Origin of the sequence: Streptomyces sp. NPDC057271, assembly GCF_042668715.1 — a bacterium.
Classification (GTDB): Bacteria; Actinomycetota; Actinomycetes; order Streptomycetales; family Streptomycetaceae; genus Streptomyces.
In genome coordinates, this window is the sequence record NZ_JBHUYJ010000033.1 from 1 (window position 1) to 55,975 (window position 55,975).

At 71.4% G+C, this 55,975-nt stretch carries 51 protein-coding genes and 1 riboswitch; of the genes, 23 read left to right on the top strand and 28 right to left on the bottom strand.

The features are described from left to right. The first annotated feature begins 119 nt into the window (after window positions 1-119). Window positions 120-2,243, top strand: a complete 2,124-nt coding sequence (gene ligA, locus ACFUJR_RS17440) for an NAD-dependent DNA ligase LigA (protein WP_383165613.1) — start codon at window positions 120-122, stop codon at window positions 2,241-2,243. Between the two features lie 91 nt (window positions 2,244-2,334). Here the strand turns inward: ligA and ACFUJR_RS17445 are convergent, their stop codons facing one another. Then, window positions 2,335-3,732: a serine hydrolase gene (locus ACFUJR_RS17445; RefSeq protein WP_383165610.1), complete on the bottom strand. Its 1,398-nt coding sequence runs from the start codon at window positions 3,730-3,732 to the stop codon at window positions 2,335-2,337. 639 nt (window positions 3,733-4,371) lie between these two features. Between ACFUJR_RS17445 and ACFUJR_RS17450 the strand changes: the two genes are divergently transcribed. Then, complete coding sequence (locus ACFUJR_RS17450) at window positions 4,372-5,595, top strand: cytochrome P450 (protein ID WP_383165608.1); 1,224 nt, start codon at window positions 4,372-4,374, stop codon at window positions 5,593-5,595. Between the two features lie 30 nt (window positions 5,596-5,625). Here ACFUJR_RS17450 and ACFUJR_RS17455 read toward each other — a convergent pair whose 3' ends face one another. After that, entirely contained in the window at window positions 5,626-5,871 is a 246-nt protein-coding gene (locus tag ACFUJR_RS17455; RefSeq protein WP_383165605.1) for a hypothetical protein, read from the bottom strand. A gap of 164 nt (window positions 5,872-6,035) precedes the next feature. Between ACFUJR_RS17455 and ACFUJR_RS17460 the strand changes: the two genes are divergently transcribed. The 3 genes from ACFUJR_RS17460 to ACFUJR_RS17470 all read left to right on the top strand — a co-directional run bounded on the left by ACFUJR_RS17460 (window position 6,036) and on the right by ACFUJR_RS17470 (window position 9,100). Then, entirely contained in the window at window positions 6,036-6,866 is an 831-nt protein-coding gene (locus ACFUJR_RS17460; protein ID WP_383165603.1) for a PP2C family protein-serine/threonine phosphatase, read from the top strand. A 57-nt stretch (window positions 6,867-6,923) separates the two neighbouring features. After that, a complete protein-coding gene (locus ACFUJR_RS17465; RefSeq protein WP_383165600.1) occupies window positions 6,924-7,904 on the top strand; it encodes an MASE1 domain-containing protein in 981 nt (326 codons plus the stop codon). An 83-nt stretch (window positions 7,905-7,987) separates the two neighbouring features. Continuing rightward, a complete protein-coding gene (locus ACFUJR_RS17470; protein ID WP_383165597.1) occupies window positions 7,988-9,100 on the top strand; it encodes an AI-2E family transporter in 1,113 nt (370 codons plus the stop codon). A gap of 7 nt (window positions 9,101-9,107) precedes the next feature. On the opposite strand, the gene ACFUJR_RS17475 is transcribed toward ACFUJR_RS17470, so the two are convergent. The 5 genes from ACFUJR_RS17475 to ACFUJR_RS17495 all read right to left on the bottom strand — a co-directional run bounded on the left by ACFUJR_RS17475 (window position 9,108) and on the right by ACFUJR_RS17495 (window position 14,672). Next, window positions 9,108-9,584, bottom strand: a complete 477-nt coding sequence (locus ACFUJR_RS17475) for an NUDIX domain-containing protein (RefSeq protein WP_383165594.1) — start codon at window positions 9,582-9,584, stop codon at window positions 9,108-9,110. 23 nt (window positions 9,585-9,607) lie between these two features. Next, a complete protein-coding gene (locus tag ACFUJR_RS17480) occupies window positions 9,608-10,342 on the bottom strand; it encodes a D-Ala-D-Ala carboxypeptidase family metallohydrolase (RefSeq protein ID WP_383165590.1) in 735 nt (244 codons plus the stop codon). A 183-nt stretch (window positions 10,343-10,525) separates the two neighbouring features. Then, window positions 10,526-11,782, bottom strand: coding sequence for an FAD-dependent oxidoreductase (locus tag ACFUJR_RS17485; RefSeq protein ID WP_383165587.1), 1,257 nt, complete (start codon window positions 11,780-11,782; stop codon window positions 10,526-10,528). Next, window positions 11,767-13,227, bottom strand: a complete 1,461-nt coding sequence (locus ACFUJR_RS17490; protein ID WP_383165584.1) for an FAD-dependent oxidoreductase — start codon at window positions 13,225-13,227, stop codon at window positions 11,767-11,769. The genes ACFUJR_RS17485 and ACFUJR_RS17490 overlap by 16 nt, the downstream gene beginning before the upstream one ends. After that, a complete protein-coding gene (locus ACFUJR_RS17495; protein ID WP_383165581.1) occupies window positions 13,224-14,672 on the bottom strand; it encodes an FGGY family carbohydrate kinase in 1,449 nt (482 codons plus the stop codon). The genes ACFUJR_RS17490 and ACFUJR_RS17495 overlap by 4 nt, the downstream gene beginning before the upstream one ends. Before the next feature lie 298 nt (window positions 14,673-14,970). Here ACFUJR_RS17495 and ACFUJR_RS17500 point away from each other — a divergent pair, with 298 nt between their 5' ends. Next, entirely contained in the window at window positions 14,971-15,945 is a 975-nt protein-coding gene (locus ACFUJR_RS17500; protein WP_383165578.1) for a hypothetical protein, read from the top strand. 84 nt (window positions 15,946-16,029) lie between these two features. Further along, window positions 16,030-17,559 (top strand): amino acid permease, encoded by a 1,530-nt coding sequence (locus tag ACFUJR_RS17505; protein WP_383165575.1) that lies wholly within the window; start codon window positions 16,030-16,032, stop codon window positions 17,557-17,559. Between the two features lie 108 nt (window positions 17,560-17,667). On the opposite strand, the gene ACFUJR_RS17510 is transcribed toward ACFUJR_RS17505, so the two are convergent. Further along, window positions 17,668-18,420 carry a GntR family transcriptional regulator gene (locus ACFUJR_RS17510; RefSeq protein WP_383165572.1) on the bottom strand — a complete coding sequence of 251 codons (753 nt, stop codon included), beginning with the start codon at window positions 18,418-18,420 and terminating at the stop codon, window positions 17,668-17,670. Between the two features lie 198 nt (window positions 18,421-18,618). On the opposite strand from ACFUJR_RS17510, the gene ACFUJR_RS17515 reads away from it, so the two are divergent. After that, on the top strand, window positions 18,619-19,959 hold the full coding sequence (locus tag ACFUJR_RS17515; protein ID WP_383450516.1) for a DUF2252 domain-containing protein: 1,341 nt from the start codon (window positions 18,619-18,621) through the stop codon (window positions 19,957-19,959). A gap of 29 nt (window positions 19,960-19,988) precedes the next feature. Here the strand turns inward: ACFUJR_RS17515 and ACFUJR_RS17520 are convergent, their stop codons facing one another. Together ACFUJR_RS17520 and ACFUJR_RS17525 are read right to left on the bottom strand one after the other, a co-directional pair. Then, a complete protein-coding gene (locus tag ACFUJR_RS17520; protein ID WP_383165566.1) occupies window positions 19,989-21,377 on the bottom strand; it encodes an FAD-dependent oxidoreductase in 1,389 nt (462 codons plus the stop codon). 28 nt (window positions 21,378-21,405) lie between these two features. After that, the gene (locus tag ACFUJR_RS17525) at window positions 21,406-21,783 is read right to left on the bottom strand and encodes an ArsR/SmtB family transcription factor (RefSeq protein ID WP_383165563.1); all 378 of its coding nucleotides are present in this window, start codon (window positions 21,781-21,783) and stop codon (window positions 21,406-21,408) included. Between the two features lie 120 nt (window positions 21,784-21,903). On the opposite strand from ACFUJR_RS17525, the gene ACFUJR_RS17530 reads away from it, so the two are divergent. Further along, the gene (locus ACFUJR_RS17530) at window positions 21,904-23,799 is read left to right on the top strand and encodes a heavy metal translocating P-type ATPase (RefSeq protein WP_383165560.1); all 1,896 of its coding nucleotides are present in this window, start codon (window positions 21,904-21,906) and stop codon (window positions 23,797-23,799) included. Between the two features lie 31 nt (window positions 23,800-23,830). Here ACFUJR_RS17530 and ACFUJR_RS17535 read toward each other — a convergent pair whose 3' ends face one another. The 9 genes from ACFUJR_RS17535 to dhaK form a co-directional block, all read right to left on the bottom strand. Next, window positions 23,831-24,364: a PadR family transcriptional regulator gene (locus ACFUJR_RS17535; RefSeq protein ID WP_383165557.1), complete on the bottom strand. Its 534-nt coding sequence runs from the start codon at window positions 24,362-24,364 to the stop codon at window positions 23,831-23,833. Window positions 24,365-24,396: 32 nt separating this feature from the next. Further along, on the bottom strand, window positions 24,397-26,418 hold the full coding sequence (locus ACFUJR_RS17540; protein WP_383165554.1) for an FAD-dependent oxidoreductase: 2,022 nt from the start codon (window positions 26,416-26,418) through the stop codon (window positions 24,397-24,399). 178 nt (window positions 26,419-26,596) lie between these two features. Continuing rightward, the gene (locus ACFUJR_RS17545; RefSeq protein WP_383165552.1) at window positions 26,597-27,463 is read right to left on the bottom strand and encodes an energy-coupling factor ABC transporter ATP-binding protein; all 867 of its coding nucleotides are present in this window, start codon (window positions 27,461-27,463) and stop codon (window positions 26,597-26,599) included. After that, complete coding sequence (cbiQ, locus tag ACFUJR_RS17550) at window positions 27,460-28,209, bottom strand: cobalt ECF transporter T component CbiQ (RefSeq protein WP_383165550.1); 750 nt, start codon at window positions 28,207-28,209, stop codon at window positions 27,460-27,462. Before cbiQ ends, ACFUJR_RS17545 begins: the two co-directional genes overlap by 4 nt. Window positions 28,210-28,214: 5 nt before the next feature. Further along, window positions 28,215-28,556, bottom strand: a complete 342-nt coding sequence (locus tag ACFUJR_RS17555; protein ID WP_383165547.1) for an energy-coupling factor ABC transporter substrate-binding protein — start codon at window positions 28,554-28,556, stop codon at window positions 28,215-28,217. Next, window positions 28,556-29,254: an energy-coupling factor ABC transporter permease gene (locus ACFUJR_RS17560; protein WP_383165544.1), complete on the bottom strand. Its 699-nt coding sequence runs from the start codon at window positions 29,252-29,254 to the stop codon at window positions 28,556-28,558. Before ACFUJR_RS17560 ends, ACFUJR_RS17555 begins: the two co-directional genes overlap by 1 nt. A 28-nt stretch (window positions 29,255-29,282) precedes the next feature. Beyond that, window positions 29,283-29,507: riboswitch (cobalamin riboswitch) on the bottom strand. 86 nt (window positions 29,508-29,593) lie between these two features. Further along, window positions 29,594-30,007, bottom strand: a complete 414-nt coding sequence (locus ACFUJR_RS17565) for a PTS-dependent dihydroxyacetone kinase phosphotransferase subunit DhaM (protein WP_383165541.1) — start codon at window positions 30,005-30,007, stop codon at window positions 29,594-29,596. After that, the gene (gene dhaL, locus ACFUJR_RS17570; RefSeq protein ID WP_383165619.1) at window positions 30,004-30,618 is read right to left on the bottom strand and encodes a dihydroxyacetone kinase subunit DhaL; all 615 of its coding nucleotides are present in this window, start codon (window positions 30,616-30,618) and stop codon (window positions 30,004-30,006) included. The genes ACFUJR_RS17565 and dhaL overlap by 4 nt, the downstream gene beginning before the upstream one ends. Window positions 30,619-30,623: 5 nt before the next feature. Continuing rightward, window positions 30,624-31,616: a dihydroxyacetone kinase subunit DhaK gene (gene dhaK, locus ACFUJR_RS17575; protein ID WP_383165538.1), complete on the bottom strand. Its 993-nt coding sequence runs from the start codon at window positions 31,614-31,616 to the stop codon at window positions 30,624-30,626. Window positions 31,617-32,137: 521 nt separating this feature from the next. Between dhaK and ACFUJR_RS17580 the strand changes: the two genes are divergently transcribed. After that, window positions 32,138-35,569 carry an AAA domain-containing protein gene (locus ACFUJR_RS17580; protein ID WP_383165535.1) on the top strand — a complete coding sequence of 1,144 codons (3,432 nt, stop codon included), beginning with the start codon at window positions 32,138-32,140 and terminating at the stop codon, window positions 35,567-35,569. After that, window positions 35,562-36,959 (top strand): hypothetical protein, encoded by a 1,398-nt coding sequence (locus ACFUJR_RS17585; protein WP_383165532.1) that lies wholly within the window; start codon window positions 35,562-35,564, stop codon window positions 36,957-36,959. The genes ACFUJR_RS17580 and ACFUJR_RS17585 overlap by 8 nt, the downstream gene beginning before the upstream one ends. Window positions 36,960-37,221: 262 nt before the next feature. On the opposite strand, the gene ACFUJR_RS17590 is transcribed toward ACFUJR_RS17585, so the two are convergent. From ACFUJR_RS17590 to ACFUJR_RS17610, 5 genes are all read right to left on the bottom strand, one after another. Then, window positions 37,222-37,620: a DUF5958 family protein gene (locus ACFUJR_RS17590; protein WP_383165529.1), complete on the bottom strand. Its 399-nt coding sequence runs from the start codon at window positions 37,618-37,620 to the stop codon at window positions 37,222-37,224. Beyond that, window positions 37,617-38,027: a Fic family protein gene (locus tag ACFUJR_RS17595; RefSeq protein WP_383165526.1), complete on the bottom strand. Its 411-nt coding sequence runs from the start codon at window positions 38,025-38,027 to the stop codon at window positions 37,617-37,619. Before ACFUJR_RS17595 ends, ACFUJR_RS17590 begins: the two co-directional genes overlap by 4 nt. A 242-nt stretch (window positions 38,028-38,269) precedes the next feature. Further along, the gene (locus ACFUJR_RS17600; RefSeq protein WP_383165523.1) at window positions 38,270-39,058 is read right to left on the bottom strand and encodes a hypothetical protein; all 789 of its coding nucleotides are present in this window, start codon (window positions 39,056-39,058) and stop codon (window positions 38,270-38,272) included. Between the two features lie 126 nt (window positions 39,059-39,184). Then, the gene (locus ACFUJR_RS17605; protein ID WP_383165520.1) at window positions 39,185-39,658 is read right to left on the bottom strand and encodes a DUF6228 family protein; all 474 of its coding nucleotides are present in this window, start codon (window positions 39,656-39,658) and stop codon (window positions 39,185-39,187) included. A 33-nt stretch (window positions 39,659-39,691) separates the two neighbouring features. Further along, complete coding sequence (locus ACFUJR_RS17610) at window positions 39,692-40,156, bottom strand: DUF2199 domain-containing protein (protein WP_383165616.1); 465 nt, start codon at window positions 40,154-40,156, stop codon at window positions 39,692-39,694. 213 nt (window positions 40,157-40,369) lie between these two features. On the opposite strand from ACFUJR_RS17610, the gene ACFUJR_RS17615 reads away from it, so the two are divergent. Both ACFUJR_RS17615 and ACFUJR_RS17620 read left to right on the top strand, forming a co-directional pair. Further along, entirely contained in the window at window positions 40,370-40,876 is a 507-nt protein-coding gene (locus ACFUJR_RS17615) for a hypothetical protein (protein ID WP_383165517.1), read from the top strand. A gap of 77 nt (window positions 40,877-40,953) precedes the next feature. Further along, on the top strand, window positions 40,954-41,748 hold the full coding sequence (locus ACFUJR_RS17620) for a fumarylacetoacetate hydrolase family protein (protein ID WP_383165514.1): 795 nt from the start codon (window positions 40,954-40,956) through the stop codon (window positions 41,746-41,748). Window positions 41,749-41,754: 6 nt separating this feature from the next. On the opposite strand, the gene ACFUJR_RS17625 is transcribed toward ACFUJR_RS17620, so the two are convergent. After that, a complete protein-coding gene (locus tag ACFUJR_RS17625) occupies window positions 41,755-43,113 on the bottom strand; it encodes a hypothetical protein (RefSeq protein ID WP_383165511.1) in 1,359 nt (452 codons plus the stop codon). Window positions 43,114-43,367: 254 nt separating this feature from the next. Between ACFUJR_RS17625 and ACFUJR_RS17630 the strand changes: the two genes are divergently transcribed. The 10 genes from ACFUJR_RS17630 (at window position 43,368) to ACFUJR_RS17675 (ending at window position 53,516) form a co-directional block, all read left to right on the top strand. Beyond that, window positions 43,368-43,883 carry an ATP-binding protein gene (locus tag ACFUJR_RS17630; protein ID WP_383165509.1) on the top strand — a complete coding sequence of 172 codons (516 nt, stop codon included), beginning with the start codon at window positions 43,368-43,370 and terminating at the stop codon, window positions 43,881-43,883. Further along, window positions 43,880-44,362, top strand: coding sequence for a recombinase family protein (locus ACFUJR_RS17635; RefSeq protein WP_383450519.1), 483 nt, complete (start codon window positions 43,880-43,882; stop codon window positions 44,360-44,362). The genes ACFUJR_RS17630 and ACFUJR_RS17635 overlap by 4 nt, the downstream gene beginning before the upstream one ends. 212 nt (window positions 44,363-44,574) lie before the next feature. Then, window positions 44,575-45,498, top strand: a complete 924-nt coding sequence (locus ACFUJR_RS17640) for a hypothetical protein (RefSeq protein WP_383165503.1) — start codon at window positions 44,575-44,577, stop codon at window positions 45,496-45,498. A gap of 59 nt (window positions 45,499-45,557) precedes the next feature. Further along, a complete protein-coding gene (locus tag ACFUJR_RS17645; protein WP_383165500.1) occupies window positions 45,558-46,622 on the top strand; it encodes a radical SAM protein in 1,065 nt (354 codons plus the stop codon). Continuing rightward, the gene (locus ACFUJR_RS17650) at window positions 46,622-47,785 is read left to right on the top strand and encodes an enolase C-terminal domain-like protein (RefSeq protein WP_383165497.1); all 1,164 of its coding nucleotides are present in this window, start codon (window positions 46,622-46,624) and stop codon (window positions 47,783-47,785) included. Before ACFUJR_RS17645 ends, ACFUJR_RS17650 begins: the two co-directional genes overlap by 1 nt. Continuing rightward, window positions 47,782-48,492 carry an HAD family hydrolase gene (locus ACFUJR_RS17655; protein ID WP_383165494.1) on the top strand — a complete coding sequence of 237 codons (711 nt, stop codon included), beginning with the start codon at window positions 47,782-47,784 and terminating at the stop codon, window positions 48,490-48,492. Before ACFUJR_RS17650 ends, ACFUJR_RS17655 begins: the two co-directional genes overlap by 4 nt. Continuing rightward, entirely contained in the window at window positions 48,492-49,655 is a 1,164-nt protein-coding gene (locus ACFUJR_RS17660; protein WP_383165491.1) for a hypothetical protein, read from the top strand. The genes ACFUJR_RS17655 and ACFUJR_RS17660 overlap by 1 nt, the downstream gene beginning before the upstream one ends. After that, window positions 49,652-51,811, top strand: coding sequence for a phosphoketolase (locus tag ACFUJR_RS17665; protein ID WP_383165488.1), 2,160 nt, complete (start codon window positions 49,652-49,654; stop codon window positions 51,809-51,811). Before ACFUJR_RS17660 ends, ACFUJR_RS17665 begins: the two co-directional genes overlap by 4 nt. Then, on the top strand, window positions 51,808-52,659 hold the full coding sequence (locus tag ACFUJR_RS17670; protein WP_383165485.1) for a phytanoyl-CoA dioxygenase family protein: 852 nt from the start codon (window positions 51,808-51,810) through the stop codon (window positions 52,657-52,659). Before ACFUJR_RS17665 ends, ACFUJR_RS17670 begins: the two co-directional genes overlap by 4 nt. Before the next feature lie 44 nt (window positions 52,660-52,703). Further along, the gene (locus ACFUJR_RS17675; protein WP_383165482.1) at window positions 52,704-53,516 is read left to right on the top strand and encodes a class I SAM-dependent methyltransferase; all 813 of its coding nucleotides are present in this window, start codon (window positions 52,704-52,706) and stop codon (window positions 53,514-53,516) included. Between the two features lie 538 nt (window positions 53,517-54,054). On the opposite strand, the gene haaN is transcribed toward ACFUJR_RS17675, so the two are convergent. The 3 genes from haaN to haaA all read right to left on the bottom strand — a co-directional run bounded on the left by haaN (window position 54,055) and on the right by haaA (window position 55,969). Then, window positions 54,055-54,531: a cyclophane-containing RiPP N-acetyltransferase HaaN gene (gene haaN / locus ACFUJR_RS17680; RefSeq protein WP_383165479.1), complete on the bottom strand. Its 477-nt coding sequence runs from the start codon at window positions 54,529-54,531 to the stop codon at window positions 54,055-54,057. A gap of 84 nt (window positions 54,532-54,615) precedes the next feature. Next, on the bottom strand, window positions 54,616-55,776 hold the full coding sequence (locus tag ACFUJR_RS17685) for an FxsB family cyclophane-forming radical SAM/SPASM peptide maturase (RefSeq protein WP_383165476.1): 1,161 nt from the start codon (window positions 55,774-55,776) through the stop codon (window positions 54,616-54,618). 13 nt (window positions 55,777-55,789) lie between these two features. Further along, window positions 55,790-55,969, bottom strand: a complete 180-nt coding sequence (haaA, locus tag ACFUJR_RS17690; protein ID WP_383165473.1) for a HaaA family cyclophane-containing RiPP peptide — start codon at window positions 55,967-55,969, stop codon at window positions 55,790-55,792. Window positions 55,970-55,975: the final 6 nt, after the last annotated feature.

Here is a 55,975-nt window from a genome sequence, read left to right on the forward strand (position 1 = left end):
CGGCGGCCGGACAGAACAGCGGGAAGACAGCCCAGCAGGGCGTCAGTCAGTGGCAGAGCCACGACCACCGGGACCTGAGTATCAGCATCAATGTCAGTGGTGCCCGGCACGATGGACCCATGACGACGACTCCGGTTCTCGCCGATGCCGCCGCGTACGCGCGTGCGGTCGAGGACGCCCAGCAAGCCGCTGCCGCCTACTACGCCGGCGGCACGTCCGCGCTCGACGACGACGCCTACGACCGGCTCGCCCGGGGCATAGCCGCCTGGGAGGCCGACCACCCCGACCAGGTGCGCGGCGACTCCCCGACGGGGAAGGTCGCCGGGGGCGCGGCCGTCGGCGACGTGCCGCACACCCGGCCGATGCTCTCGCTCGACAACGTCTTCTCCGCCGAGCAGTTCACCGCCTGGGCCGCGTCCCTGGAGCGCAGGATCGGCCGGAGCGTCGAAGGATGGAGCGTCGAGCCCAAGCTCGACGGCCTCGCGATCGCCGCCCGCTACGAAAGGGGGCGGCTGGTGCGGCTCGTCACCCGCGGGGACGGCACGGCCGGGGAGGACGTCTCGCACGCCATAGGGACGATCGTCGGACTGCCGGAGCGGCTCAACGAGCCCGTCACGGTCGAGATCCGCGGCGAAGTGCTGATGACCACCGAGCAGTTCGAGGCCGCCAACCCGGTGCGGGTCGCCCACGGCGGCGAGCCCTTCGCCAACCCGCGCAACGCGGCGGCGGGCACCCTGCGCGCCAAGGACCGCCCGTACCGGGTCGAGATGACCTTCTTCGCCTACGACATGCTGCCGCTGGACGCGCTGGGGGAGGGCGCGCAGAGCACGGCCGGACTCGACGAGACGGCACACAGCGAGCTGCTCGCCCGGGCCGTCGCCCTCGGCCTGCACACCTCGGGCGCCACCGCCGCCCCCGGCCGGAGGGTGACCGGGGTGGCCGAGGTCCTCGCCCGGGTGGAGGAGATAGCCGCTCTCCGCGCGGAGCTCCCCTTCGGTATCGACGGCATCGTCGTCAAGGCGGACCTCGCCGCCGACCGCCGCGAGGCGGGCGAGGGCTCCCGCGCGCCCCGCTGGGCGATCGCGTACAAGCTGCCCGCCGTCGAGAAGGTCACCCGCCTCCTCGCCGTCGAGTGGAACGTCGGCCGTACGGGCATCATCGCGCCGCGCGCCGTCCTGGAGCCGGTGGACATCGACGGCAGCACCGTCACCTACGCCACGCTGCACAACCCCGCCGACATCGCCCGCCGCGACCTGAGACTCGGCGACCACGTGATGGTCTACAAGGCGGGCGACATCATCCCCCGCGTCGAGGCGCCCGTCGCCCAGCTGCGGACCGGGGAGGAGCAGCCCGTCGACTTCCCCGAGGCGTGCCCGCAGTGCGGCTCGGAGATCGACCGCAGCGAGCAGCGCTGGCGATGCGCCCGCGGGCGTGACTGCCATCTCGTCGCCTCCCTCTCGTACGCCGTCGGCCGCGACCAGCTCGACATCGAGGGCCTCGGCGGGAGCCGGGTCGTCCAGCTCGTCGAGGCAGGCCTGGTCTCCGACGTGGCCGACCTCTTCACCCTGACCCGCGAGCAGCTGCTCGGCCTGGAGCGGATGGGCGAGACGAGCACGGACAACCTGCTCGCGTCGATCGCCCTCGCGCGCACCCGTCCGCTCGCCCGCGTCCTGTGCGCCCTCGGCATCCGGGGCACGGGCCGGTCGATGTCCCGTCGGATAGCCCGCCACTTCGCCACCATGGACGCGATCCGGGCGGCCGACGCCGAGGCGATGCGCGGCGTCGAGGGGATCGGGGCGGAGAAGGCCCCGGTCATCGTCGCCGAGCTGGCCGAGCTGGGCGCGATCGTCGACAAACTGGTCGACGCCGGGGTCAACATGACCGAGCCCGGAGCCACGCCCCCGCCCCCGCCCGGGTCCGCGACCGAGTCGGACGCCCCCGCCCCGGGTTCGGACGCGGCCCCCGATACCTCCTCCGACGCGGCGGCGGGCCCGCTGGCCGGCCTCGCCGTGGTCGTCACCGGAGCCATGAGCGGGCCGCTGGAGGCACTGAGCCGCAACGAGATGAACGAACTCATCGAGCGCGCCGGGGGCAGGGCCTCCTCCAGCGTCTCCAAGCGCACCGGCCTGGTCGTCGCCGGCGAGAAGGCGGGGTCCAAGCGGACCAAGGCCGAGGAGCTGGGCATCCGCCTGGTGGACCCGGAGGAGTTCGCCGTGCTGCTCGGCGACTTCCTGCCCGCCTGACCGAGAGCGCGACCGGGTGCCGGTCGTGCGGCCTTCACCGGGGCCTGCGGCGAGGGGCCCGGTGTCTGAAGAAACACCGCACGACCGGCCGTCACAGGCCCCCGTCAGCGCCCCCGTCTCCCCGCCCGGTCGAGCGGCGCCGCCAGACCCAGAGCGAGAGCGCCGCGCCGAGCGACGCCCCCACCAGAGCCAGTGGAAGGCCCGCCCAGGGGCGGGAAGGCAGGTCCTCACGGGACACGGCCTTCCCGGGGGCACTCAGCGCGCCCACGTCCTTGGACACCGCCGCGCCGGGCCGCCCCTCGGTGGCGGCGGACCGGCCCCCTCCGGGCGGGACTTCGGCACCCGCCCGGGGCGCGGACTTCTCGCCCGGGGCTCCCCCCGGCTTCTCGGCGGAGCCTCCAGCGGCCTTCACACCGGGGCTCGCCGAAGACTTCCCCGCGGGCCGCTCGCCCGACCCCTTCACCGGCTTCGTCTCCGGCCGTTTCTTCGCCCTGTCGCGTGTGGCCCCGGGAAGGAGCGAGCCCACCGGCTGGACCTCTCCCACCGCGTCGAAGCCCCAGTCGAGCAGCGTCCGCGCCTCCTCGTACACCGCGAACCCGCCGCCCGACTGCGGGTTCATCACCGACACCACCAGCGTCCGCGAGCCCCGCCGCGCCGCCGCGATCAGCGTGTTCCCCGCGCCGCTCGTGTAGCCGTTCTTCACACCGATCAGCCCCGGATAGCGGTCCACCCCGTCGTCCCCGGTCAGCAGCCGGTTGGTGTTGCGGATGCCGTACGACCAGTCCCCCGAGGGGAAGTCCGCGTACCGGGTGGAGCAGTACCGGACGAACACCGGATCCTGCAGTCCGGCCCGCCCGAAGAGCGCCAGGTCGTAGGCCGAGGACACCTGGCCCGGCTCGTCGTACCCGTCGGGGGAGACCACCCGTGTGTCGTGCGCCCCCAGCGCGCGGGCCTTCTCCTGCATCTGACGGGACATGGACTCCCAGCCGCCGTTCATCGCCGCGAGCACGCGCACCGCGTCGTTCCCGGAGCTGAGGAAGACACCGTTCCACAGGTCGGACACCTTGTACGTGTATCCGGCCTGGACCCCGACCATGCTGCTGCCGCTGCCGATCCCCTTCAGCTCCGACTCGGAGACGGTGTGGCGCTCCTCCTGGTCCATGCGCGGCAGCGCGGTGACGGCGAACAGCGTCTTGAGCGTGCTGGCCGGGGGGAGCCGGCGATGCGCGTTGCGCGCGGCCAGGACCTCGCCGGTGGAGGCGTCCGCCACCACCCAGGACAGAGCGGAGACATCGTCCGGGGCGTCGGGCCCACCCCGGAGGGCCTGGATCTGCGTGCCCGAGCGGTACAGCCGGGCGGGATCGATGAAACGTTCGACAGGGGGTGTGGGTTCGGTGACGGTGGATGCCGTGGCCGCCGGCACGGGCAGCACGAGCAGCAGCGCCGCGGCTCCGGCGGCCGCATGACGGACAGCTGACATGACGATCATTCAGCCACCGTAGGGAGCACGGGAGACACCCGCAGATCGAAGTGCGCCGACCGGCGTACACGGGGTGGCATTCGGGCGATGCCAGGACTGTGGCGTGCGCACGGCACGCTGGTGACGTCTGCTCACTTCCGCACCAGAGCATGCCCGTTCCGCGGATCACGCCGCTCGTTCCCGCGCAGCGACGCGCCGCAGCAGCACACCGGCCGTCCGGAGCGGGCCGCCTCGCGCCACCGGATGCCGGGCGCCATCCCGGAGGAGCGCCGGGTGCTGCCCGACGCGGCCGTGGAGGCGGCGGACAGCGCATTCCTGGAGGCCGGACGATCGCCCAGGCCGTCCCGGGACCTGGCGGGTCGTCGCCCTCGCGACCGGTGCGGCGTCCCTCGGCCGGTGCGGCGCCGGGCTCGTCTGGCGCAGCTGGAGCCCGACCGCGTCCTGGCCGTCGGCGACCGTGTCCCTCGTCACCACCACCCGCCGCGGTCTCGCCGAACCCCTCGGTCGCCACCCCCGGCCACCGCGCCGGGGGACCCGAATCCGCCAGCCACAGGCCGAGTTGACGCCCACGACGGCCACCGCCGCGCGCCGTAGGATCTGACCGCCCGTGAGCCGTCTCGGCCCGTCCCCGCCTTGAGGAGTGACCCGATGAACGCCACGCCCCACCGCCTCGATCCCGCCGGCGGCTGCCCCCACGCGGCCAACGCGCGGCTCCTCGCCCAAGGCGCCGTGACCCCCGTGATCCTGCCCGGCGACGTGGAGGGCATGGCCGTCCTCGGCCACGACGCCCTGCGGGACTTCCTCGCCCACCCCGAGGTCGCCAAGGGCGCCCAGCACTTCACCGCGCTCGCCGAGGGCCACGTCCCCCACGGCTGGCCGCTGCGCACCTTCGCCACCGTCCAGGGCATGACCACCGCCGACGACGCCGATCACCGCCGACTCCGTTCCCTCGTCAGCAAGGCGTTCACCGTCCGCCGGGTCGAGGCGCTGCGACCCCGGATCGAGACGCTCGCCACCGGGCTCCTGGAACGGCTGGACGAGGCCGCCCGCGAGGGTGACGGAGTCGCCGACCTGCGCCGCCACTTCGCCCTGCCGCTGCCGCTCGGTGTCATCTGCGAACTCCTCGGCGTGGAGGAGCGGCACCGGGACCGGCTTCACCACCTCTCCGACCAGGTCGTCGCCACCGACATCGGACCCGAGGAGGTCATGGCCGCGAACCGGGAGCTCCTGGAGATCCTCACCGCCATCGCCGCCGACCGGGCCCGCCGACCCGGCGACGACCTCACCAGCGCGCTCATCGCCGCCCGCGACGAGGGCGGCGACCGGCTCAGCCAGCCGGAACTCATCGGCACGCTCGTCCTGATGATCATCGCCGGTCACGAGACCACGCTCAACCTCGTCACCAATGCCGTCCGCGCGCTCTGCGCCCACCGCGACCAGCTCGCCCACCTCGCCGAAGGGGCCGCCGCCTGGTCCGACGTCGTCGAGGAGACGCTGCGTTGGGACAGTCCCGTCAGCTACTTCCCGTTCCGCTACCCCACCCGCGACCTCACCGTCGACGGCACGCTCATCCCGAAGGGCACACCGGTCCTGGCCGGCTACTCGGCGGCAGGGCGGGACACGAAGGCGCACGGCCCGGACGCCGACCGCTTCGACATCACGCGCGTCCCCGCGGCCAAGCACCTCTCCCTCGGCCACGGCCCCCACTACTGCCTGGGTGCTCCGCTCGCCCGTATGGAGGCGACGATCGCGCTGGAGGCGCTCTTCACCCGCTTCCCCGATCTGGACCTCGCCGTACCCGAGGAGGACCTCAAGCGGCACGCGAGCTTCGTCGGCAACAGCGTCCGCGCACTTCCGGTACGCCTGCGGTAGCGCCTCCCCCGTACGCGCGCGGGTCGTTCCTCACCCCGCCCGGCCGAGGCCGGGCGCAGGGGAGGCGCGCAGGGCAGAGACGAGGCGCAGCAGATGCGCCTCGTTCCCCACGAGGCCCGCGGCCCGCAGCGCCTCGTCGGCCTCGGCCATGGGGTGGGTGAGCATCGCCGCCGCGTAGGGAACGAGGTGCGGATCGGTCAACACGGCCTGCGTGGACTCGAGCAGACGCAGGTACGCCTGGGCTGCGGCTCGCTCACGGACGGTGATCGTGGTCATGTCGGGCTCCCTCTCGACAGGTTGGCGGCCTCCACCCTCTCGTACGGGTCTGACAATGAGGGTTCTGGCGCCGCCGCCGGGCCGCCGGCCGCGCTCCCTGTGGAGGCGGACGGCGGAGACGGCTAGGGTGAGGTGGAGAGTCGGCCGGAACCCCCGGAGCCGTGATGCGCGGACACAGTCCCGAGCCGCCCGACAGCGCACAGCAACTCCTGGTCGCGCTCGGAAAGCTCGTCGACCAGGCCCTGGAGCGGATCCAGTTCCAGCGTGCCAGGGTCGAGCTGGCCATGGCCCTGCAGCGCCATATGCTGCCGCCGGGCCTTCCCGAGCTGCCCGGACTGCACTTCGCCGCCCGGTACACGCCCTCACGCGACGGTCTGGACGTGGGCGGTGACTGGTACGACGCCTTCGTGATGAACGACGGGACACTGGGGCTCGCGATCGGCGACGTGCAGGGTCACGACGTGGAGGCGATCGCCTTCATGGGGCAGGTGCGGACCACCCTGCGTGCCATCGCCGAGGCGACCAGTGACACCCACGAGGTGCTGGGTCGCGCCAACGACCTGCTGATCGGCATGGGGTGCGGGCGGTTCGCCACCTGCTGCTTCCTCCGCTTCGATCCGGTGACCCGTGATCTGACGGTGTCCCGGGCGGGCCATGTCCCCATGGTCTGGGCGACCGCCTCGGGCCAGTGGGGCATCGCCCTCGACCGCGGTGGGCCGCCGCTCGGAATCGTGCCCGGCGAGACGTACCCGGTGACCCGCCGACGCCTGCGCGAGGCCGGTGTCCTGGTCCTGCTCACCGACGGAGTGGTGGAGGGGCCGGCCTTCCCCATCGAGGACGGACTGACGGAGGTGGCCGGACTCGTGCGCGAGGGATTCGACACCGATCCCGACGTGCTCGCCTCCGCCGTCGTCAAGGTCGCCGATCGGACGGGACACCGCGACGACGCCGCGGTCCTCGTCGTCCGCTACGACGGCCCCCGGGAACCGCTCTGAGCCCCGTGTGCCGTCGCTGGAGTCGCCCGGACCGGGACGTGCGCGCAGACTGCTGTCGTGTGCGGTGCGGAGATCAGTCGCTACGGGGCCGTTGCCGTGCGGGTGCTTGCCGTCGCCGCGCTCTACTACGGAGCCGCCAGGATCGGGCTCCTGCAACAGCTCGTCCGTGACCAGGTCACGCCTCTGTGGCCGGCGACCGGGGTCGCGCTGGCCGCGCTGCTCCTCATGGGATTGCGCGTCTGGCCGGGCATCGCCGTCGGAGCGTTCCTGGCGAACGCCTTCCTCGGTCCGTCGGCGGTCGCCGTCGCGGCCATCACTGTCGGGAACACCTTGGCACCGGTCTGTGCCTTCCTGATGTTGCGCAGAGCCGGTTTCAGAGCCGAACTGGACCGGCTGCGGGACGTACTGGCGCTGATCTTCCTCGGCGCGCTCGCCGGGATGCTGATCAGCGCGACCACGGGCAGCGGTGCCCTGGTCCTGTCCGGTGCGGTGGAGGCGGACGAATTCTGGCCGACATGGTCTGTGTGGTGGACGGGTGACGCGATGGGCATCCTCGTCGTCACCCCGTTCCTGCTCGTGCTCCGCAGGGCCCGGTGGCCGGTCCGTGCCCGGCCGGTGCGCTGGATGGAAGCTGTGGCGCTGGCGGTCGCTACGGTCGCCGTCACCCTCCTGGCCACCCGTACGGCCGATTCGGCCCGGCTCTTCCTGGTCTCTCCCCTGCTGATCTGGGCGGCGTTCCGCTTCCAGCTGGCCGGCGCGGCGCCGTGCGCACTGGTGGTCTCGACGCTGGCGGTCCTGGCCGCCACCGGCGACCTCGGGCCGTTCGCCGGCGACGACGTCTTCTCCAGCATGGTCACGCTCCAGGCCTTCAACGGCACGACGGCGCTCACGGCGCTTCTGCTGGCGGCGGTCATCACCGAACGCAACAACACCCATGAGGAGATCAAGCGCCTGTGCCTGCGGTTCGCGGAGATGGTGGCCCAGCTCGAGCCGCGGCCCGAGTCGTACGAACTCCCGCCCGAGGACCCGCCGCCGTGACGGTCGAGAGCGGCTGCGGGCGGGTGCCGGGCCCGCCGGGCGGCCGGTCCCTGAGGGCACCCGCGGATCAATAGGGTGACCCCATGTCTGCCACGTTGAGTTCCACCAAAGCCGCCGCCGCGCTCCGCACCGCGGCACGTGTCTCCGCGGAGTCACTGCTGGTCCTGTTGACGGCCGCCGTGGCCCTCTGGCTCGTTGGGCGCATGTGGCCGGTCGTCTGGCCGCTGATGGTCGGCTTGTTCCTCACCACCCTCACCTGGCCCCTGACCCGCTTCCTGCGCCGGAACGGATGGCCCCCCGCCCTCGCCGCGGCGGCCGTGACCGTACTGTTCCTGCTGGTCGTCACGGGCATCGTCGCGCTGATCGCGGTGCCCATGGCCTCCCAGTCGGGCGAACTCGCCGACGGCGTCGTCGAAGGCATCCAGAAGGTACGCGAGTGGGCGGCGGGACCGCCGCTGAACATCGGTGACGACCAGATCTCGGGTGCTCTCGACACCGCCATGGCCCGTGTCCAGGACAGCGTCGGCAGCGTGGTCACCGCCGTGGCCTCGGGGGTCGGAACGGTGTTCAACGGCGTCGTCACCGCCGTCCTGGCACTCTTCCTGATGTTCTTCTTCCTCAAGGACGGTCCGCGGTTCCTGCCGTGGCTCGCGCGTCAGCTGCCCGGCCGGCTCGCCACCGACGTGCCGATCGTCGCCGAGCGGGGCTGGGACACCCTGGGCACCTTCGTGCGGTCCCAGGCGCTCGTCGGCCTGCTGGACGCCGTCTTCATCGGCCTCGGACTCTGGATCCTGGACGTGCCCCTGGTCCTTCCGCTCGCCGTACTGACGTTCGTCTCCGCGTTCGTGCCGATCGTGGGAGCCCTCTTCGCAGGCCTGGTCGCCGTGCTGATCGCGCTGGTGTCGAACGGCCCGGCGGACGCGCTGATCGTCCTCGCCATCATCGTCGTCGTGCAGCAGTTGGAGGGCAACGTGTTCCAGCCCATGATCCAGAGCAGGGGGCTGGGCCTCCACGCGGGAGTGGTCCTGCTGGCCGTCACGCTCGGCGGCAGTCTGGCCGGGATCGTGGGCAGTCTGCTCGCGGTGCCGGCGGCCGCGATGATCGCGGTGGTCTGGAACTACCTGCGCGAACAGATCACCGAACCCCTGTCCCACCCGGAGGCCGACGAACCGCGGACCGCCGGCGTCCCGGCCTGACCCAGGCCTAACCCCGCTCTTCCAGCCACGCGGCGAGCCGTTCGAGGAAGACGCGCTGACCCGCGACGAGGAGCGGAGCGGCCGCCTGCGGCGCGAACCAGCCGACCCGGTCGATCTCCGGGAACTCCCGCCGGACGCCCGAACCGCGCGGCCACTCCATGGTGAACGTGCCCGGCACGATCCGGGTCGGGTCGAGATCCGCCTCGACGGCCCAGATCGTGACGGTCTTTCCGTTCGCCTGCCGGGCCTCGCCGAGCGGGATCCGCTCGCCGTCCGGCGCCGGCAGGCCGAGCTCCTCCTCGAACTCGCGGCGGGCGGCGGCCTCCGGTGTCTCCCCGGGGCCGTACTCGCCCTTCGGGATCGACCAGGCCGCGACGTCCCTCGACGACCAGAAGGGACCGCCCATGTGGCCGATGAGCACCTCGAAGCCGCCGTCCGCCGTACCGCGGAAGAGAAGGAGCCCTGCACTGCGCTTGTCCGGCATACGGCTCAGTGTGGCCGAGCGGGTCAGATCCCGCAGCTGCTCGCCGACCAGAAACGCGAGGCACGGGTGTCCACGTGCGTGTGGTCCCCGTGCCCCGGGTAGCCGGGGCCGAGGATCCCGTTGAAGCCGTGGTTGCGCGCCTGCTTGGCCAGCGTGCAGAGCGAGGGCGAACCCGTCAGGTCGACGCCGTCGCCGTACAGATGCCGGCTGTTGGAGGCGCCGCCCACCGCCGAGTTGCAGGCGTACGAACGGAAGCCGCTGCTCACCGAGATGGGGACGTCGCCCAGCGCGTGCCGCAGCGCCTCCAACTTCCACATGGCGCGCAGGGCGTTGGACTTGGCGGTGGCCGCGCTGACCGCGCCGCCGGAGAAGTCGCCGTTGCACTTGTTCAGCTCGGCGTAGGTGAAGTGGATCGGGGTGCAGTCCGCGTCCTGGAGGGCGTACAGCTTCGAGAAGGTCGCCGGACCGGCGACACCGTCCGCGGCGAGGCCGTACGCCTGCTGGAAGCGGGTCACCGCGGCCTTGGTGGCGGGGCCGAAGGAGCCGTCGACGGCGAGGACGCCGCCGTAGCCGGGGTAGCCGGCGACGCGGATCTGCAACTGCGTCACGTCCGACCCCGACATGCCCGAGGACAGGGTGCGGCCCCAGGTGTAGCAGGCGTCGGCGTGGGCGGTACCGGAGGTGGCGACCGTACCCGTGAGGGCGGCGGCCACCACCAGGACCGTGGCGAGCAGGGATCTGACCATGCGCCGGATCATGACACCTCCGTGTCGTGGGAAGAGGACGGGATCCCGGGGTGCTCCGGAACCTCCGCCGGTACTGTCCGTCATGGACATGACCATGAGGATGGAGTGAGGTGACGAGGTGGTCAACGGTGCGGGGCATCTGCCAGTGGCCCAGGCCACTGGTGGTTCAGGCGCGTTCAAGCGTGTCAGGCGAGTTCAGGCCCGTCCAGGCGCTCTGGTGTCGACCCGTACGTTCACCGGTGGCCCTGCCGGATCGACCTCGCGTACCCACGCGGCGGACAGGCGCACGGAGCGGTGCGGCCACGCCGTGCCCAGGAGCCGGGCGCGGTGGAGCACCCGGCCTTCCTGGGCCACTTCCACGACCGGACGGGCCAGCGGCTCGCGGAGGCGCACCAGAAACGGCCGCCCGGCCGCACCGTCGACGACACGGTTCGGCGCCACCCACGCCACCGGGTCCTGCGCCGTCAACGGCACGGCGGAGTCGGGCCAGGCCGCTCCCGGGAGATGCCGCAGTACGGCATCGGCCGCACCGCGCCCCTCGGCCGCCGCCGCACCCGCCGACTCGACACCGCGCAGCACGTTGCCCGCCGCGAAGATCCCCGCCGAAGCGGTACGGAACGCGCCGTCGACCGCGGGTCCGCGCGTACCGGAGTCCAGCGGCACCCCACCGGACCGGGCCAGGTCGTGGTCCGGGATCCAGTCGCCCGTGAACACGGCGGTGTCGCAGCGGATCGTGCCTGTCCGCCCGTCGGCGTGACGCACCCGGATCCCCGCGAGGCGGCCCCTGCCCAGCAGTTCGGCCACCTTCGTCCCCAAGAGCAGCGGCGGGGGAGCCAGGGCCCCGAACCACCGGGGGCCGCACGGCTGCTCGGTCACCATCGCCACCACGTCCACCCCAGCCCCGCGGAGCACCCGCACCGCGTGGTGGGCCACCGGCTCGGCGCCGATCACCGCCGCACGTCGTCCGAGGCGTTCCCGCCGCACTCCGTACAGATACGTGGACTGCTGGAGCTCGCCGGTCGTGAGGACCCCGGCGGGCCGTGTCCCGGGCACCAGCCGTGCGCTGCGCGGCCGTTCCCGCGCCCCCGTCGCCAGGAGCACCGCCCGCGCCGTGATCCGCTCCAGCCCCGTCGGGGCCGTGACGTCCAGCGTGAGCGGCCCCGACCAGCCGGTGGCCGAGACACCCGTACGGAGGGTGGCGCCGGAGCGGACTGCCGTACGGGTCAGCCGACGGGCGTAACCCGGGCCGTCCAGCGGCCGTCCGAAGTCGGCCAGGCCGAAACCCCCGTGCGCGCAGTGGCGCGGCACCCCGCCCGCCTCCCGCTCGCGCTCCAGGACCTCGACCCGGTACCGGCCCCCTTCGGCGCGCGCCAGCCGTGCGGCGGCGGCCAGACCCGCGGGCCCCGCACCGATCACGAGCACGTCGACGACCCGGTTCACAGCTCCGGCCACGGTGACCTCGCCTCCTCGAAAATCGACCGGACCGTCGCCCCGCAGGAGAACCCCTGACACCGGCCGCCCCGCGCCCGCGTCCTGCGCCTCAGCCCGTCCAGCGAGGCCGGCGGAACGGTGGAGGCCAGCGCGTCACGGATCTCGCCGCGGGTCACCCGTTCGCAGTGACAGACGACGGATCCGAATTCCGGGTCGCGGGCGATGAGCTCGGCATCGCGGTACGGGCGCGGGAACGCCTCGCCGAGGTTCGGCATCCGGACCGGGGCGAGCGGCCGCTCCGGCCCGAGGGCGAGCCCGCTCTCCGTGAGCAGTTCCACCATGTGCGCGGCGATCGCCAGGGAGGCTGTGAGCCCGGTGGACCGGATACCGCCCGCCGTGACGTACCGCAGCCCGGGATGGGTGGCGCACCGGTAGTCGTCGTACTCGGTGGCGGCCCTCAGCCCCGCGTAGACCGCCGTGACCTCCTCGTCGAGGAGCGCGGGCAGGATGCGGCGGCCCTGGGCGAGCAGGCCCTCCAGGCCCTCCGCCGTCGACTCGGTGGCCGTGCGGTCGTCGAGGTTCTCGGCCGTCGGGCCGAGCAGGACCTTCCCGTGCACCGTCGGCGCGACCAGCACGCCCTTGCCGAGCGTGCCGGGCACCGGCAGCAGGATGTGCCGGAGGAGCGAGCGGGCGAACGCGTCGAAGACGATCAGCTGCCCGCGCCTGGGGGTCACCGTGAAGTCCGCCCGGCCGAACAGCGCGTCGACCCGGTCGGCGTAGAGCCCGCAGGCGTTGACGACATAGCGGGCCCGCAGCACTCCACGCGGTGTGACCAGCCGATGCGGAGTGTCGGCGTCGCGCCCCGGATCCGCCCTCTCCACACGGCAGTTGAGATGCAGGTCCACGCCGGAGCGTACGGCCTGGGTGGCGTACGCGAGCGTCGTCGTCCACGGGCAGATGATCGACTCGTCCGGGACCTCCAGCGCCCCGAGCGCCCCCTGCCCCAGACGCGATTCCCGCGCCCGCAGCTCCCCGGGGCCCAGGATGCGCGTGGACCGGTACCCGTTGCGTCGGGCCTTCTCCGCGAGACGGGGGAGCGCGGCCGACTGCTCCTCGTCCCAGGCGACGAGCAGCGCGCCGACCGGCTCGACGGGGATGCCGGCCTCCTGCGCGTAGTCGGCCAGCAGCCGTCGGCCGTCCCGTACCAGCCGCGCCTCCAGCGAACCCGGCACGGCGTCGAAACCCGTGTGCAGAATGGCGGTGTTGGCCTTGGACGTACCGTCGCCGACGTCTCCGGACGCCTCGACCAGCGCGACCCGCAAGGGCCGGCGGGCCAGCTCGCGCGCGACGGCGCAGCCGACCACCCCGGCGCCGACCACGACGACGTCGTACGCCGCGCCGGACAGCGAGGTGCCCGGCAGCGCGCCCCTGCGCGTGACGGTCCCGGTCGGTGGTTCCGCCGTCATACGGGCGACGACCCCCCGTCGTGGAGGAGCGCTGCCACGGCCGAACGGAACCGCTCCAGACGCTCGGCGGCCTCCGCGCCGGTCACGGCGGGCTCGTAGACCGCAGACGGCTTCCACTCCGGAACGGCGTCGTGGACGGCGAGACCGGGGTCGAGCCCGAGCCGGGCGACCGCGCCGACGCCGAGCGCCGTGGCATCGGGCAACGCGGAGACCTCGAGGGGGAGTTGGAGTAGATCCGCCTGTGTCTGCATCAGCAGCGCGGAGCGGGTGAGCCCTCCGTCCACGCGCAGCGAGGTCAGCGGCCGGCCGAGGTCGGAGCCGGCCGCGCGGGCCAGCTCCACGACCTGCGCGGCGATCCCCTCGCAGAGCGCCCGGACCAGGTGCCCGCCGGTGGTGTCCAGTCCCAGGCCGTGCAGGGAGCCCCGGACATCTCCACGCCACCAGGGGGCGGCGAGGCCCGCGAGCGCCGGGACGAAGGTGACCCCGCCGCTGTCCGGCACCGTCACCCCCACCGTGTCGAGGTCCCCGGCTCCGGAGAGCACCCCGAGGTCCGTGAGCCAGCGGACCGCGGACGCCGCCGTGTACACCTGGCCGTCCAGGCAGTAGCTCGTCCGGCCCGCGAGCCGCCACGCCACACAGCTCACGAGGCCCGAGTCCCCCCGGCGCGGAGTCGTGCCGGTCTGAGCCAGCAGGAACGCCCCCGTCCCGTAGGTGCACTTGGCCGCACCCGGGGCGGTCACGCTCTGGGCGAGGAGCGCCGCCTGCTGGTCCACGAGGAGCCCGGTCAGCGGGATCGGCGTGCCGAACGCGGTCGTGGTGCCGACGCGCGTGTCGGCGTCGACCACGCGGGGGAGCCGTTCGCCGCCGAGACCGAAGAGGTCGAGGGCCGGGGCGGACCAGGACGCCGTGTCGAGATCGAGCAGCCCGGTCCGGCCCGCCGTCGCGGCGTCGGTGACGAACTCGCCCGTGAGCCGGTGGACGAGCCAGCAGTCGCTCGTGGTGACGACACCCGCTCCGGTGAGACGGCGACGGATCCAGGCCATCTTGGGAGCGGCGAAATACGGATCGAGCGGCAACCCGGTCCGTCGTCTCAACTCTTCGGCATGTGGCGACAGTTCGGAACAGACCTCCGCCGCCCTGCGGTCCTGCCACACGATCGCGTCGGTGAGCGGCTCGCCCGTCGCCGGGTCCCACGCGAGGACGGTCTCCCCCTGGTTGGCCAGACCCACGGCCGCGACCGGGGTGTCCGCCTCGGCGAGCGCGGCCCGTCCGGCGGCGACCACGGAGCCGTACAGCTCCGCCGGATCCACCTCGACGAGCCCGCCGGGCAGGTAGCGGGGCCGTACGGGCGCGGAGCCGGTCCCGATCACACCTCGCTCGGGGCAGACGACGAGCGCCTTGGTCCCCGACGTTCCCTGGTCGACGGCGAGCACCGGGCCCGTCATCTCGTACTCCCGTCGTCGAAGAGTCAGCGGCCTTGATCGCGGAACCGGCAAGACTGGTGCACGCGCTCCCTCCCGTCAAGCCGCTCGCGATGGCTCTGTCGGCTCCGGCGGAAGAGGTGACGCATGTTCATATCCGGTCCGTGGCCGGATAGTTACGGTCAGACCCGAAAGTGGATCGCTCTCGTCCAGCGGACCCTATAGTGATCGCCGATCAACGGCCCGGGATGCCCATCGGGGGACTGACCACCCCCTTCACCCACCGAGGACCCATGTCACCCACCGCACGACCCGCTGCCTGATGGCTGGACACGGCTTCAGACCCGTCTACCATCCGGCGGGCCACGACCACGCCCTGCGCCACGCCGTCCAGGACCTGCGGACCGGCCGCTGGGTGTCCACGGCCCGATTACTCGACGAGACGTCCGGCTGGGCCGACTGGACGCGCCGTACCCAGGTGCTCGCCACCGTCGCCGCGGCCGGCGACGTCGTCCAGACCTGGCGGACCGAGCAGCCGGCCAGTGTCTCCGCCGCCGTGATGTACACCCGCGTCGCCGTCGAACGGGCGGTACGTGCCCACCGCGGCGGCCACCCCCGCACCCGCGAACTGTGGCAGGAGGCCTGGACCGCCTGCCGCGACGCCTCCGAACGGGCGCCTGCCGACCCCGTCCCCTGGATCTGCCTCCTGGCCCTCGCCGCGCTGGACGACCGGCAGCGCATGGCGCAGCACCGGCACACGCCGCCCGCACCCCTCCTTCCGCCCGGCCCCTGGGGGCTCCTCGCCGAGGTCGACAGACGCGACCCGCAGAACCGCGAGGCCCACCACCGGATGCTGCAGTTCCTCTACGCCCGGCACGCGGGCTCACTCTCCGAGGCCGTCAACTACGCCCAGTGGGCGTCCGCTTCGGCCCCCACCGGATCCGCACTGCACGCACTGCCGCTCTACGTCCGGGTCGAGCGCTACCGACGGGATCGCGGCCACCAGCACGCCCTCGACCTGCACTGGGTCGCCGAGGACGCCCTGCGGGACGCCCAGCGGGCCCTGCACCACTGGTTCCTCTTCTGCGCCACCGACGAGGCCTCCCTCCTCGACCTGAACCACCTCGCGCACGCCCTCTTCGGCGCCCAGAACTTCACCGACGCCGCCCGTGTGTTCGAAGCCCTCGGGCCCTACTACACCGTGCTGCCCTGGGCCTATCGCACCGACCGCCCCGACGACCGCGACCTCGCCACGGACGTGTTCGTGCGCGCCCGCGCCCGCTGTCTCGACCCGTGATCGCCGGGGGCCCTCGCCTCGGCGCCCGGCCGATCAGGACCCGCTCGTTCCTACCCCCCACGCCCCGACCCCGGAGGTACCGGCATGTCCCGCACCGTCCCCGACGAGATACGAAAGCCCCCCGCCGACCGCCACGACGACGCCGCAAGGCTGAGGGAGCTCGGCTACCAGCCCGTCCTCGCCCGCCGGATGGACGGCTTCGGCAACTTCGCCATCAGCTTCTCCGTCATCTCCATCCTCTCCGGCTGCATGACGCTCTACGGCTTCGGCCTCGGCACCGGTGGGCCCGCGGTGATGATGTGGGGCTGGGCCGGCGTCGGACTCTTCGTGCTCTGCGTCGGACTCGCGCTCGCCGAGGTCACCAGCGCCTACCCCACCTCCGGCGCGCTCTACTACATGGCCGACCGGCTGGGCGGCCGCCGATGGGGCTGGTACACCGGCTGGCTCAACCTCCTGGGCCTGCTCGGCGCGATCGCCGGCATCGACTACGGCGCCGCCCTGTTCACCGGCGCCTTCCTCAACCTCCAGTGGGGCATCGTGCCCACGGCCGGGTCCACCTTCCTGATCTTCCTCGCGATCCTGCTGCTGCACGCCGCGCTCAACCTCTTCGGCGTACGGCTCGTCAGCGTGCTCAACTCCGTCAGCGTCTGGTGGCACCTGGGCGGCGTGGCGGTGATCGTCGGCGCCCTCGCGTTCGTCCCCGACCGCCACCAGTCGGTCGAGTTCGTCTTCACCGAGTTCGTCAACGACACCGGCTGGGCCAACCCCTTCTACGTCGCGGCCGTCGGCCTGCTCCTCGCCCAGTACACCTTCTCCGGCTACGACGCCTCCGCTCATCTCTCCGAGGAGACCTCCAACGCCTCGGTCAGCGCCGCCAAGGGCATCGTGCGGGCCATCTGGGTCTCCTGGATCGCCGGATTCGCCCTGCTCGCCGGACTGACCTTCGCGATCCAGGACTACGCGGGCACCCAGAACAGCGCCACGGGCGTCCCGCCGGCCCAGATCCTCCTCGACGCGCTCGGCTCGGGCGGCGCCGCCGCACTGCTGCTCGTGGTGATCGTGGCCCAGCTCTTCTGCGGCAACGCCGAGGTCGCCGCCGCCAGCCGCATGGTCTTCGCCTTCAGCCGCGACAACGCCCTGCCGGGATCGACGCTCTGGCGCAAGGTCAGCCACCGTACGCAGACCCCGGTTCCCGCGGTCTGGCTCGCGGTCGGCGTCGCCGCGCTCCTCGCCGTACCCTCGCTGTACTCCGCCACCGCCTACGGCGCCGTCACCGCGATCAACGTCATCGGCATCACGCCCGCCTACGCCATCCCGATCTACCTCCGCCTGCGCGCGGGCAAGCGGTTCATCCCCGGGCCCTGGAACCTGGGACGCTGGAGCCGTCCGATCGGCTGGATCGCGGTGATCTGGGTCGCCGTCGTCACCGTGATCTTCTGCCTGCCGCAGAAGTCACCGGTGACGATCGACTCGATGAACTACGCGGTCATCGCCCTGGCCGTCGTCCTCGTGCTGTCCAGCGTGTGGTGGTACGTGGCGCGGCGCTCGTACGGCACGCCGTCGGCCTACGGAACGGCCCGCGAGGAGGCGGACATCGCGGAGGGGATCGTGTAACGGGTCGCGGGTCGCGGGTCGCGGATCGCGGACCACGGACCACGAATGCTGATCCTGGACATCGGACATCCGACATCGGATCCAGCGTGGTGGATCCCATCCCCTTCCCTACCCGCTGAACTCGTACGTCCAGGAGACCCCCTGCGCCGCACAGTCGATGTCCGTGATCTCCAGCGCGTGCCCGTGCTGGTCGCACACCACCCGGTGGACGGCCAGCCGGGGCGCCCCGCCCCCGACCCCCGCCATGGCGGCGGGCGGTACGGCGATCGACTCCCGTCGGGTGAGGCGGAGGCCGGCCTGGTGCATCCAGTGGTAGAGCAGGCGCAGGTCCGGCTGGAGGGTGGAGCCCCGGGTCCGCCTGTACTTCGCGAGCTGGGGGATCTCGGTGAGGGCGGCCCGGGAGAACCAGGACACCGACCGCTGCAGCGGGATCCCGTCGGGGGAGAGGACGACGTGCCGGTGGACGAGTGTCGGCTCGGCGGGCACGAGCCCGAGCCGCCCCACCAGCCCGGCCGGCGGCGCCTCCCACGTCAGCGAGGCGCGCACGAGGGCGTCGGCGGCGTCCGCCCCGCCGGGGAAGAGTTGGCGGCGTATGGTCAGAGCCGGTACACGCGGCTCGTGTTCGGTCCCCGCCGCGAACGTGCCGCGGCGGTCGGTGACGACGAGCCGCTCCTCGCGCAGCAGATGGAGCGCGCTGCGGACCGTCTGCCGGTTGACGTGGTAGCGGTGCGCGAGGGACCGCTCGGACGGGAGCCGGGTTCCCGGTGCGATGCGTCGGTCGGCGAGGTCGCCCCGCAGGGCTGCGGCGACCTTCAGATAGAGCGGGACCGCCGCATCCTGCTCGGGTTCGGTCTCGGTCATGTTCCAACCCCTCTCTTTGCTCAGCGTGACAGTCTGATCCGCGGGGGTGATCAATTCCTATCATTGGTCTAAACCATTAAGGAAGAGGGGGCGAAGGGAGTGGCCGAATCGGGAACCGTCCCGAGGTGCGCGCAGACCGCTCTGACCTTGTAATGAGTCACAACCCCAAGTGGCTGCGGAAGAGGCGGGTGAGGCCGGATGACGACACCGGCGGCACGGGCCGAGCAGGGCAAGGCGGCCCGGAAGAATGTGGCGCGGTCCTCGCACGGCCGCTGGATACCCTCGTCGCAGCGCCCTGACCCGCTGACCGTACTGGAACGGCAGTCCGTCGACCGGGTGCCCGAACTGGTCCCCATCCGGTACGGCAGGATGGCCGTCTCGCCGTTCGCGTTCCTGCGCGGCGCCGCCGCCGTCATGGCCGCCGACCTCGGCGCACAGCGCCACACCGGTCTCACCGTGCAGCTCTGCGGCGACGCCCACCTCCTCAACTTCGGCGTCTTCGCGTCACCCGAACGGGCGCTTCTGTTCGACGTCAACGATTTCGACGAGACGTTGCCGGGGCCCTTCGAGTGGGACGTCAAGCGGCTCGCCGCCAGCGTTGCCGTCGCCTCCCTCCAGAACGGCACCACCAAGGCCAAGGCCCATCGCGCTGCCCTGGTCGCCACGGAGGCGTACCGCATCGCCATGCGCCGCCTCTCCGGCCTCGGTGAGCTCGCCGTCTGGTACGAGCGGATCGACGCCGACGACCTCGCGCCGCTGGTCCGCAGGGACCGGCGCGCCGTACTGGAGCAACGCCTCGACCACGCCCGCCGCCGTACCAGCCTCCAGGCGTTCGGCAAGCTCACCGCTCCGGACGCGAGCGGAGTCCGGCGCATCGTCGAGGACCCGCCGCTGCTCGAACGGACCGTCGGCCTCGACCGCGTCAGCCTCGGCAAGATCTTCAGCGACTACCGCAGCTCCCTCTCCGAGGAGCGCCGCCTGCTCCTGGACCGGTTCCGGTTCGTCGACGCCGCCCGGAAGGTCGTCGGCGTCGGCAGCGTCGGTACCCGCTGCTTCATCCTGCTGCTCGAAGGGCGCGACGACGGCGATCCGTTGATGCTCCAGATCAAGGAGGCCGTCAGGTCGGTCCTGGAGCCGTACCTGTCGTCGAGCGCGTACGCGCACCAGGGTGAGCGGGTCGTCCGCGGCCAGCGCCTCACGCAGGCCGCGAGCGACATCTTCCTCGGCTGGATGACGGGGCCGGAGAAACGGCACTTCTACTGGCGCCAGTTGCGCGACATGAAGGGCTCGGCCGAGGTGGAGACCATGTCCCCGGCCATGTTGCGCGCGTACGCCGGCCTCTGCGGCCGCGCTCTGGCGCGCGCGCACGCCCGCTCCGGCGACCGCATCGAGAGCCACTCGTATCTCGGTTTCTGGGACACCTTCGGCCGCCCCGTCGCCGACTTCGCGATGCGGTACGCGAGCCAGAACGCCGACGACTACGCGGCCCTGAGCGCGGCGATCGCCGCGGGCGTGATCACGGCGGCGCCGGGCGTGTGACGACCGGCCCCGCGCCGCCTTCCCACGCCCTACGCCCCGCGCCGCATCGGGGGTTCGGCCGGTGTCCGCGGCACCGGGCCGAAGAGCACGGCCCGTGCCACGGGAGGGGCGAACAGCGAGGTCATCGGAGCCGTGAGCGTCAGGACCGAGCGGAACGCCGCTCCGACGACCGGATCCCCGCCGTACCGCTGCTGCAGGCGCCGCATGTACCAGCCCACCGGCCTGTCCATCGCGCGCGACCCGATCGCGTTGCCCGTGGCGCCCGGCATGTTCTTGTCCGCGCCGGACGAGATGTCCCAGGCCTGCTTCGAGGAGTCGAGCACCGCCTTCTGGACCGCGCGGGTGGTCGCCGTCGTCCGGAGGCCGGCCAGCGCCCGGCGCAGGGCGACCGCGTTCAACGCGGCGACGGTCATGCCCTGTCCGTAGATCGGGTTGAAGGCGCACAACGCGTCGCCTGTGGCGAGGAATCCCGCCGGACGGCGGCCCGGACGGTCGTAACGGCGGCGGATGTTGGCGGTCTGCCGGAAGCCGTGCACCCCGGACTCGGGCGTGGCCTTGGCCATCCACTCACTCAGGACGGGGTGCGGGAGCTTCGCGGCGAAGGCCTCGAACCCGGCGTCGTCGGTGGGCGGCCGGTCGTCCCTGAGCCCGGACAGGGTGACCAGGTGCAGTCCGTCCCCGATGGGCAGCACGACACCGCCGTAGACCTGCTCGGGGTTGGGGACGACGTTGAAGCCCGCCGCGTCCATGCCCGGGTCCGCCGCGGCGCGGTACATCCGGGTCGCGTACGCGAGACCGGTGTCGATCGTCTCCTCGTGCGGGGCCTCCGCCCCGATCGCCGCGAGCCAGTCCGGGGCGTGCGTGCCGCGGCCCGAGGCGTCGACGACCAGGTCGGCCTTCAGGGAGCGGCTCTCCCGCACGTTGCCCGTGCCCCGCTCTCGGAGCAGAACGCCCCGCACCCGCGACGCGTCACCGATCAGCCCGATCGTCTCGGTGCCCTGGACCGTCTCGATACGGGGGTCGGCGAGCACCCGGCGGCGCACCAGCCACTCCAACTGGGCGCGGGGCCCGGTGTAGAGGTGGGTGGTGGCCGGAAGGCGGCTGAACCAGCGCCCGTTCTGCCACTGGATCATGTCCTCGGGCATCCCCACCCGGGGAGCGCCCAGCTCGCGCAGCTCCCCCGTGAGCCCGGGGAGCAGCTCGTCGAGGGCCTGTTGCCCCGCGTCGAGCAGTACGTGCACGTGCCGGGACTGCGGGACACCCGGGCGGGCGTCCGGTCCCTCCGGGAAGCGGTCGCGCTCGACGACCGTGACCCTCTCGGCGTGTTCACTGAGTACGCGCGCCGCCAGCAGGCCCGCGAGACTGCCCCCGATGACCACCGCGTGACGTGTCCCGCGGCCCCCCAACTCGTCCGTCATCCCGGCCCTTTCCCCGTAGTCGGTCGGTCTACGAGGTCCCAGTATCCACGCTCTCCCTGGGGGTATCGCGCGCGCCGAGTCGAAGATGCTCGATGTGGTAGACGGCCTCGTCGAGGAGTTGGGCGACATGGTTGTCGTAGAGGCTGTACTCGATCCGCCTGCCCTGCCGGACGCCGGTCACCAGGCCGAGGGCGCGCAGCAGGCGCAGTTGGTGGGAGACGGCGGACTGCTCCATCTCCACGGCGGAGGCCAGTTCCGTCACTCCGCACGGGCCCTGGCGCAGCTTGGTGAGGATCATCAGCCGGGAGGGCGTCGCGAGGGCCTGGAGCGTGGCGGCGATCGTGGCCGCGGACTCCGCGTCCAGGTGGGTTGCCGGGGTCGTCCCGCCGTTCGCTCCGTGTCCCATGCGCTCATCGTAGCCGCGGGGATAAACTTACGAATGAAGACCTCTTCATGTATTCCGCTATGGTGGTGGCCGCCGGCTCTCCGACGGCCCCGCCGTCCCCGACCGAAGAGGTGTCCACACATGGCTTCACCGGTGCTCGACGCCCGGACCGCGGCGCCCGCCGACAAGGCCCCGCCCTCGTCCCGTCGCACGCGCGTCCGGGACGTGCCGGAGGTGCGCTGGGCCGCCCTGTCGGCCCTCGCCTTCCTGTTCGCGCTGCCGCTGGACCTGGCCGGCGCCCCCGCCTGGGCCTGGGGCCCGCTTTACGCGGTCTGCTACGCCGCAGGAGGCTGGGAGCCCGGCCGGGAGGGCCTCGCGGCGCTGCGTGAGAAGTCCCTCGACGTCGACCTGCTCATGGTGGTCGCGGCCGTCGGCGCCGCCGCCATCGGTCAGTACCTCGACGGCGGTCTGCTCATCGTCATCTTCGCCGTCTCCGGCGCCCTGGAGGCGCTTGCCACCCGCCGTACCGCCGACTCCGTACGCGGACTCCTCGACCTCGCGCCCGCGCGGGCGGTACGCCTCACGGGCGCCGGCGTCGAGGAGCCGGTGGACGTCGCCGATCTGCGGATCGGCGACACCGTTCTCGTACGGCCGGGGGAGCGGCTGCCCGCCGACGGCACCGTGCTCGACGGCGCGAGCGACGTCGACCAGGCCACCATCACCGGCGAGTCCCTGCCCGCGGCCAAGACACCCGGCACCGAGGTCTACGCAGGAACCCTCAACGGCACAGGCGCCCTGCGCGTACGGGTGGACAAGGACGCGGGCGACTCCGTCATCGCCCGGATCGTCGCACTCGTCGAGGAGGCCAGCGCCACCAAGGCGCCCACCCAGCTCTTCATCGAGAGGATCGAACAGCGCTACTCCGTCGGCGTGGTCGTCGCCACCCTCGCGCTCTTCGCGATCCCCCTCGCGCTCGGCGGCGACTTCACCACCGTGCTGCTCCGCGCCATGACCTTCATGATCGTGGCCTCGCCCTGCGCGGTCGTCCTCGCCACCATGCCCCCGCTGCTCTCCGCGATCGCCACCGCCGGCCGCCACGGTGTCCTCGTCAAGTCCGCCGTGGTCATGGAACGGCTGGGCACCGTCGACCGGGTCGCGCTCGACAAGACCGGCACCCTCACCGAGGGCGCGCCGCGCGTCACCGGCGTCGAGGGCGACCCGGAGGCGCTCGCCCTCGCCGCCGGGGCCGAACTCCCCAGCGAACATCCGCTGGGACGCGCCGTGGTCGCCGCGGCACGCGCGCGTGGCCTGCGTATCCCCGAGGCGAGCGACTTCGGCTCGGTGCCGGGTGACGGCGTACGGGCGACGGTCGAGGGTCGGGAGGTGCGGGTCCGCAGGGCCGGGGGAGCGCACACGGACACGGCTGTCGAGGTGGTCGTCGACGGCGCCCGTGTCGCCGTCCTCGCCCTCACCGACCGGCTCAGGGACGGCGCTCCCGAGGCTGTCGCGGCCCTCACCCGCCTCACCGGCGCCCCGGTCGCCCTGCTGACCGGCGACAACGCGGGCGCCGCCGCCCGGGTCGCGGAGCGCACCGGCATCACCGACGTGCGGGCCGGGCTCCTGCCCGAGGACAAGGTCGCGGCGGTGCGGGAGTGGGAGCGGGAGGGCGCCCGGGTCCTGGTGGTAGGCGACGGCGTCAACGACGCCCCCGCCCTGGCCGCCGCCCACAGCGGCATCGCGATGGGCAGGGCCGGCTCCGACCTGGCCCTGGAGACCGCCGACGCCGTCGTCGTACGCGACGAACTGGCCACGGTCCCCGCGGTCGTGGCCCTCTCACGCCGCGCCCGCAGGCTCGTGATCCAGAACCTGGTGATCGCGGGCACCTGCATCGGGGCCCTGGTGATCTGGGACCTCGCCGGCCACCTCCCGCTCCCCCTCGGCGTGGCCGGCCACGAGGGCTCCACGGTCCTGGTGGGCCTCAACGGCCTGCGCCTGCTCCGCGACGCGGCCTGGCGGAAGGCGGCAGCCGGGACGTAGGCGGGAGACTTCCCGGTCGCCTGCCTCGCGCTCAGCGTTCCAGTTCGGCCAGCGCGTGGGTCAGCCACTCCACCCAGAAGCGCTCCAGGTCGATCCCGCCCCGCAGGACGAGATGGCGCAGGCGGTCCGGCTCGCTCTCGCGGCGCGTGGGCGGGAAGTCCCGTACCTCGATCGCCAGGTACTCGTCCAACTGACGCCGGTGCAGATCGAGATGGCGGCGCAGCTCCTCCCGCATGCCCGGCGCGCCGACGACCGCCGCCGCCCGCATCCGCAGCAGCAGGGCGGAGCGCATCGGCTTGGGGTCCTCGCTGCGGGCGACCCACTCGGCCAGTTCCGTGCGCCCCGCGGGCAGTACCTCGTACTCCTTCTTCTGCCCCCGCGCCGGCACCGGAGCGGGCAGGGCACGGATGTGCCCCGCCTGCTCCAGCTTGCCCAGCTCGCGATAGATCTGCTGGTGCGTGGCCGACCAGAAGTAGCCGATCGACCGGTCGAAGCGGCGTGTCAGTTCGAGACCGGAGGACGGCTTCTCGAGCAGCGCCGTGAGGATCGCGTGCGGGAGGGACATGCACGCATCCTAGGTTCGGAGCACCGGGACGATCACAGGCCGGCCGCCAGCCGCGTGCCCTGGTCGATGGCGCGCTTGGCGTCCAGCTCCGCGGCCACGTCGGCGCCGCCGATGAGGTGCGCCGTGCGGCCCGCCGCGATCAGCTCCTCGTACAGACCGCGGCGCGGCTCCTGGCCGGTGCACAGGACGACCGTGTCCACGGGGACCGTCTGCGGCTCGCCGTCGACGGTGATGTGCAGGCCGTCGTCGTCGATCCGCTCGTACGTCGCGCCCGCGACCATGGTGACCCCGCGGTGCTTCATCTCGGCGCGGTGGATCCAGCCCGTGGTCTTGCCGAGGCCCGCGCCGACCTTGGTGGTCTTGCGCTGGAGCAGGTGCACTTGGCGCGGCGGCCTCGGGCGCTCCGGGGCGCGCAGACCACCGCGCGTCTCGTACGAGGTGTCCACGCCCCACTGCCTGAAGTACGTCTCGGCGTCCTGGCTCGCGCCCTCGCCGCCGTCGGTCAGGAACTCCGCGACGTCGAAGCCGATGCCGCCAGCGCCGACGATCGCGACCCGCTCGCCGACCGGTGCGCCGTCGCGCAGGACGTCCAGGTAGCTGACGACGCTGGGGTGGTCGACGCCCTCGATCTCCGGGGTGCGCGGGGTGACTCCGGTGGCGACGACGACCTCGTCGTAACCGTCCAGGTCGTCTGCCGCGACCGGGGTGTTCAGCCGGACCTCGACGCCGCGCTCGACGAGCTGGGTACGGAAGTAGCGCAGCGTCTCGTCGAACTCCTCCTTGCCCGGCACCCGCTTGGCGATGTTCAGCTGGCCGCCGATCTCGCTCGCCGCGTCGAACAGGGTGACGGAGTGGCCGCGTTCGGCGGCCGAGACGGAGAAGGCGAGTCCGGCCGGACCCGCGCCGACGACGGCGATCCGCTTGGCGAGCCGGGTGGGGGAGAGGACCAGCTCGGTCTCGTGGCAGGCGCGCGGGTTCACCAGACAGGAGGTGATCTTCAGGCTGAAGGTGTGGTCCAGGCAGGCCTGGTTACAGCCGATGCAGGTGTTGATGGTGTCGGCGCGGTCGGCGGCGGCCTTGGCCACGAAGTCCGGGTCGGCCAGGAAGGGGCGGGCCATCGAGACGATGTCGGCGCGGCCCTCGGCGAGGATCTGCTCGGCGACCTCAGGGGTGTTGATGCGGTTGCTGGTGACGAGGGGGATGCTCACCGAGCCCATCAGCTTCTTGGTGACCCAGGTGTACGCGCCGCGCGGCACGGAGGTCGCGATGGTGGGGATGCGGGCCTCGTGCCAGCCGATGCCGGTGTTGATGATGGTCGCGCCGGCGGCCTCGATCTCCTGGGCGAGGGAGACGACCTCCTCCAGCGTCGAACCGCCCGGAACCAGGTCCAGCATCGAGAGGCGGTAGACGACGATGAAGTCCTCGCCGACCCGCTCGCGGATCCGGCGGACGATCTCCAGCGGGAAGCGGACCCGGTTCTCGTAGCTGCCGCCCCAGCGGTCGGTGCGGTGGTTGGTGGCGGCCGCGATGAACTCGTTGATGAGGTAGCCCTCGGAGCCCATGACCTCGACACCGTCGTACCCGGCGGCCCGGGCCAGCTCGGCACAGCGGGCGTAGTCCTCGACGGTCTGCTCGACCTCGGCGTCGGTGAGCTCGTTGGGTACGAAGGGGCTGATCGGCGCCTGGATCGCGCTGGGCGCGACGAGCGCGGGGTGGTAGGCGTACCGGCCGAAGTGGAGGATCTGCATCGCGATCCGCCCGCCCTCGGCGTGTACGGCGTCGGTGATGAGCTTGTGCTCGGCCACCTCGTCCTCGGTGCTGAGCTTGGCGCCGCCGTCCCAGGGGCGACCGGCCTCGTTGGGGGCGATGCCGCCGGTCACGATGAGTCCGACCCCGCCGCGGGCGCGCTCCGCGTAGAAGGCGGCCATGCGCTCGAAGCCGTTCTCGGTCTCTTCGAGTCCGACGTGCATGGAACCCATGAGCACCCGGTTGGGCAGGGTGGTGAACCCGAGGTCGAGCGGGCTCAGCAGGTGCGGGTACGGGGTCGAGGTCATGGGGGCGCCTCCTCGCGCAGTGTCGTCACCACTGTTGTAGACGAGCCGAGGGTGCTTGTGCAACAAGTTGCATAACAGTGGGGGAGTGATCTGCGCGACGTCGCGACGCGCCACGGCCCCCGGCGGGGTTCCGCCGGGGGCCGCCAGGAGGCGTGCCGCGTGAGGTGGGCGGGGCTGGTCAGGGGGCCGCCCGGCTCGACGCCCCTCGGTGCGCCGCGAGCCAGCTGTCCAGGTCCTCCGCCGTGCGCGGGCCCTCCGCGTCCGGGGCGAGCAGACCGTTCGCGCGCAGCAGCCGGGTCACGGCCATGCCCCAGGGGCGGCGCAGCCGCGCCTCGGCGAGCAGCCCGTCGTCGGCGAGCAGGTCCCCGACGGGGCCCGTCCGCAGCCCCGACGGCGACAGGACGGCGGCCTCGTCCGCCCAGCGCAGCGCCAGATCGACGTCGTGGGTCGCCATCACGACCGTCGTACCCGAGTCGCGCAGCCGGCCGAGCACCTCCAGGAGCCGCTCCTGCCCATGCGGATCGAGCCCGGCCGTCGGCTCGTCCATGATGAGGACCCGGGGGCGCATCGCCACGGCTCCCGCGATCGCGGCCCGCTTGCGCTGTCCGTACGAGAGCAGATGGGTCGGCCGGTCCTCCAGCGCGACGATGTCCAGCGCCTCCAGCGCCTCGCGGACCCGGAGCCGTACCTCCTCCTCCGGCAGCCCCAGGTTCATGGGGCCGAACGACACGTCCTGCCCGACCGACGCGGCGAAGAGCTGGTCGTCCGGGTCCTGGACGACCAGCTGCACCGTCGTACGCAGCCGGGTCAGCCCCTTCCGGTCGTACGAGACGTCCTCGCCGTCCAGCCGGAGCGTGCCGCTCCCGCAGCGCAGGCCCCCGCTCAGCAGCCGCAGCATCGTCGTCTTCCCGCCGCCGTTGCGGCCGAGGAGGGCCATCGCCCGGCCTTCCGGCACGACGAAGTCGATGCCGTCGAGGACGACGGGCCCGTCCTCGTACGCGAACGTGGCCTTCACCAGTTCCACGACAGGTGGTGCAGGACTCACGGCAGGGACCTTTCCAGTACGAGGGTGAGGGCGACGAGCCCGGTCAGCAGGCCGGCCGTCGACGCCAGGAAGCGGACCGACACGGCGGCCTCGGGCACCAGGACCCGCAGCGTCCCGTCGTACCCCCGGCCGGCCAGGCCCGTCTGCAGGCGCTGCGCCCGGTCGAAGGCGCGGACGAAGGCCGTGGCGCCGAGCCCGGCGAGGGAACGCCAGGTCGCCGCCCGCGTGGTCAGGCCAAGGCGGGCCGCCTGCGCCTGCCGGATCTTGGATATCGCATCCAGAAGAAGAAAGCTGATCCGGTACATCACCAGCGCCACGTCCACCACGGGCGCCGGCACCCCCGCCCGCACCAGCCGGGGCAGGACGTCCGAGACGGGCGTCGTGAAGGCGAACAGCAGCACGCCCAGCGACGCCGACGAGGTCCGCAGCAGCAACTCACCCGCGTGCACGGGCCCGTCGTGCGCGAGGGCCACCAGGCCCCGGTCCCCGCCCACCTCGAAGAGCAGCGGGATCGCGCCCGTCACACAGAAGCCCAGCGGGATGCGGAACGCGCGCCAGAGCTGACGCCCCGGCACCCCGGCCGGCCCGAGAAGGACGGCCAGGGTGGCCGCCGCGACCAGCACGGCACCCGGCCACGGCGGCAGGCACACCGCGCAGAGCGTCAGACCGAAGCCGAGCGCCGCTTTCTCGCACGGGTGACGGCGGCGCCAGCGGCTGCTGTGCGCCGCCGCGTCGATCGGCAGCACCGCGGCTACTCGTCGCCGGGCGTGGCCGCCGTGGCCTTCGCCTCAGCGCGGGCCTCGCCCTGCCTGCGGCCCTTGCGCAGGCCGAAGTAGTAGGCGAGGACACCGGCGCCGAGAGCGGCCTGGAGCGAGAAGAGCGCCGACTCGATCTCGCCGGAGGGCGGCTCGTACAGGGGGCTGAACCACGGCTCGTAGTCGGGATCGATCTCGGTGATCGCCGTCTCCGCCTCGGCGTCGGCGCCGGTGAACGGCTCCTCCTTGTGGTCACCGAGCCCCAGGATCAGCGGGAGGACGGCCAGCGCCCCGACGACGAGCAGCAGCAGCGTGTTGATCTTCGCGTTCCGGCTCATCAGGCGTTCGCCTCCGCGTTCTCGTTCTTCTTCCGGGACGGGAGCAGAACCCCGAGGCGGGTCAGATCCGCCTTGCTGGACTGCGTGAGCAGTCGCATGACCAGCACCGTCAGCAGGCCCTCGCTGACGGCCAGCGGCAGTTGCGTGACGGCGAAGATGCCGCCGAACTTGGCCAGCGCGCCGAGCACACCGCTGCCCGGGTCCGGGAAGGCCAGCGCGAGCTGGACGCTGGTCACGCAGTACGTCGACAGGTCGGCGACGAACGCCCCGAAGAACACGCTCACCATCAGCGGGACGTCGAAGCGGCGCAGCAGCCAGTACGTACCGAAACCGGCCCACGGCCCGACGATCGCCATCGAGAAGACGTTGGCACCGAGCGTGGTGAGCCCGCCGTGGGCGAGCAGCAGCGCCTGGAACAGCAGCGTGATCGTGCCCAGGACCGCCATCACCGGCGGCCGGAACAGGATGGCGCCGAGGCCCGTACCGGTCGGGTGCGAGCAACTGCCCGTCACCGAAGGGAGCTTGAGCGCCGACAGAACGAAGGTGAACGCACCGGACGCACCGAGCAGCAGGGTGGACTCGGGGTTGGCCTTGACCTCACGGGTCAGCGCGCGGACACCGTGGACGACGAAGGGAGCGGACGCGACGCCCCAGGCGGCCGCGTGCACAGGGGGCAGATACCCCTCGGCTATATGCATGGTTGGGAGACCCTCTCCAGCACCTCGTGGATGGACAACGCACCCTGGCCGGTCTCCTGGCTGACGGGTCATGCCGCCGCGGCTCCGCCTTCCCACACCCCCGCGGTCTCCCGCGGCGGCACAGTGGCTTCCCCGGAGGGATGGAGCCGGACTTCCCGATCACAGTGGCGAGGGCCGCACCGGTACCGCACCGGTTTCCCGTACACCAAGGCGCTGTGACATTAGTGGGTTGACCAGGTACATCACAACACGGGAGGCGCAGCGGACGGTGTGTGACGGATCTCCCGCGCGCCCCACGCGCCCCTGCAGCCCCCCGCGCACGCCTCCCGCGCCCCCGTCTCACTCCTTCCGGTACGTGTACGCTTCCGAAGCCGCCGCCACGACCGCGTCCAGGTCCCCGCCCGCGCTCGCCGTGACGAGCGCGGCGACGGCGCCCTCGACGAACGGGGCGTCCACGAGCCGTGAGCCGGCCGGCAGCTCGTCCTCCTCGGCGAGGAGCGCCTTGACGGTCAGGACGGCGCTGCCGAGATCGACGAGGAGGGCCACCCCGGCGCCCCCGTCGACCGCCTTCGCCGCCTCGGCGATCCGCTCGGAACTCGTGCCGAGCCCCCCGTCGGGAGTACCTCCGGCCGCGGCGACGGGAGCGGTCGGTCCGCCGCCCGCGAGCCCCTGGGCCAGGGCGGCGACGGCGTCGGCCACGGCCGCGCTGTGCGAGACGAGGACGATGCCCACCGTGCCCTGTCGGCCGGTCATGCGGCGGCCACCTCCGCAAGGGCGGCGATCAGCAGAGCCGACGAGGTGGCCCCGGGGTCCTGATGCCCGATGGAGCGTTCGCCCAGATAGCTCGCCCTTCCCTTGCGCGCCTGGAGGGGTACGGTCGCGAGCGCGCCGCGCTCGGCCGCGTCCCGGGCGGCGGCGAAGGAGTCGCCGAGCGCCTCGGCCGCGGGGGTGAGCGCGTCCAGCATGGTCTTGTCCCCGACCTGGGCCCCGCCGAGCTGTGCGACGGCGGCGACGCCGGCGACCAGGGCCGCGGCCAGGTCCTCCCGCGTCACCGAAGCGGCATCCCCGAGCGCCTTGCCGGTCCGCCGCAGCAGCGTCCCGTACAGCGGCCCTGAAGCGCCCCCGACCGTGGAGATCAACTGCCGCCCCGCGGCGACGAGTACGGCCCCTGGTGTCTTCGGCGGATCCTTCTCCAGGACGTCCGCCACGGCGGTGAACCCCCGCTTCAGATTCGTGCCGTGATCCGCGTCGCCGATCGCCGAGTCGAGCTCGGTGAGCCGCACGGCCTCACGGTCGACGACCGCCGCGGCCGTGGTCAGCCAGCGACGGAAGAACGTGGCATCGAACTCGCCCCCGTCGGACATCCCGCTCACCGGCCCCAGCGCAGCGCCGGCGTCTGCACGGGCGCGTCCCAGAGCCGGAGCAGCTCCTCGTCGACCTGGCAGAGCGTCACCGAGCAGCCGGCCATGTCGAGCGAGGTCACGTAGTTGCCGACCAGTGTGCGCGCGACGGGCACCCCGCGCTCGGCCAGCACGCGCTGCACCTCGGCGTTGAAACCGTACAGTTCGAGCAGCGGCGTGGCGCCCATCCCGTTCACCAGGGCGAGGACGGGACCGGACGGCCGAAGGTCCTCCAGTACGGCCTCGACGGCCACGTCCGCGATCTCACCCGAGGTCATCATGGGCCGTCGCTCCCGTCCCGGCTCCCCATGGATACCGATACCCAACTCCAGCTCACCATGCGGCAGTTCAAAGGTGGGGCTGCCCTTCGCGGGTGTGGTGCAGGCACTCAGCGCCACACCGAAACTCCGTGACCGCTCGTTCACCCGACGCGCGACCGCCTCCACCCGCTCCAGCGGCGCACCCTCCTCGGCGGCGGCCCCGGCGATCTTCTCCACGAAGAGTGTCGCCCCGGTCCCGCGCCGGCCGGCGGTGTACAGACTGTCCGTCACCGCCACGTCGTCGTCGACGAGCACCTTCGCGATCTGGATGCCCTCGTCCTCCGCGAGCTCGGCTGCCATCTCGAAGTTGAGCACGTCACCGGTGTAGTTCTTGACGACGAACAGCACCCCGGCCCCACTGTCGACCGCGGCGGCGGCGCGTACCATCTGGTCGGGCACGGGCGAGGTGAACACCTCGCCGGGGCACGCGGCCGCCAGCATCCCCGGCCCCACGAACCCCCCGTGCAGGGGTTCGTGCCCGGACCCGCCCCCGGACACCAGCCCCACCTTCCCGGCGACGGGCACGTCACGCCGCAGGACGACACGGTTCTCGACGTCGACGGTGAGCTCGGGATGCGCGGCGGCCATCCCGCGCAGCGCATCGGCGACGACGGTCTCCGGAACGTTGATGAGCATCCTCATGGATACCTCCAGGTGAGATTAGCAGGCAGGTTGCTCACCTGCGTTTTCGCAGGTCATGACAGGTGTGCCGGTTTGTCGATCTTGGCGGTCCGTGGCGCTTGTGAGCGGTTCCGTGCGGTACTGATGCTGACCTAATGCTGACTTTCCTGATGATGTGTCATGTTTGGATCGCGAGAGTGAGCTTTGCAAACGCGCATCGCGGAGCAATTATCGACGCAAGGGTGCGAGTGCGCATCGATGCGCCACCTGTCGGATCCGGACGATCTCGAGCCCGGGGATGCTCTGGGGCCCGGAGCCGTGGGGGGCGAGTGTCGAGGTGGGCATGGTGAATGGGACAGTGCCTTCCGCGCGGCGACCGCCTGGGTCCGATGTGACTTGGTTGGCTGTAGAAGTGCCGTAGCGAGTCCTCAGAGAGACCATCACCTCTCCGCTTAACTCCATGCCTGGAGACGGAAAGAACTGGCAGGATGGTTCGTCTGGGGCGGGACGCACCGTTTGCGGTGCTGAGCGAGGAGTGGTGCGTGGGGGCACAGCAGTTGATCAACCATCGTTTCCTGCTGCTGCCCCAGGATCCGCGAGCCGGGGGGCTGTCTGAGGTCCGCAAGGCGGTGGACACCAGTGGTGCGGCTGGGGACTACGCGGCCGTGAAGCTGCTCAAGCAGCGCGACGACCAAGCCATCAAGACGTTCCTGTCGCGCGAGACCGACTCGCTTAAGGCTCTGCACCACCCGAACATCGTGCGAATGCTCGACTCCGGCTGGGACCCCGACCTCGGCCGGTACTTCATTGCGCTGGAATGGGTCGACCGCAGCCTCAAGGACGACATGACCGACGGCAGGCCAGTCGGTTGGACGTCGTTCTTCACCCGTACCGGCAAGCCGCTCGCGGCCGCTCTGGCCCACGCGCACGCGCTGCGGATCGAGCACCGGGACATCAAGCCCGGAAACGTCCTGCTCACCGAGGATGGCACGCCCAAGTTGGCCGACTTCGGCATCGCCAAGATTTGGTCCAAGGCTTCCGTCCTCACCGACGCAACGGTGGCGGAGTTCCGCTCCAACCTCTACGCCCCGCCCGAGCAGGAAGACACGATCCCCTACGTCCGGGACGTCTACGGATACGGTGTCCTCGCCATCCAGGTCCTCTCGGGCGGCAAGGCGCGGGACTATCCCGATCTCGCGGAGGTCCTCGCCGAGCTTGATCTCGACACGGAGGTCCGCTCGATCCTGCGGTCCTGTATCGACTTCGACCCCAGGAAGCGTCCTGCGAACGCGACCGTGCTCGAACAGCGTCTGCTCGAGGCCGAGCGGGTCTGCCACGACCAGCAGGCCCGCCGCAGCAACTTCGTATGGCTCAAACTGACCCGCCGTGCGGCCGAAACCCTGAGTAACGTTCCTGCTGGTACGGAGCCGGACTGGGACGTGGCGAAGTCCGAGGTCCTCGCCGACCTGGCCGGTACCGTCCACGCTGACTACGGGCACAATCCGAAGACGGACGAGATCGACCAGGGCACCCTGCGGGTCTTCGGGCGCTCCTGGTTCCTCCGGCTCGTCGAGGACGAGAACCAGAGCGACCGGTGTGTGATCGTCGCGGCCGATGCCAGGGGCGAGGAGTGGATGGCCAAGCGGCGTGAGCGGTCGGCGCCGATCGGCCCGGTCCTCACCTGGACCTTCGACGATCCCGGTGAGGACCCCGCCTACGACGGCCTGACCTTCCTTCTCGAGCGACTGGACGAGCATCTGGTCCGACGTGAGGAAGCAGCCCGGGCCGACAGGGATCAGCACCTGGGCGATCTCTTCGGAGGCTGGCGCCGGCTGCTCGAGGCTCGCGAGGAGGTCGCGGCTGGCGGCCGGCAGAACCTCGAGTACGAGCGCGTCACGGGGAGCGGGCGCAACCGGGTCTTCCGCCTGGCCATGCCCACCACCGCCACCCTGGTCGGTGAGGAATGGTCCGTGGCCACCAATTCCTACACCCGGCCTCTCGACCGTGGCGAGGTCACCGCTCAGACCGATGACACCCTTACCGTCCGCTTCCGGCGCCCTGACACCGTCCTTCCCGGCAGGGGTGTCCTCCTGCCTTACCTCGGCCCCAGCCAGAACGCCCTGAACCGGCAGCGCGACGCCCTGACCAACGTTGCGGCGGGTCAGACGACGAACCCGGCCCTGCGCGAGATCATCGAGAAACCTGCGGTCATCACGGTCCGGCCGCCGGCGGAGATCACCCACTGGTCCCGCACCGATCTCGACAGGAGCAAGCGCGAGGTCGTCGCCCACGCGCTTGGAAGCCAGGACATGCTGCTGGTCGAAGGCCCGCCAGGAACGGGCAAGACGACCGTCATCGCGGAGATCGTCGAGCAGGCTCTCAAGCGCGACCCGCATGCCCGCATCCTGATCGTCAGCCAGACCCACATCGCCATCGACAACGCGTTGAAGCGCATCGAGGACGCCGGCATCGGCGGGCTGGTACGCCTCGGCCGCCCCGATGACCCGCGCGTCGCCGCCAATGTGCAGCCGCTTCTCCTCGACAAGCAGGTGAAGCGGTGGACCCAGCAGGTCCGCACCCGGGCTGAGCGCTACCTCGACGAGATCGCCGCCCTTAAGAACCTGAATGGCCGGCGCCTCAAGGCCGCGCTCATGCTGGAGGAGCTGGCCTCCGTCGCGGCCGACCTCGCCCACGTCACCCGGACGCTGGACGAGCTCACGGACCGGCCGGCACCGGACCGCACCACGTCCGCCCGCGAGCTCGGTGAGGAGCTGGTCTCGGCCCGGGACCGTCGTGACCAGCTCGTCGAGCAGCGCCGTGAGCTCTTCACCGCCGTCCAGCCCTTGCTCGCCGGCGAGATCACCCTCCGTGAGGAACTGAGCGCCGCCGAGGCCCGCGACGCGGTCGAGCTGCTGCTCATGGACGCTCCGGGGTCCTCCGGCCAGGAACTCATGCGGCTGCTCCGCCTCCAGGGCGAGTGGTTGCAGCGCATCGGAACCGACCAGAACCTGATCACCGCGTTCCTGCGCACCTGTCCGGTCGTCGCCGGCACCGCGCTGGGCTTCCTCGGTCACCCCGCCGCCCGTGACCTGGAATTCGACCTGTGCATCTTCGACGAGGCGTCCAAGGCCACCGCTACCGAAGCGCTCGTCCCTCTCGCCAGGGCCAAGCGCTGGGTATTGGTGGGAGATACCGCGCAGCTGCCCCCGGTCGACGAGGACCTGCTGCGCGACCCCAAGATCATGGCCGACCACCAGCTCGTCCCCGAGCTGGTCACCACCACGCTCTTCGAGCATCTCGTCCGCAACACCGAGTTTCCGGTCCGACACATGCTGCGCGAGCAGTACCGCATGACCCCGGCCATCGGGAAGCTGATCTCCAGCTGCTTCTACCGCGACGAGCTCCTCTCCCTGAACGACCACGCGTTGCCCGGTTACGAGATCGTCGGCAAGCCCGTCACCTGGCTCGATACGTCGAAACTTCCCGGCCGTCGTGAGTCTGAGCGCAGTGCGACACAGACCAGCATCTCCAACCGCGTCGAAGCCCAGCTGGCCGTGCGCCGTCTGGAGGTCATCGATCAGGCCATCGGTAAGAACGTCATCAAGGTTCCGGACGGCCGGAAGCTCGACGTTCTGCTCATCGCCCCGTACGGCCGTCAGGTCGAAGAGCTGGACCGCCAGCTGACCTACGCCAAGCTCAAGTACCTCACCGTCGAAGTGCTCTCTGTCGACGCCGTTCAAGGTCGCGAATGCGACCTCGCGGTCTTCTCAGTCACCCGGAGTAACACCCGTTCGGAGTTCGGCTTCCTCGGCCAGCCGTACTGGAGGCGCATCAACGTGGCTCTCTCCCGTGCCCGCTTCGGCCTCACCGTCGTCGGCGACGCGGCCTTCTGTCGCAGCACGCCCGGTGCCCTGCGCGACGTACTTGACTACATGCGTCACCACCCCGAGGAGTGCGAGATCCGCGATGCCTGACTTCAGCCCCGACAGCCTCCTCGCGGTCCGTTTCGACGATGCCCGCTCCGGCCTGGAGCTCGTCGCCGTTGTCGACGCCGCTCTGCCTGTGGCTCTCGTTACCGCCGATGTCCTTGCGCAGGACCGGAAGCGGCTGCCACTGCTCGACGAGTTCGTCCTGCGCCTGGTCAACAACAAGGTCACCACCGAGCAGGCCATCTCCGGCCTCCTGGGCGTACCCGAGCGCATGGTCACCCAGACCGTGGCCCAGCACTTCTCGGACGACTACCTCACGTACGCCCGGCCCCTCGCAGGGGCAGACCCGGCCGGCCGGAACCTGCGCCTGACTGGACGGGGAGAGCAGACTGCCCGCGAACTGGCCGCGATCACTCCTGTACGCGTCGAGCAACCGCTCGTCTACGACCAGCTGCTGTGGAAGGCCAGGCCCTACGACCGGCACACCGTCATATCCCGCGGTCAGGCCGAGGAGCAGGACATGATCCTCCTGCCCGCCGCCAAGAGCGGACCGGTCGAGTCGGGCGACATCTCGGCCGCAGACATCAACGCTCTACTCCGGGAACGCGGCAACAACGACCGTGAAGTGCTCCAGGTTAGAGGCATCACGCAGACCAGGGCCCGTCGGGTGGTCCCGGCTAAGATCCTCGTCTACTCGAACCCCGATCGCACCGACATCGAACTGGGCGTCGTCGTCGATGGCGAGCTCAGTCACGCGCACGAGCTCGCGCTGATCACGGCCGGCGGGGCGAAGGCACTCGGTATCACCGTGGAGCCCGCGCCCGAGCGGCCGATTCTCGAGCCCGAGCTCGAGCAGGTCCGTGTCCCGCTCAGTGAGGTCACCCAGCGACGCGCCGAGCGAGCCGCGGCACAGCTCAGTTCGTCGAGCCCGTTGTCCGCCACTGTTTCCGAGCCCGCGTCGGCGGAGCCGGAGATCCGGGCGATCGGCGTGTTCGAGCACCCCGACGTCCTCGACGAGGCACTCACCCATGCCCAGAACCGGATCTTGATCATCTCGCCGTGGATCAAGCAGGCGATTATCACCACCGAGTTCCTGAGCAAGCTCGAGAATCGTCTCCGCAGCGGGGTCCGGGTGGACATTGCCTACGGCTATGAGGAGAACGACACCAAGTCGGATCCCATTGCCATCCGGCGGCTCGAGAACCTTGCCGCGCGCTACCCTGACAAGTTCGTGTTCTCCCGCCTCCGGAGCACCCACGCCAAGGTGCTGGTCTTCGACGACGTGTGGGTGACCACGAGCTTCAACTGGCTTTCCTTCAGGGGCGACCGCAACCGCAGCTACCGCATGGAGGAGGGGAGTCTCATTCATGACAAGAAGCACGCGGACGCCAAATACCAGCGTTATCTCGACCTGATCGGACAGCAACGCCAATAGGTGGCCGGAGTGCTCGGTGATGTAGGCCGCAACCGATAGTTGTCAGTGCGGCGACGAGCAGCCCAGGCAGCCGAAAGCAGGGAACGAGGCTGAGGCCGCTCATTCCGGCAGGACAGGAGCGCTGGTGAACACCGCGTAGACGCCTACTCTCGAGTGAGCTCAAGAGCAGTGACGCGATCCCGTCCCGGTCGCAACATCGGGGCGGGATCTTCGCCGTTTCAGGGTCGCTCAATGACTGCTCTGGGAGCCTTGTTGTCAGCGATCAGCCTGCGTCAGACAGCTTGTGCCACCAGTGACTACATCCGCCTGAACAGTCGCGTTCGCGGCGCCGTGCATCGGCGATCGCGAGTACTGAGATCAGGAGCCGGAAGGCTTTGCGGCGTTCGTCGAGAGGTGCGAGACCGGCGATCTTTCCCAGTTGCTCGTCGATCCGGCCTCGTGAGATCAGCACTGCGGGTGTATGCGTCGGGCGCAGCCCGGCACGGCGGATGCTCTCCGGTGCGTCCTTACTGACGGCGCGCGCCTGGACGCAGTGATGGCGCAGGAACAGCAGCACCTCGGACTGCTCTTCCTGGCCGAGGACGTCGAACCATCCGATGCCCTCTGACATCGGGCGCAGCCCCTGTGCGAGCTCGTTGAGCAGCACGTCGCGTTCGGTCATGACTGCCTCCCGTGGGACGGGCGGCGCTGTGCCGCGTTGATCAGGATGCCGAGCAGCACTGCCAGATCGGCCGCTCCCTCCGCGTCGTCGGCCCAGCGAGTGGTCTGGAGCGGGTGCACCTGGTCGATCGTTGCTCCTTCGCGGGCCAGGACGAAGGCCAGCGCCAGCATCGCCGCGCGGGCGTTGCCGTCCTTGAACGGATGGAAGAAGAGGATGTCGAGGTAGGTTCGTGCGGCGCGTGAAGGGAGCGGCAGGTCCGGTTGAGTGCTCTCTGACAGGCACTGCTCGAACCTCGCCCGCGTGCCCGTTGCAATGCCGTAGCGCTCTCGTCCTCCCTTGGAGAAAGCGGGCATCGTACGGAAGGCAGCCACGCCCTCGCCTAGCATGGTCTGCTGCCAGTCGGCCATGAGAGTGAACGTCAACCGATCGCCCCTCTTCGCGTCTGCCAGGGCCAGATCGAGGGCTTCCAGGACCCTGGTGGTTCCCTCGGTATCGCGGCTGCCGCGGGTCGCGTTGAAGAAGTCCCTGAAGGCGTCTCGGTGCGATGCTCCATGGCTGAGGTGGGCACCGCTCCAACACGGCCATGAGATCTGCGGACGGATGCGCACCCAGTCGGTGAGGGCGTCCGTCGGGCGGCCAGGGGCGGACATCATTCGGTCTCGCCCACGGCCCGGGCGAACTGGGAACTCACCGCGTCGACCACCGTCACGTCCGGCGCGATCCAACTGCCGAACCGGCCGCCGATCGCGCTCTCCACAATCTCGCCGGCTCGCTCCTCTTCGACGTCGTTGTAGGCGAGGAACCAGCCGAGCACCTGCTCACAGTGTCCGTACCAGCCGCTCTCGGCCTGCGTCCGGTCGGCTACCAGGGTGACCAACCGCGTGCATGCCCGCTCCCAATGCCAGGGATCGACCGTGGCCCCCGTCGAGTGCGACGGCGGCGCCAACGCGGCAAAGCGCTCCGTCAGATCCTCCAACCAGTCACGCCACTCAAGCAGGCTGGCGACAACCAGAGGAGCGGTCTCGTCCGCCGTCGTCACTGAATGGGCGGTGCAGCACCACGCGCCGACGATCCCGCCGTCGGTGTCGCCCTCGCCTACCGACCAGTTCCACCCGCAGGCCCACCGGCCGTACCGGTCCACCAGGAACTCGGTGACGGGGACCAGCGAGTGCCAGCGGTGCTCTTCGGCGGCCTCGGAGCTGGGCAGCAGGGGAACAACAAGCCCGGTCAGTGTCTTGGCCGCATCCTCGTCCAGCTCGAACGGATGCCGCGACGGATCCACTTCCGCCCAGGTCAGCGCGTGCGCCCACAGCTCAGTCACCACGCCACTCTGCCTTGCGTAGCCGCCCTGACTCCACTCCATATCGAGTGGCCGTCCCATCAGCGGGAAACGATCTTCGGTCAACTGGGAAGCGATCTTCAACCGCTTCTGTCCCACCGGGTCAGCGGTACTCGTGAACACCCCAGCCTGAGCTACGTCCCAAGAGCCGACCATGTTGCTGAACTCGCCTTCCTCGTCGTCGTGATCGCTGCCGTGTTGCGTTTCAGGAGGCAGACCCAGACGTCATTGACCTGGCGGTAGGACGGTGCGCTCCCCGGCGAGGAAGTGCCGGACATCGGATGCGAGGGATGACATCTGCTCTCCGGCCTCCAGCCACGTGGTGACCGAGGTGCTCCAGTCGCCCGCCGCGCTCCGCCAGGGGCGAATGGTCCAGGTCAGGCCGATGTATCCGCCGGAGCGGAAGACGGCAGAGACGGCGAGGTCGCGGTCCATGGTGTGCCAGGTCCGTTCGCCCTCCCAGCCCCGGTAGTCCGCTGTCAGCTCCTCCAGGAACGTGGTGAGGTCGTTGTCCCAGATCCAGGCGACCACTTCGTTGACACGGGCGGTCAGGCCGGGTGCCCAGGCTTCGACGGCGTAGTGGACGGAGTCCCGGTCGAAGCTGAACCGGTCGCAGAACGTCACGCCCACGGACGAGTTGTCCTGGCAGCGGATGGTCACGCCGGGCTTGTCGTCGAGGTCGCCGTCCGGGGATGTCATGCACGGAACGCTAGGTCCGTGCTGCCTCGGCCGTCATCCGGATTCGTGGCCGGTGCCGTGCAACAGGGCTTCGGCGATTTCGCGGACGCGGTCGTGGGTGATGCCGGTGCGCTGCTCGACGGCGAGCGGGTGCTCGGTCGGTTCGAGCTCGACCAGGGGCCGCTCGCCGATCGGGCGGGTGTGGACATGGGTCTTCAGGTTGATGGTGCTGGGGGAGTAGATCGGCAGCTCGGTGGTGAGCCAGCCGAAGTACGGCTTCTCCGACTCGCGTCCGGGCGTGTCCCACAGGTCGGCCGCCCGGGAGAAGTTCTCTCGGCTGAGGGAGACCCAGACACCCCAGGAGAAGACTTCGTCGCTGCCGATGACCGGTATCTCGATCAGGCCCTTGACGAAGTAGTGCTTCGCCTTGATGACGCACTGATCCGAGGAGAGCAGGCAGTCGGGGGCGTCGGCGAAACTCGGGTCCCAGACGTAGGGGGCGGTGGCGGAGTAGTTCATCGGCAGCTCGCCGTGGTGGCTGCCGCAGCACGTGCAGGTGAATCCGAGATCGCTGGTCATGGCGGGAGCCTAGCGATGCACTCGGACAGTCACACTCTGTAGCCAAGACGCACGACTTGAACAGCGACGCGAGCCCTACCGTGAACCCTGCCGACCCTGGCCGATCGGGCGGCCGAGGGGGCGTCTTGCGGGGCGACGAGGAGAACCAGTGACGTGCGACACAAGACGCGTGGAAGCCTCTTCGTCGCGCTGATCTCCGCGCTGGTTCTCACGTCCTGCTCGACCGGGGCCCCCGGTAGCGCTACGCGCGAGAGTACCTATCCGTACTGGGAGAAGGGTGCCGGCGCCACCGAAGCGGCCGCGTTCATGAAAATTCACATCCCCAAGGGCGCCACGGACGTGAAGGGTGCCGTGCAGGTCAACCCCCGCGAAGACGAGTACATCCTCTCCTTCCGTACCGGCAAGGCCACTGCGGCCCAGGTCGCCAAGGACCTGCACTCCGAAGAGCCGCTGGCGCCATGGGGCATCAAGTCGACACAAGAGTCCGAACTCTTCGAGCACCTTGGAATCGCAGAGCCGAAAACACTCAAAGACGCACTCTGGACCGGTGTCTGCCCGCCGTGTGTCAAGGACTACCGACGTCGCGACGTCGCGTGGATGGAGATCTACATCGAGAACCTGGACCCCGAGCAAGCCCGGGTGTACCTCCGCGCTTTCTGACCGCGACCGGGCCGATGGTCCTCCCGGGCCTGTCCGAGAAAGGCCGCCATACCCTGGCGCGCCGGTACGGTTCAGGCATGAGGCTGACGGGTGAATCGCAGCGGCTGGCCAGGTTCGAGTGGAAGGGCGACGTCCTTCACGGGCGCCTCATCGCCGAGGACGGGGGCGACGTCCTGGAGGTGCTGAGCGCCGATCCGGTGAGGGGAACGGCGGAGGCCACTGGCCGCCGCGTTCCGCTCCACGACGTACGGCTGCTCGCCCCGGTCAGCCCGGGGAAGATCGTGGCGGTCGGCCGGAACTACGCCGACCACATCGCCGAGTTGAGCCTGGACACGCCGGCCGTACCCCGGCTCTTCTTCAAGCCGCCGTCCGCCGTGATCGGCCCCGGGGAGCCGATCCGCTACCCGGACCAGTCACACGAGGTGCACTACGAGGCCGAGCTCGCCGTGGTCATCGGCCGTACGGCCCGAGATGTCCCCGCCGAGCAGGCGCTGGAGTACGTCTTCGGCTACACCTGCGCCAACGACGTGACCGCCCGGGACATCCAACGGGAGGACGGGCAGCCATCCTGGGCGAAGGCGTTCGACACGTTCTGCCCGCTCGGCCCGTGGATCACCACCAACCTCGACCCGACGAAGCTCGTCGTGCGCTGCGAGGTGAACGGCGAGGAGCGGCAGTCGGCCGGTACGGACACCATGCTGCATCCGGTCGCTTCCCTACTGGCGTACATCACGGCAGCGGTCACGCTGGAACCGGGTGATGTGCTTCTGACCGGCACGCCGGCCGGGGTGGGCCCGGTCGTCCCCGGCGACGAGGTTGCGGTTCACGTTTCCGGGATCGGCTCCCTCGTCAATCCTGTTATCGGCCGGTAGCTCGGCTCAGGTTCGCAGCAGCTCGGCGAACTCCTTGCCGGCGGGCAGCTGGGCGTGTCCAGCGGCGCGGCTGAAGTCGGTCGCGTACTTCATGACCATGCCGGTGCGATGTTCGTCCGGCAGTACCGTCAGGGCCTGTGCGGCGGTGCGGTACGCCTCCTCCGGCTCACCTCCGCGGGCGAGACAGGTCGCGCGGTCCAGGCGGATCAGGGTCGGGTCGAGGTACTCGGTGGGCGGGTAGAGGTCGAGGGCGCGGCGCTGGACCTGCCAGGCGTCCTCGTTGCGTCCCAGGTGCGTCCACGCGTTGCCGAGGTGCCAGAGGAACTGCCGCTCGGTGTGGCCGAATGAGGGGTCGTCGCGGTCCTCGGCGGTCAGCCGACCGAAGGCGTCCTCGGCCTGGCGCAGCAGCGGCAGCGCCTCGTCCCCACGTCCCATGCGGGCGAGTGCCCGGGCCTCGACGAGGAGGCCGCGAGTGGTGGCGGGGCCGATGGTGTCGCCCAGGATGTGGCGTGCTCGGGCGGCCTGTTCGTGGGCGGAGGCGGGGGTGCCGTAGTAGAGGGAGACGATGGCTGAGCGTACGGTCAGCGCTCCTTCGAGCTGGTTGTCTCCGGCCTCTGAGGCGGCGAGGCGTCCGGTGTGGAACCAGCCTCGGGCCTCGCGGTGGGCGCCGAGGGCGGAGGTGAAGATCCCGGCCAGGGCGGCGAGTTGGGCTGCGACCCGGCAGAGGCGTCGGCGGTAGCGGATGGGCTGCCGCTGTTCCAGCAGTCGCTGCACCTCGGTGAAGTCGGCGAGGACGTCAGCGAGGAGCCGGTGCGGTGGCACGGTCTGGTAGGCGTGCGCGTACTCGAAGGCTGTGGTCTCCCAGCGCTCCAGGGTCGCCGGCCCGACGGCCGACGATTCGAGCGCCAGGTCCATGCGCTGTCGTGCGGCGGCCATGACCTCCAGGGCCGCCTCGGTGATGCCGAGGGTCGTTCCGACGACAAGCCCGCGGATCAGGGTTCGCCGTTTCATCTCGTCCTCCTCCAGGAGCACGTTCGCCCCTGTCTCGGACGCGTGCTTCGGCTCTTGCTCGGTGCGTGTCGGTGGGGCGTCGGCGGTCGCTACCAGCGGCGAGGGCTCTGCTAAGGCGAGCAGCTTCTCGGCCGTCCAGCCCGGGAACATGCCCTCGAGTGCCTCGCACGCCTCGGCGCGTGGCACACCCTTGATCTGTCCCGTGCGCCACCGGTCGTACTGCTTGCGCTGTGGTGTGACGTCGTCCAGGCGCAGGTCGGCGCAGACCTTGCGGAACTCGCGGCCGAACCGTGCGTATCCCCAGCCGCGTTCCCGTACGAGCCTGCCGAACACCGTCAGCTGTCTGTCGCCCACCGTGCCCCCCTTCGCATGGACGCCGTCAGGCCCTCCGCCTGTACGAGGCGATTGTCGATCACCTACCCGCCCGGCGGCCGGGCAGGACGCACCCGAGTCCCAGAAGACCACGGCAGGACCCGCCGGGGGCCGGAACGACGAGATCGGGACTGTAGGAAAGTCCGTCGGCCCGCCGTCATCGTTCGGTGACCGCGACGGCGCGGCCTCACGGCCACGCCTCGCCACCAGGGTCCGACATGCGGAAAGGCTGGGCAATGGCGTCCTCGGTTCCCACCTCGGTCATCACCACGAGCCTCATGGGCTGCCGTGGCATCCCCACGGCCGGCGGCGGCGCGCGCATAGCGCTGTCGCCCATGGACGTCTCCTTCGTCCGCGACACCTCGCGGGTCTCTCAGGCGCGGCGGATCGGGACGGCCTGGCTGCGCAACGCGTGCCGGGTGCCTGAGGCTCGGGTCGACTCCGCCGAGGTGGTGATCTCGGAGCTCGTCGGCAACGCGATCGTCCACGGGACGAGCGATTCCGTGGGCCTGCGCATGCGGCGCATGGGCGACGAGGTCCGCCTGGAGGTCGACGACGGTTCGCCGTCCGAGGTACCGAGACCCAGGCGGGCCGGGGCCGAGGCGGAGCAGGGGCGCGGCCTGTGGCTGGTGGACGCGCTCGTGACGGAGCTCGGCGGCAGCTGGGGGTTCACCGACGACGGCACCGTCGCGTGGTGCGTCTTCCCGGTCATGCGGAAGCCCTCTCCGACGAACCGGGGCCGGGCGGCATGAGCCAGGCGGTCAAGGCCCCGTCGTGGCGAGTCCCGCCCGGCGCTCGGGTCGTCGTGTACGCGTGCCTCTCTCCCGGAGCCGCCGCCCCGAAGGCACAGCCCCAGCGGGCGCTACGGCACGTGCTCCGGTACGTGAAGACGCGCGGCTGGACCGTGGCGGCGACCTACGTCGACCGGTCCGCCGTGCTTTCCAGTCGGGCGGACCGCCCCGAGTGGCCGAAGGTACTCACAGTGGTAGAGGAGGGACGGGCCGAGGGGATCGTCGCGCCGTCGATGGTGACGCTCTGGTTTCACCCGGAGGAGCACGACTCGTTCATGGGCTGGCTGGAGAAGACGGGCGCGTTCGCCTCGACGCCGGATTCCCTCGCCGATCTGCGACGGCACCGCCGGGACAGATCCTCTCCCGAAAACACGGCGGCTCCCAAGGACACGGCGGCCAGCCCTCAGCCGGCGGCGGGATCGAAGCGCAGGCACCGATGATCTCGGCGCCCAAAGCCATGATCCCCCGGCGACGGCTCGACCGGTCCCGCTGGGCCTTCCGCCACCCTGTCGGCTGCTCCGGCGCTACGGCTTTGGCTGGTTCCAGTTCGCGGTCCTTGTCGTACCGATCCTGCTAATCATCTGGGTCGCTGTTGCCCGCACCGACCACCCGTATCCGTATCCCATCCGCTGATTCCCAAGAGGGGTGCTTCATGACGTCCCGTTCCATGTCCGTGCCCGAGTACCGGGTGACCCTGCCGAAGGAGCTCGTCGCCGACCTCGCCCGGCAGGCCGCCGCCCTTCCCGAGTGGCGGCTCGGTGACGACGGGCTGCTCTCGCCCGAGACCGCCGCGCGGTACCACGGCGTGCTGGCCGGCATGCCCCGCCTCGCCGAGTTCACCACGGCCTGCCACCAGCTGATCGGCGCCCCCGCGGGCGAGGGCTTCGCGGTCCTCGAGCTGGCCGAGCTGCTCAACGCGGCCGACTCCGAGGAGGCCGGCCTGCGGGCAGTGACCGCGCTGCTCTCCCTGATCACGACGCCGCTGCGGGTCTTCGACCGCTGGCCGCTGTGGCAGCCGCTGAGCACCAACCTCGCCATCGCCCCGATGCATATCGACGTCGCGAACTCCACGCTCCCGCCGGACTACATCGCCCAGCTGTGCGTCCGCCCCGATCCCAGAGGCCAGGGCCACAGCCTGGTCTCGCAGGTCCGCCGCGCCGTGGACCGGCTCGGCTATGCCGACGCCGAGCTGCTGACCCACCCGAAGTACGTCGACGGGTCGTTCTTCGAGCTCACGGGCGTCGGGGATGAGCGGCAGCCGTTCCCGATCCTCGACGGCCTGCCGCCGTCGGAGGGCTTCGTCCGGTTCACGGCCAAGATGCTCGCGGACACCGATCCCGCCGACCCGTACATCAAGGCGGCCCGGGCCCTGGAGCGCGAACTGATCACCGGGAAGCGCCGGTTCCTGCTCGGGCGAGGCGACCTGCTCATCGCCAACCAGCACCTGTGCTGCCACGGCCGCGAGGCCCTCGGCGGCGGCCAGGAGGACGTACCCGAGGACGAGCGCCGCCTCCTCCTGCAGATCTTCCTCCGCGGTCAGGCGCGTCACACGGCGACGCCGGAGGTCATGGCATGACGACCGTCACGGCGGGTGAGCTCGCTGCACCAGACACCAGACACCAGAGAGGGAAGCCGATGCTCGAATCCGTCAGTCACCTGGAAGAGTTGGCCCGTGAGTGGAAGATCAACCGCGAGGACGTACTGCTCCTCGCGCTGAACAGCTGCGGGGCGCGCTCGTCGCTGGACAAGCCGCGGATGCGTTTTCGGCTGGAGCTGGACTCGCGGCCGGACGACCCGTCGTACCTGATCCTCTCCCTGGGCCGCGAGGACTCGCCCTTCGAGATCGACGAGCACGAGCTGCGGCTGCACGGCGAGCGGGTCGGCACGGTCGTCGGCATCGAGGACGACGACGCCGTGCTGGGCTACTGGCGCAACGGCACCAAGATGCTCACCCTGAACTCGAACCAGCGCTCCCAGTGCGTCGGGTGCACCTTCTGCCCGAACACCCTGGAGGGCGCCTCGGACCCGGCGATCCGCGAACTCGACCTGCCCGGCTACTTCGCCACCCTCGCGGCGAACTCCGGCATGGCAGACCTGTCGGGGGTCGAGACCGTCACGGTGTGCACCGGCTGCTTCCTCCACGAGCACCTGGCCCTGGAGCATCTGGAGGGTGTGCGGGCCGCGATGCGCAGCACCGACTGCGAGGGGACCCTGCACTTCCTGTCGTCGGTGCTCACCAGCGAGGCGGGCCTGGACCGGGCCGCCGAGCTCGGCCCGTTCCACCTGACGCTGACGGTGGAGTGCTTCACCAACCGGGCGAACATCCTCAAGCAGTCCAAGGCCGCGCTGACGGTGGACCAGATGGTCGCCACGCTCGGGGGAGCGAAGGAGCGGGGCATCACCACGGACTTCACCTACATCGTGGGCCTGGACCCGATCGAGGAGGCCGTGGAGAACCTGAAGCGGCTGGTGCCGGTGACCACGACGTTCCCGCGGTTCCAGACGTTCCAGGCCCACAACCCTTACATGGACGTCTACCGCACTCCGGGGTCGGACACGATCGAGTGGAACCTGACGATGCGCCGAGCGGTCGAGGAGCTGTTCGCTGAGACGGAACTGCGCCCGCAGTGGTGGCAGAACTACCGCTCGCCGTGGGCGTACACGTTCGCCGGTGAGCAGTTGACCGGGGCGCGGATCTGATGGCCGCGCGGGACGGCGGGGCCGTGACGGTGGTGCGGGCGGTGCGGGTGTGGCCGGTGGCCGGGCAGCCGGCCGGCCTGCCGGAGGGGTTGCCGGACGCGGTGGCCGCGGTGGCTGTGGCCCCGGCGGGTCCGTCGTGGCCGGAGCACCGGACGCGGTTCGCGATCGAGGTGGTCGGCGACGGGGTCTCGGGCTGGCACGCGCCCGTCGGGGAGGGCGTGGCGCGGCTCGTCGTGGACACCCTTGCCGACGGGCTCGTCGGGCACGACGCGGCGGCGCCGCGCAAGCTCGTCTACCGGCCGCGGGCGGGGCGGCACCAGCAGGGGGCGCACGCCCGTCAGGCGGCCTCGGCGGTCGAGCTGGCGTGCTGGGATCTGGCGTCGCGGGCCTCGGGGCGGTCGGTGCCGGAGCTGCTGGGCGGCACGGTGCGAGCCCGGGTGCCGGCGTACGCGTCCGCGCTCGGCCTGGACCCGGCTCACCCGGATGCGGTGAAGGCGGCGGCGTGGATCGCCGAGCAGGGGTTCTGGGGGCAGAAGTGGCCGCTCACCAAGGAGCTGCTGCGCCAGGGGCCGCGGGCCGTCGCCCGGGTGCTGGGGGCGCTGCGGGAAGCGGCGGGCGAAGGCCGATTCATGGTTGACGGGCTGCGCCGGTGCCGGCTGGACGAGGCCCTGGCACTGATGCCCGTACTGGCCGACTTGGAGGTCGCGTTCGCCGAGGAGCTGCTGGAGCCGGGCGGCTTCGCCTGGGGCAGGGTGCGGACGGCCGGGGTCGGGGTGCCGATGGCCGCTGGTGAGCACGCGGTCGACGAGCACGAGCAGATGCGGCTGCTGGCCGGCGGGGCGGTGGACGTGTGGCAGACCGACCCGGGCTGGTCGGGCGGGCTGGCCCGTTCCCTGCACACCGTCGAGGTCGCCGCCGATCTGGGGATGGCGACGTTCCCGCACGGCGACCGGCTGTGGGCGGCGCTCGCGCTGGCCGCCGCGTGCTGCAGGGACAAGGTCCCCGCGGTCGAGTGGCACCTGACGCTGGAGCCGCTGCGGCAGCAAGTGTTCACTGAGCCGGTCGTCGTGGAGGCGGGGCTGCTGCCGTCGAGCCCCGGGGCCGGGCTCGCCCCGCTGCCGGTCACCTCCTCGCCTCTCCCGGCGTGGGAGGTCGGGTCGTGAGCGGCCGGGTGATGTGGGCCGGGGTGCGGGCGGTCTGCTTCGACATGGGTGGCACGCTGGTGCGCCCGGAGCCGGTGGCGACGACCGGCCAGGTCGCCGAGGTCCTCGGCATCTCCTTGGAGGAGGCCCGCGCCCTGATGGGGCGGAGCGCCAAGCGTCGTCTGGTCACCCCGCAGGACCTGGCGCACGAACTCGCGGCCGGCTTCGGGCGGCCCGGGCTCACCGGGCCGCTCACCGAGGTGCTGGAGCGGGCCCGGAGCCGGGCCGAGGAACCGCAGCTGTACCCGGACGTGCCGGACATGCTCGCCGAGCTGCGGGCGAGGGGCTACGCCCTGTACGCCATGACCAACTCGCTGGGTTCCTCAGTGCCCGAGCAGGATCCTCCCGCGTTCCGCGAGCTGCTGGACGGCGTCTTCTACTCAGCGCGCACCGGCGCGATTAAGCCCGAGCCGGAGGCGTTCGCCGCCGTCGAGCAGGCCAGCGGGCTGCTGCCGGGAGAGCTGCTGCACGTCGGCGACTCGATGAACGCCGATGTTCACGGGGCCGCGGCGGCCGGCTGGCACACGGCCTGGGTGGACCGGCACCACACGATCGGCCCACTGACGCCGACCGCCCTCACGCTGCGCCTGCACTCCCTCAACACCCTCCCTCTGCTGCTGCCCGCCCAGGCTGCGGCGGAGACGATCACATCGGAGGTGGCCGGCTGATGGAGCCGTCCCGTACGTCCCACCCGGCAGCGCCCCCCGTCCACGACCCGCTGACCTCGTCCGTGCCACTGTTCGACCCCAGTCAAATGCCGCTGCGCACCTGGTGCGAGGGCAGCCGCGAGGACGCGGTCACCGGCCTGGTCGCGTTCCCCGACTTCCACAGCCACATCCCGCGCTGCCTGGCCGCCGCGCTGGACGAGGGACGGCTGGTGGCGCTGGCGATCGGGGACGTCGACGGGTTGAAGGACCACGTGGAGCGGACGAACTCCACCAACCTGACCTCGTACGGCCACCTGGCCGGCAACGAGGTCATGGCGACCGTCGGGGCGACGACCCGCGCGTGGTTCCGCGAGCAGCCCTTCGACTCCGGATGTGCGGCGACCTTCGGCGGCGACGAGGTGATCCTCGCCGCCGTGGTGGACGACGCCGCTCAGTTCCACCAAGCCCTCGGAGTGCTGAGGGACCGGCTCGGCGCCGTGCTGCCGGTGACGGTCTCCTTCGCCCTGATGTTCGTCACCGCCGGCGACCTGCCCGCCGAGCGGGAGCGGAGCTGGAAGCACGCCTTCACCGACTCCCTGCTGGCGGCGGTGGACCGGACGCTGTTCACTCACAAGGCGGCGCGGCGCGCTGGGGGCGGCCAGGGCGGCATCATCGCCGTCACCCGACCGCCCCTCCCGTCCGAGCCCGACCTGGCGGGGCCGGATCCGATGGTCCTGGTCCCGCTGCCAGCCGCGTCCGACGTCGTCCATGTCGTGGCCCGGCCGGAGCGGATCGGCGGCCGGGACTTCCTGCTGCTGCCCTGCCACGGGCCGGTCGGCCAGCGCGGCGCCCAGCTGCGCGTCACCTTCCCGACCGGCAGCTCCAAGACCGTCGTCGCCTACGCGCTACGCGGCCAGGCCGCGGTGCCGTACGCGGCCGTCACCGACGGTGTGACAGGAGTGCCGCTGACGGTGCGGGGCGTGCGGGACCGCGCCCCGCGCAGCGTGCCCGAGGACCTGGCCGCCGCCCTGGAGCGGGCCGGGCTGGACTGGAGCGCGGTGCCCGCTCACGAGCAGGCGCAGATCCTCCACCTGATCACCGAGGCCGGCACGGAGGAGATCCGGGCCGGGCGGGTCACCGCCGCCGTGGACGCGGTCGCCGCCCGGAAGGGGGCGGCACGGTGACCAAGACCGCCCGGCTCCCCGGGTCCGCCGCCGTGGCGGGCCCGGGCGACTTCTCCGACTGGAGCCAGGCCGCCGCGCACGCCGCGGCCAGTGTGCCGGACGCGGCCGTGACGGCCGCGTGGCGGGCGCTGAACTACCTGTGCGCCGCGCAGCTGTACCTGAACGACAACGTGCTGCCCGCCTGGCCGCTGCGGGTGGAGGACGTGAAGGAGGCGCCGAGCGGGCACTGGGGGGTGTGCCCGCCGGTGAACTTCATGCTCGCTCACCTGGGGCCGCTCACCGCCGGACGTCCCCCGGGCAGCGAGATCCTCATCGTCCATGGCGCCGGGCATGCCGGGCCGTCGGCGCTCGCCCACGCCTACCTGACGAAGACCCTCACCCTGACGGGCAACGGACCGGGCTGGTCCGCCGACGACATGCGCGCCCTCGCCGCGGGCTTCCCCCACACCCGCGCCTACGGCGGGGAGATCACCCCGCTGATCCCCGGCGTGCGCTACACCGGCGGCCAGCTCGGGCCGGCGCTCGCCGTCGCGCAGGGCATGGTCCTGGACGCCCCGCACCGCCTGGTGGTCGCGCTGCTCGGCGACGGAGAGCTGGAGACCGGCGCCGCCGCGGCCGCCTGGACGGCCCGGCGGGCGCTGTTCGGGTCCGGACTGCACGGCGCCGTACTGCCCGTCGTGCTGGCCAACGGCCTGCGAATGGGTGGCCCCTCCATCCTGTCCGGGCTCGACGAGAACGAACTGCGCGCGTACTTCACCGGCCTGGGGTACGAGCCGTTCCTCCACGACGGCTCCGACGCCGCCGGCTTCCGGACGGTCCTGGCCGAGGTGTTCGCCAGGCTGCGCCCACTCGGTGTCGCCCGGCCGCAGCCGGTCATCGTCCTGACCATGCCCAAGGGCGCGACCGGCCCCGAGCAGGTCGCAGGCCGCCAGATCGCCGGAACCCCGGCCGTCCACAAGACCCCGCTGAAGAATCCCGCCCGCAACCGGGAGGAGTTCGCCGTCCTTGCCGCCTGGCTTGCCTCGTACGAGCCGGCCGAGCTGTTCACCGACCGGGGGCAGCCATCCGACCTCGTACGGCAGGCGCTGCCACACCCGCTGGCCCGGCCCCGCCCCGCCCCACCGGTAGCGCCGCTCGCCGTCCGGGGAGAACCGGCGTGGCCGCTGGTCAGCGCCGTGATCCGCGAGCGCGCCGCCGCCGGTTCGTTCCGCCTGTTCAGCCCGGACGAGGCCGCCTCCAACCGGCTGCGCCTGGCCGACGCCGGGGACGACCGGCTGCCGGAGTGGGCGAGCGAGATCCTTAACGAGGAGATCTGTCACGCCTGGCTCCAGGGCTACACCGAGACCGGCCGCGACGCGCTTCTGGCCACGTACGAGGCGTTCGCGGCGGTCAACACCAGCCTGCTCGTACAGCACCTCAAGCACCGCAGCGCGCGGACCGCGACCGGCATGGGCGGGCTACCGAACATCAACTACCTGATCACCTCGCTGGGCTGGCGCAACACCTACACCCACCAGAATCCCGGGCTCGTCTCCGCGATGCTGGAGACCGAGAACCCCACCGTGCACGTCTACACCCCGGCCGACGCCACCCGCGCGGCCGCGACCCTCACGGCCATGCTCACCGGGCGGGATCGGGCGAACTTCCTGATCGCCGACAAGCACCACAGGCTCACGTTCCCGCCGGACACCTTCCACGAGGAGATGACGAACGGCGCCGCGATCTGGCCCCACCTGAGTAATCCCGATCAGGAGCATCCGGACATTGTCCTGACTTCCGCTGGCGACGTCGCGGCGCGCGAGCTGTCTGCCGCGGCCGGCCGGATCGCCGCCGCCCGTCCGGACACGCGCATCCAGTACGTGCACATCAACGACCTCACCATCCTCGGCCAACCGGACACCTGGCCCGCCGCGCTGCCCGACGGCACCTTCGCCCGCCTGTTCCCGGCCGGCGTTCCCGTGCTGCTGGCCACCGTCACGCAAGCCCCGGCCGTACGGGCCCTGCTCGCCGCCCGCGGCGAAGCCGCCCGGGTCCGGGTAGTCGGCTACCGCGACCCCGGCCGCCCCCTTCCGTCCGCCGCCCTGCTGGAGCTCTGCGGCATGTCCGCCGCCGCGCTCACCGCCCAGGCGCTCTCGATGCTGAAGGAGCCACGATGACCACCTCGTCGTCCACACCCGACCCGAAGCAGCTGGCCGCCTTCGACCACGACGGCCTCCTCATCCTGCGCGGCGCGCTCTCCCCCGAGGTCCGCGACCGCGCGGCCGAGGCCGCCGTACGGCTCCTCGCCACCGACCGCACCGTGGGCCGGGACCGCTCGGTCGATGGCAAGGACGGCTTCCGTGGCGTCGTCGCCCTGGACGACGCCTTCCTACCGCTCGTCGCCAACCCGGCCGTCCTGCCCACCCTCGTCGGCCTGCTCAGCCCGAACATCCACCTGATGTCGAGCAACCTGATCGCCATGCCGTCCCTGCCCGACGAGCAGCGCAGCATCCGCGTGCCGTCCCGGCACGGATGGCACCGCGACATGTCCTCCACCGTGGCCGACCTCGGCGTCGAGCACACGCCCCGCCTGGCGATCAAGGTGGCGTACTTCCTCACCGATCCAGGACCGGACGCGGGGTTCACGATGTTCGTGCCCAGCAGCCACACCCGTACCGGGCCCGTCGCCGTCCCCCAGGGGGACATCGACCCGCCCGGCGCGATCACTCCTGACATCGGCCCGTACGACGTGGTGCTCTTCGAGAACCGCACCTGGCACGCCGGCGGCCTCAACCGCTCCGGCCACGACCGGTTGGCCGTGATGATGCAGTACGGCTACCGGTGGCTCAACGCGGTCGACGACCCCGCCCCCGACCTCCCCGGCCAGCCGGACCTGAGCGCCGTCGAGCGGCAGCTCCTCGGCGCCCGCGACCGCCACGCCGACGGCTCCGTCGCCCGCGAGGGCTCCGGCGCCCACCCCCTGGCCGACTGGTGGAAGCACCTGAACACCTCCCCGGCTCGTTGACCGATCACCCGCCCCTGACCGCACCCCCGCGAGAGACTGGACCCGTGACCCCCTCCACCCCCTCGTACAAGCCCGAAGAGCTGTTCGCGTCCACCGCGCCGTATTACGCCGCCTTCCGGCCCCGCTACGCGCCCGAGTTCTACACCCTGCTCGCCGACCGCTTCGGCCTGGACGGCACCCAGCGTGTCCTCGACCTCGGCGCCGGCCCCGGCATCATCGCCCTCGAACTCGCCCCGCTCGTCAGCGAGGTCGTCGCCGTCGACCCCGAGAAGGGCATGCTCGAAGAGGGCCGCCGCCTGGCCGCCGAACGCGGCATCACCAACATCACCTGGCGGGAGGGCGACTCCACCACCCTCCCGGCGATGGACATCGGGCCCGTGCTCCTCACCGTCATGGGCGCGGCCTATCACTGGATGGACCGTGACCAGGTGGCCCGCGATCTCGACCGAATCATCGAGCCCGGCGGAGCGATCGTCCTCGCCTCCGGCGGCGCCCCCGGCGACCTGGAGCCCGCCCCCTGGCTGCAGGTCGTCGACGAGGTCCGTACCCGCTACCTCGGCCCCGACCGGCGCGCCGGCTCCGGCACCTACACCCACCCCAAGGAACGCCACCAGGACGTCCTCGCCCGCAGCCCGTTCTCCCAGGTCGAAACCGCGCGCTGGGACCACACCCTGACCCGCACCGTGGACGAGGTCATCGGCTGGGTCTTCAGTCTCTCCTACTCCAGCCCCGCCCAACTCGGCGAGAAGAAGGACGCCTTCGAGCGCGACCTGCGCGAGGCGCTGCTCGCCTTCGCCCCGTCCGGACGGTTCGACGAGGTGATCCGGACCGAGGCGGTTATCGCCACCAGGCCCTGAGCGCCCCGCCGCCGCGGGCGCTATCCACGCAGCCCCACTCGGGCCGTACGCGGCGCCCCAGAACGCCGCTCTCACCTGGCGTGCCAGGCCCGCACGGGGGGCCCGGACACCGCCAACCGGCTGACGGAGGTGCTGAGCGTCGCGGTGTGAACGGCGGACGGCAGCGGAACCGCTACGGGACCGTCTCCTGGCAGTGGATGCACCGCCGCGTCGCCTGTCGAGCGGTGTTGCCTTCCGTGGCTACAGCCGGGTACGTCTCGCTCAAGCGGCCCCAGAGCCCGGTCGGCGGGTCAGGGATCCAGCCCCAGCCCGGCGCCTTCACCAGCTCCTCGTAGGGGTGGTCGCAGGCGCCGGGCAGGTGAGCACACCCTGTGGGCGAGATCAGGATCGTGTCCGCCGGGAACCCTCGCCATTCCCGCCTGGGCAAGGACATGGACCGCGCCCTCGGAACGGCTCCGTTCGTCGGGCAGCAGCACCCCTGCCCGACGATGAGTTCGCATCGCTCGCAGCGTTCTTCCTTCACAGCCCCCGCGTCCCCTCACGCCGTGCCGGTCGTCGCGATCCGGTAGACGATCTTCCCATCGAACTCGGCGAACCCGAGCGACTTGTAGAACGCGCGGGCGACGGGGTTGTCGCGGTCCGTCATCCACTCCACGCGGCCGCACCCGGGGCGCGCGGCGGCCAGGGCCCGGAGCTCGTCCATGAGGCGAGCGCCGATGCCCTGGCGGCGCAGGGTGTCGCGGACGTACAGCTCCTTCAGGAACAAGGAGTGCGTGGAGCCCGCGGCCGGCCAGAGGAAGGAGTAGGCGGCGAGCCCCACGATGTCCCCGGCCACGTCCTCGACCAAGAGAGCCGAAGCCAGCGGCGCGGCGCCGAACAACGCCTCCTCCACCTGCGCGCGCCGCTCTTCGAAGGGCTGGATCTCGGTCGATCCGTAGAACCGCTCGATCTCCTCGATCAGTTCGGCCACCGCGTGGACGTCCCGCTGCTCGGCAGGTCGGATCGTCACCGTCATGGACAACTCCTCGTTCCTCGTTCGTCTTTCACTTCGCTCACTGGCTCCAACGCTCAGCACCTCGGCGGTGCTACGCCCGCCGTCTCATGGAGACTGCGCGGCTGGCGCGTACGCGTCCCACCCGCTCGCACGCAAGGAGTCCTGGACGTGGCGGATCAGGTACTCCAAGTCCGCGCAGTAGACGGAGGGGTTCTGGTAGCCGCGAGCGGCGCTGAAGCGGTGCGGGAGATAACCGCCACCGCAGACCTCCACCAGTGGGCAGCTCTGGCACTTCTCCGCGAGCGCCGCCCGGCCGTATGCCCGGTGCAGGAGCTTCGGATGACGCGACGCCTCGTCGAACGAGTGCTGGAAGACGTCGAGCCCGAGCTGGGACGCGCCCTCCTCGACGGAGCGCAGCGTGTCCACGCCTTCCAACGTCCCGTCGGACTCGATCACGATGCTCGTCGGCGGGGCCAGGCCGAGTGTCTCCACGGCACCGCGCACGCCGGAGCTGAGCGCCACGATGTCCTCCAGCATCCGGATGCTGTGCCGGTGCTCGGGCCGGGCGAGCCATGCGTCGTACACCCGGCTCATCCAGAACCCGTACTCGGGAACATAGAAGTTGTCGCGGTGCGGCGGGTCGTCGTGGGTGGCGTGCGGAAGACCGAAGTCGATGACCGGCGGCCCGAACGACGCGAGATAGTCATGGACTTCGACGGGGTCGTTGGCCAGGTCCACGACGGCGAGGAGGCCAGCGAAGAGATGCGGCCGGTCCCGAAGCAGCTCGATGCCGCGAACGGCGGCGGCCGAGCTGGGCCGCCCGGTATGGGTCAGCCGGTGCCGGTCGTTCGCGGTCGGGGGCCCGTCGAGGCTCACGCCCACGACCACCCCGTACCTCTCGAAAAGGTCGAGCCACGCCTTCGTGAGGAGCGTTCCGTTGGTCTGGAGCTCGAAGCGGACCCTCACGTCCGCCGGGATGCCTTCGCGTACGGCTTCGAGGAGCTCTGCCACGTGCCGGCGGCCAGCCAGCAGCGGCTCCCCGCCGTGCAGAACGACGTGGACGGCCGGCAGGCCGTGCGCCATGGCGTGCTCGCCGATGCGCCGGCCTGCCTCCCTCGCCACGTCCACGCCGAGCCGGACGGGCAGGTGCCGCCACGACTGATCCTTGGAGTTGAAGACGTAGCAGTAGTCGCAGTCGATGTTGCAGCGGTTCGCGACCTTGAGGATGAAGGTCCGGAAAGGTGCGGTCTCTTCGCGCGAGGTCATCGAGCGTCGGCGCTCAGAACCACCAGGGCCAGATGAGAGACGCCGCGTGAGGCCCCTCGGCGAAGCCGTCCCCGGCGGACTTCTCTTCGTCGAGCCGCTGCTGCACACGGGCAGCAAGGCGCTCCAGGACGGCATTGCCCTCGATGGATTCGGGGCAGGCGGGCGGCGCGAGCATGGGCGTACGTGGCGACATTCAACG

Excerpts from the sequence above, each read along its gene's own strand:
- ligA (WP_383165613.1), top strand. The coding sequence starts at position 120 with ATGACGACGACTCCGGTTCTCGCCGATGCCGCCGCGTACGCGCGTGCG.
- ACFUJR_RS17445 (WP_383165610.1), bottom strand. The coding sequence starts at position 3,732 with ATGATCGTCATGTCAGCTGTCCGTCATGCGGCCGCCGGAGCCGCGGCG.
- ACFUJR_RS17450 (WP_383165608.1), top strand. The coding sequence starts at position 4,372 with ATGAACGCCACGCCCCACCGCCTCGATCCCGCCGGCGGCTGCCCCCAC.
- ACFUJR_RS17455 (WP_383165605.1), bottom strand. The coding sequence starts at position 5,871 with ATGACCACGATCACCGTCCGTGAGCGAGCCGCAGCCCAGGCGTACCTG.
- ACFUJR_RS17460 (WP_383165603.1), top strand. The coding sequence starts at position 6,036 with ATGCGCGGACACAGTCCCGAGCCGCCCGACAGCGCACAGCAACTCCTG.
- ACFUJR_RS17470 (WP_383165597.1), top strand. The coding sequence starts at position 7,988 with ATGTCTGCCACGTTGAGTTCCACCAAAGCCGCCGCCGCGCTCCGCACC.
- ACFUJR_RS17475 (WP_383165594.1), bottom strand. The coding sequence starts at position 9,584 with ATGCCGGACAAGCGCAGTGCAGGGCTCCTTCTCTTCCGCGGTACGGCG.
- ACFUJR_RS17480 (WP_383165590.1), bottom strand. The coding sequence starts at position 10,342 with ATGATCCGGCGCATGGTCAGATCCCTGCTCGCCACGGTCCTGGTGGTG.
- ACFUJR_RS17490 (WP_383165584.1), bottom strand. The coding sequence starts at position 13,227 with ATGACGGCGGAACCACCGACCGGGACCGTCACGCGCAGGGGCGCGCTG.
- ACFUJR_RS17495 (WP_383165581.1), bottom strand. The coding sequence starts at position 14,672 with ATGACGGGCCCGGTGCTCGCCGTCGACCAGGGAACGTCGGGGACCAAG.
- ACFUJR_RS17500 (WP_383165578.1), top strand. The coding sequence starts at position 14,971 with ATGGCTGGACACGGCTTCAGACCCGTCTACCATCCGGCGGGCCACGAC.
- ACFUJR_RS17505 (WP_383165575.1), top strand. The coding sequence starts at position 16,030 with ATGTCCCGCACCGTCCCCGACGAGATACGAAAGCCCCCCGCCGACCGC.
- ACFUJR_RS17510 (WP_383165572.1), bottom strand. The coding sequence starts at position 18,420 with ATGACCGAGACCGAACCCGAGCAGGATGCGGCGGTCCCGCTCTATCTG.
- ACFUJR_RS17515 (WP_383450516.1), top strand. The coding sequence starts at position 18,619 with ATGACGACACCGGCGGCACGGGCCGAGCAGGGCAAGGCGGCCCGGAAG.
- ACFUJR_RS17520 (WP_383165566.1), bottom strand. The coding sequence starts at position 21,377 with ATGACGGACGAGTTGGGGGGCCGCGGGACACGTCACGCGGTGGTCATC.
- ACFUJR_RS17525 (WP_383165563.1), bottom strand. The coding sequence starts at position 21,783 with ATGGGACACGGAGCGAACGGCGGGACGACCCCGGCAACCCACCTGGAC.
- ACFUJR_RS17530 (WP_383165560.1), top strand. The coding sequence starts at position 21,904 with ATGGCTTCACCGGTGCTCGACGCCCGGACCGCGGCGCCCGCCGACAAG.
- ACFUJR_RS17535 (WP_383165557.1), bottom strand. The coding sequence starts at position 24,364 with ATGTCCCTCCCGCACGCGATCCTCACGGCGCTGCTCGAGAAGCCGTCC.
- ACFUJR_RS17540 (WP_383165554.1), bottom strand. The coding sequence starts at position 26,418 with ATGACCTCGACCCCGTACCCGCACCTGCTGAGCCCGCTCGACCTCGGG.
- ACFUJR_RS17555 (WP_383165547.1), bottom strand. The coding sequence starts at position 28,556 with ATGAGCCGGAACGCGAAGATCAACACGCTGCTGCTGCTCGTCGTCGGG.
- ACFUJR_RS17560 (WP_383165544.1), bottom strand. The coding sequence starts at position 29,254 with ATGCATATAGCCGAGGGGTATCTGCCCCCTGTGCACGCGGCCGCCTGG.
- ACFUJR_RS17565 (WP_383165541.1), bottom strand. The coding sequence starts at position 30,007 with ATGACCGGCCGACAGGGCACGGTGGGCATCGTCCTCGTCTCGCACAGC.
- dhaL (WP_383165619.1), bottom strand. The coding sequence starts at position 30,618 with ATGTCCGACGGGGGCGAGTTCGATGCCACGTTCTTCCGTCGCTGGCTG.
- dhaK (WP_383165538.1), bottom strand. The coding sequence starts at position 31,616 with ATGAGGATGCTCATCAACGTTCCGGAGACCGTCGTCGCCGATGCGCTG.
- ACFUJR_RS17585 (WP_383165532.1), top strand. The coding sequence starts at position 35,562 with ATGCCTGACTTCAGCCCCGACAGCCTCCTCGCGGTCCGTTTCGACGAT.
- ACFUJR_RS17590 (WP_383165529.1), bottom strand. The coding sequence starts at position 37,620 with ATGACCGAACGCGACGTGCTGCTCAACGAGCTCGCACAGGGGCTGCGC.
- ACFUJR_RS17595 (WP_383165526.1), bottom strand. The coding sequence starts at position 38,027 with ATGGCCGACTGGCAGCAGACCATGCTAGGCGAGGGCGTGGCTGCCTTC.
- ACFUJR_RS17605 (WP_383165520.1), bottom strand. The coding sequence starts at position 39,658 with ATGACATCCCCGGACGGCGACCTCGACGACAAGCCCGGCGTGACCATC.
- ACFUJR_RS17610 (WP_383165616.1), bottom strand. The coding sequence starts at position 40,156 with ATGAACTACTCCGCCACCGCCCCCTACGTCTGGGACCCGAGTTTCGCC.
- ACFUJR_RS17620 (WP_383165514.1), top strand. The coding sequence starts at position 40,954 with ATGAGGCTGACGGGTGAATCGCAGCGGCTGGCCAGGTTCGAGTGGAAG.
- ACFUJR_RS17630 (WP_383165509.1), top strand. The coding sequence starts at position 43,368 with ATGGCGTCCTCGGTTCCCACCTCGGTCATCACCACGAGCCTCATGGGC.
- ACFUJR_RS17635 (WP_383450519.1), top strand. The coding sequence starts at position 43,880 with ATGAGCCAGGCGGTCAAGGCCCCGTCGTGGCGAGTCCCGCCCGGCGCT.
- ACFUJR_RS17640 (WP_383165503.1), top strand. The coding sequence starts at position 44,575 with ATGACGTCCCGTTCCATGTCCGTGCCCGAGTACCGGGTGACCCTGCCG.
- ACFUJR_RS17645 (WP_383165500.1), top strand. The coding sequence starts at position 45,558 with ATGCTCGAATCCGTCAGTCACCTGGAAGAGTTGGCCCGTGAGTGGAAG.
- ACFUJR_RS17650 (WP_383165497.1), top strand. The coding sequence starts at position 46,622 with ATGGCCGCGCGGGACGGCGGGGCCGTGACGGTGGTGCGGGCGGTGCGG.
- ACFUJR_RS17660 (WP_383165491.1), top strand. The coding sequence starts at position 48,492 with ATGGAGCCGTCCCGTACGTCCCACCCGGCAGCGCCCCCCGTCCACGAC.
- ACFUJR_RS17670 (WP_383165485.1), top strand. The coding sequence starts at position 51,808 with ATGACCACCTCGTCGTCCACACCCGACCCGAAGCAGCTGGCCGCCTTC.
- haaN (WP_383165479.1), bottom strand. The coding sequence starts at position 54,531 with ATGACGGTGACGATCCGACCTGCCGAGCAGCGGGACGTCCACGCGGTG.
- ACFUJR_RS17685 (WP_383165476.1), bottom strand. The coding sequence starts at position 55,776 with ATGACCTCGCGCGAAGAGACCGCACCTTTCCGGACCTTCATCCTCAAG.
- haaA (WP_383165473.1), bottom strand. The coding sequence starts at position 55,969 with ATGTCGCCACGTACGCCCATGCTCGCGCCGCCCGCCTGCCCCGAATCC.